Genomic DNA, 56,498 nt, shown 5'->3' on the forward strand with positions numbered 1-56,498 from the left:
GCCAGCCGCTGGGTCTACCTGGAGGTGCGACGGGCCAAGAGCGCCGAAGCCGCGCGCGGCTTTCTGAAGAAGCTTCTCGAGAAAGCGCCATTCCATATCACCCACCTTGTCACCGACAACGGCAAGGAGTTCACGGATCGATTGGCCGCGACCGGGGAGCGTGAGCCGACCGGGCGTCACCCGTTCGACCGGCTGTGCGCCGAGCACGGGATCGAGCATCGCCTGATCCGGCCCAAGCGGCCCCAGACCAACGGTATGGTCGAGCGCTTCAACGGGCGCATCGCCGACCTGCTGCGGACGCATCACTTCGATTCCGGTCAGCACCTGCACGACGCCCTGCGACACTACCAGCGGCTGTACAACCATCACATCGGGCAGAAGGCGCTTGGGCACCGGACACCGGTGGAAACCCTCAAGGCCTGGCACCATGAACGCCCCGATTTATTTCGAAAACGTGTATATGACCAGGCGATACCTGACATATATTTCACAGCGTATTAGACGGCGCGCACGGATATTTGTTGAACGTGCGCGCGATATATCCCGGATGAGGCGGCGGCCAGAACGGGCGTGTATTCAGCGGGGTATGGTGCATGCGCGACGATGGATCCTGGATATGTTGCGGTGTAGACAGGTTTCGTGAGTCGGTAGGTTGGGTGGTCGCCAGCTTGCATGGCAGTTAGCTGGATTCTGGCATGGACGTTGTGGGTTTGCGAGCCGGTCGGTGGTTGCTCCGATTCGCGGTGTACGCGAGCGCCGTTCAGTCGAGAAAGGCAACGGATTTGACGAGCGCATGGGCACGAGCGCCGGGCTGGAGACCAAGCCGTTCGGTAGATAACTTCGTCAGTTCCGCCATCAACGTCTGCCCATCGTCCTGCCGGCACACGGCAAGCACGCGTGCGGGGCCGTGGTGCCCGGGCGCCTCATCCAGCGACTCGATGGTGACGGGGATGATATTGAGGATGGAGACGTCCTGGGGCGGAGTCAGGGCGATGGCGACGTCGCGGGCGTCGATGCGCAGGCGGGCCGGGCGGCCGGCATCGTTGGTGGCGCCGGGGGTGGACGGTACGCGATAGCGGGCCTCGGGCGGGCCGAAGGGGTGCAGGCCGTGGGCATCGGCTGGGCCCAGTTCGCCTTGCAGGACGGAGACGGCGCCTTCTTCGCGGAACAGGGGGGAGTCGGCGCGGGCGAGCGCTTCGCGCAGGGGTTCCAGGCGTTCGAGTTGGCCGTCGTGCATGAAGGCGACGCGGGTGGCGAGGCGTTCGACCTCGTCGGGGGCGTGGGTGACGAGCAGGCTGGGGATGCCGGTCTCGTCGGACAGGCGGGCTAGGAAGGGCATGATCTCGCGCTTGGTCTGGGTGTCCAGGGCGTTTAGCGGTTCGTCGAGCAGCAGCAGGTCGGGGCTGGTGAGCAGGGCGCGGCCGAGGGCGACGCGCTGGCGCTGGCCGCCGGAGAGCTGATCGGCGCGGCGCTCCAGCAGGTCGTCGATGCCGAGCAGGCGGGCGACCTCGTCCAGGTGCAGGCGGCGCAGGGGCTCCGGCGTGCGCTTGTAGCCGTAGAGCAGGTTGCCGCGTACCGACAGGTGCGGCAGCAGGGTGGACTCCTGGAACACGAGGCCGACGCGGCGGCGGTGCAGCGGGACGAAGGTCTTGCCGGACTGCCAGGCGGTATCGCGAAAGTGCACCTCGCCGCCGGGCGGCTGCTCCAGCCCGGCGATGATGCGGAGCAGTGTGGTCTTGCCGCAGCCGGAGCGGCCGAACAGGGCGGTCACGCCTTCCAGCGGGAAGGCGGTGTCCACGTCCAGCACGAAGCCGGGGCGTTCCAGCCGGGCCTGGATGCGCAGCGTGTCGGGCTGGGGCCGGGTCACAGGCGCACCGTGTCGAAGCGGCGGTTGATCGCGTAGACGATGAACAGCACGGCGAAGGCGAACACCAGCAGCCCGAAGGACAGGCGGTGGGCGGAGTCGAAGTCCATCGCCTCGGCGTGGTCGTAGATCAGGATGGACAGCACCTGGGTCTCGCCGGGGATCGCGCCGCCCAGCATCAGGATCACGCCGAACTCGCCGAGGGTGTGGGCGAACGCGAGCGTGGCGGCGACGATGAAGCCGCCGCGGGTCATCGGCAGGATCACGGTCAAGAAGCGGTCGATGCGCCCGGCGCCCAGCGAGCCGGCGATCTCCACCGGGCGTCGGCCGAGGTTGGCGAAGGCCTGTTGCAACGGCTGCACCGCGAACGGCAGGGAGTAGATCACCGAGCCGATCAGGATGCCCTGAAAGGTAAAGGCCAGGTGGTTCAGGCCCCAGCTCTCCAGCGTGCTGCCGACCGGCCCGGCCGGGCCGAGCAGGACCAATAGATAGAAGCCGAGCACGGTGGGCGGCAGCACCAGCGGCAGGGCGACGAGGGCCTGCACCGCGGTGCGCACGCCGGGGGAGCCGCGCCCGTTGGCCAGCCACCAGGCGATCGGCGTGGCGATGACCAGCAGGATCAGCGTGGTGTAGAGCGCGAGCTTGAGGGTGACCTCGATCGCCATCCAGTCCGTGGGGCTCAGGTCCAGCATTGCGTTATTCGCTCCCGGGCATCTCGAAGCCGTAGCGGCGCATGATCTCGCGCGCGTTGTCGCCATTCATGTACTCGGCGAAGCGGTGCGCGGTGTCGTTGTCCGCGCCGCGGCGGGTGATCACGAAGCCCTGGGTCAGCGGTTCGTGCAGCGCGTCGTCGATCAGGTAGTGCGGGTGCTCGGCCAGATCGGGAAACTCGGCCAGCGACAGGGCGATGATGCCGATGTCCGCGCCGCCGGCCTGCACCATGCGCGCGGTCTGGGCGATGTTGTCGCCGTTGACGATCTTGGGCTGCAGTTCGTCCCAGACGCCGGCGGCCTTCAGCGCCTCCATCGCGCGCACGCCGTAGGGGGCGTGCGTGGGCGAGGCGATGGCCACGCGGCGGATGTCGTCGCGCGTCAGGTCTTCCAGCGTCCGCTCGGAGGCATCCATGCGGTTGCTCCACAGCACGATCCGGCCGATGGCGTAGACCTCCGGCTCGGTGACCGCGTGCCCCTCGGCGTGCAGTGTCTGCGGGTAGGCGATGTCGGCGGAGAAGAAGAGGTCGTAGGGCGCGCCGTTCAGGATCTGCGTGGTCATGCGCCCGGAGGAGCCGTAGGTCACGCGCACGCGGTCATCCGGATAGGCCTCGCGGTAGGCGTCCAGGATCTCGTCCAGGGCAAAGCGCAGGTCGGAGGCGGCGGCGATGGTCAGCGGGCCATTGGCGGCGGCCGGGCCGGGCAGCAGGAGGAGCAGGGTCAGGAGGAGGGCGCGCAGGTGCATGTTGTGGGGGCTTACCGGTGGTTGGGTCCAGGTGGGTTCGGGTGGTTCTATTTGCGATTACTCGCTGCGCTCGCCCTTCGGGCCGGCCTGCGGCCGTTCAACGCAGCTTCGCTGCTTTCGTGCTGCGTCGCGCGGTTCCTCGCAGTGACGGTGAGGTTGGGGATATGCGGTTCGTTATATTTCAGTTTGCATATCGGCTGGCGCAATGATGCGGGGCCGGGGGAGGGCCGTCAAGGTTCGGGCGCTGGTTACGGCTTGTGGTCGTCGGCGAGGAAGTCGGCGAAGGCGTGCAGTTCGTCGCGCAGGGCCTCGCAGGCCTTGCGTTCCATGTCGCGGTATCGCGTCAGCACGGTCTCGCCGAAGTCGGTGATCTGCGCGCCGCCCCCGCCGGAGCCGCCCTTGGCGGTGGCGATCACGGGTTCGCGGAAGCTCTGGTTCATGGTCTCGACCAGGTCCCAGGCGCGGCGATAGGACATGCCGACATGGCGGGCCGCCGCGGAGATCGAGCCCTGGTCACGGATGGCCTCCATCAACATGGCCTTGCCCGGGCCCATCGCGGTGACCTCGCCCAGCAGGACGCGCAGACGCGGGGCCTGTGTTGGGTCCTTGTGGTCGTCGGAATGGTGGGTGCTCATGGGCAGGGCGGCTTGGGGTGTGTTGATACGGGTAAGGGCGTGTGATGACGAATGATACCCCTGAACTGTAGGAGGCCAGCCCTCTGGCCGATGGGGTGCTGGATCGGCCCTATCGGCCAGGGGGCTGGCCTCCTACGGGAACAACAGGGCCGGGGTGCGATACCCCGGCCTCCGGTTCAGGCCTTACCCTGGAGCTGCGGGATCACGGCCTCGTTCTCGAGTGTGGAGGTGTCGGAGGTGATCTCCTCGCCCTTGGCGATGGAGCGCAGCAGGCGGCGCATGATCTTGCCGGAGCGGGTCTTCGGCAGGCCGTCGGCAAAGCGGATGTCGTCCGGCTTGGCGATCGGGCCGATCTGGTCGGCGACCCAGTTGCGCAGTTCCTTGACCATCGCCTCGGCGTCGTCGCCAGTCAGACGATCGCCCTGCAGGATCACGAAGGCGACGATGGCCTCGCCCTTCACGTCGTGCGGGCGGCCGACCACGGCGGCCTCGGCCACGGCCTTGTGCGCGACCAGCGCGGATTCAACCTCCATGGTGCCCATGCGGTGGCCGGAGACGTTCAGCACATCGTCGATGCGGCCCATGATCCAGAAGTTGCCCTCGGCGTCGCGCCGGGCGGAGTCGCCCGCCAGGTAGAACTTGCCGCCGAACCTGGGCCAGTAGGTGTCCTTGTAGCGCTGGTCGTCGCCCCAGACGGTGCGCAGCATGTGCGGCCACGGTTTCTTGATGACCAGGTAGCCGCCCTGGTCGGCGCCCAGACTGTTGCCGTCCTCGTCTACCACGTCGGCGGCGACGCCGGGCAGGGCCTTCGTGCAGGAGCCGGGAACCAGCGTGGTCGCGCCCGGGATGGGGGCGATCATGTTGGCGCCGGTCTCGGTCTGCCACCAGGTGTCGACGATGGGGCAGCGCTCCTGGCCGACGGTGGTGTAGTACCACATCCAGGCCTCGGGGTTGATCGGTTCGCCGACCGTGCCCAGCAGGCGCAGCCGCGACAGGTCGTACTGCTGCGGCAGGTCCGGGCCGGCCTTCATCAGCGCGCGGATCGCGGTGGGGGCGGTGTAGAACACGGTCACGCCGTGGTCCTGGCACATCTTCCACCAGCGCCCCGCGTCGGGGACGGTCGGCGTGCCTTCGTAGACAACCTGGGTGGCGCCCACGGCCAGCGGGCCGTAGGCGACATAGGTGTGGCCGGTGATCCAGCCGACATCCGCGGTGCACCAGTAGACATCGTCGCCCTGCAGGTCGAACACCCACTGGTTGGTGACGATCGCGCCCAGCAGGTAGCCGGCGCTGGAGTGCTGGATGCCCTTGGGCTTGCCGGTGGAGCCGGAGGTGTAGAGCAGGAACAGCGGATGCTCGGATTCCACCCACTCGGGCTCGCAGTCGACGGATTCGCCGTCCACCGCGTCATCCCACCAGACATCGCGGCCTTCGTGCATGGTCACGTCGTTGCCGGCGCGCTTGCACACCACCACCTTCTCGACGTCGCCGGCATTGGCGTCCAGCGCCTTGTCGACGTTGGCCTTGAGCCCGACGACCTTGCCGCCGCGCTCGCCGCCATCGGCGGTGATGACCACCCTGGCGCCGGAATCCACCACGCGGTCACGCAGGGCGTCGGCGGAGAACCCGCCGAACACCACCGAGTGGATCGCGCCGATGCGGGCGCAGGCCTGCATGGCGATCACGGCCTCGGCGTTCATCGGCATGTAGATGATGACGCGGTCGCCCTTCTCCACGCCCATGGTCTTGAGCGCGTTGGCCAGCTTGCCGACCTCGTTGTAGAGGTCGCGGTAGGTCAGGTGGCGGGTGTCGCCGTTCTCGGCCTCGAAGATGATGGCGGTCTTGTCGCCGCGGACTTCCAGGTGGCGGTCGATGCAGTTGTAGGAGACGTTCATGCGCCCGTCGGCGAACCACTGGTAATGCGGCGCGCGGGAGTCGTCCAGACCCTGGGTGAATTCGGTCTGCCAGTCGATCTTTTCGCGCGCGAGATCGCACCAGAAGCCTTCATAGTCGGCCTCTGCCTTCTGGTGCAGGGCCTCGAGATCCTCCGGTTTCAGGCGCGCGTTTTCGGTAAACGCCGCCGGGGGCGCGAAGTGGCGCGTCTCGGTAAGGGTGGACTCGATGTTGTCGCTCATCAGGGCCTCCGGAAAGGTTTTGCGGATGCGGTTGAAAGGGGGCGGTACGGCCCCCGTTGGTGGGTGCGAGGATAGCACGCGAATGGCTGGCTGGCGGCGCTCACCAAAGCCACGCGGGACGGAACAGCACACGCCCGAGCGGCAGCTTGCCGTCCGGCGATTGCCGGCTGAGCAGGGCGGCGAACAGCTCGCCCGCGGCGATGGCGTCGAACAGCGCGTCGTGCGCGCGGTAGGCCGGCAGGTTGTAGCGCGCGCGCAGGGTGTGCAGGCGTAGCCCGTGGGCGGGGATCGGCTGGCCGGCGCGGCGCAGGGCCGTCTCCGCCAGGCGCAGGGTGTCCACGATGGGCAGCGGCGGGCGCACGCCGTACAGCCGCTGGCAGGCCTGTTCCAGGAAGCCTATCTCCAGCGCCGCGTGGTGCGCCACCATGACGCGTCCGGCGAGTGCGCGGAACAGGGCCTCCAGCGCGGCATCCAGGGCCATGCCGCTGGCGGCGCGCTGGTCGGTAATGCGGTGAATGACTGCGCTGGCCTCCGGCACCGGTCCCTCGGCGCGCACCAGGCGCTGATCGGCGGTGGCCAGGTCGATGCAGGCGCCGTCCATGGCCACCCAGCCGATGCTGAGGATGCGGTCGTGCTCCGGGTCCAGCCCGGTGGTCTCCAGGTCCACGGCCAGGAAGCGGCTGTGGGCGATGGCCTGCCCGGCGGCGGGCAGCGGGGCTGCCAGGGCCTCGCGCAGCGAGCCGGGGGGGCAATGCCGTGCGGCATGGCGGCGGCGCCGACAGAAGCGCCAGTGACCCGGGGGGCGTCGCCAGTCGGCGTGAACCAGCGAGCAGACCATCAGCGCGCTGCTACCATCATCCGTGCACCCGTTCGGCGTTGGCCAGGGCGGACTTGCGCGTATCGCTGACCAGGCGGAACGCGGTCTTCAGGTGGTTGCGTTCCAGGGTAGACAGCTCGGCCGGGTCGAGGGCGTTGTCCGGTGCCTGGCCGTTGCGGATCTGCGCGGCCTGGTGGCGGGCGCGCAGGCCGGCGATGTACAGCCAGGCATCGACCAGGTTGGCGGCCGTGGTGTCGTGGATCACGCCGGCCCGGGCGGCGGCGTGCAGGCGCTCCACGGTACCGCGGGCCTCGCTGCCTGCGTTCAGGGCGAACACGCGGGCCATGGCGACCAGCGGCAGCAGGCCGCGCATCTTCAGGTCCAGGGTGTCGGCGTGTTCGCCGCTGGCTTCCAGTACGAACTGGCGGAAGAAGCCCAGCGGGGCGGGCAGGTCGCGGGCCTGATCGGCGAGGGCGGACAGCAGGGCCTCGTGGCGCTGGCCGGTGGCCAGGGCCTGCTGGCGCAGGGGTTCAAACAGCTCGGCATCGCCGTGGATCACGCGCAGGTCGAGGTAGTGGCTGGCCAGCATCGCGTCGCGCGGGGCCGGGTGGTGCAGCACGCGCTCGAACTCCTGTGCCCAGTCCGCTGCGCAACGGCGCCAGTCGCGGTGGCTGGGATCGACCGCGCCCGGGCAGGCGCGGATGCCGCAGGCGTCCAGCCCGTTACGCACCTGCTGCGCGAGCGGTTCGAACCAGGCGTCGGCTGCGGGCGGCGCGTCATCGGCGATGATCAGAGCGGTGTCCTGGTCGGTGAATACCGTTTGCTCGTGGCGGCCCTGGCTGCCGCTGGCCAGCCAGGCAAATGCGCAGGGGGCATTGCCGTGGTCGCGCTGGTACAGCTCGATCAGACGCTGAGTCAGGGTGTCGATCACGGTGGTGAGCGTCTGCGCGATCTGCACGGCATCGGCGCCGGTGTCCACCAGCTGGACCTGCAGTCGGGGCAGGGCCTGCATGATCCCCTGCAGGGCGGGCAGGTCGTCGGCCCGGCGCAGGTCGCGCACCAGGTACACGGCGCTGGTGCCCTGGTGACGGATCAGGTCGGTGCTGGAGAGGATGCCGGTCAGGCCCCCGTCGTGCTCCTGCACCACCGGCAGGTGGTGGATGTCGTGCCGCGCCATCCGCAGCAGGGCCTCGAATGCGGGCGTCTGGCCGGTCACGGTGGTCAGCGGCGTGGCCATGTACTCGGCCACTGGCCGTTGCGGGTCCTGATCGCGGGCCAGGGCGCGGCGCAGGTCGGTATCGGTGAGGATGCCGGCCGGTTCCAGTGGCCGTTCCGGGGGGTGCAGCAGCAGGGCCGCGATGTCGGCCCGGTCCATCAGCTGTGCCGCCTCGCGCAGGCTCAGGGTTGTCAGACCGCATACCGGGTCGGGTGTCATCAGCGCGCGGACCGGGGTGGTCAGCAGGCCCCGGGTGTTGTCACCGGCCGCGCCATGGAGAAGTGCCAGGGGGCGCGGGGCGTCGTCGGCCAGGAATGTGGCAATGGCACCATCCTGAGCCGACAGTGCTTCGGCGCGCTCCAGCGGCAGGTGGTAGACCAGGCTGTCCTCGGTGACCGGGCCGAGCCGGTGCTTCGGCGCTGCGGGTACATGGAACGTATCGCCTTCGCCGAGGCGGTCCTGCAGGGTGTCGCTGGCGTCGCGGATCTCGATGCTGCCGGTGCGCAGGATCCACAGCCCGGCCTCGGCCGCGGGCGGGAAGTCGCTGCCGGCACGCAGGTAGCGCAGGGTCAGCCGGCGCACGAGGGCACCGCGGCTTGCGGCCGGAAGGGTCGCCAGATCGGGGCACTGGTCGAGGAATTCGCGGATCTCTTCGAGTTCGCCGTTCATCTGCGAGTCCGTGCGGGGCGGGTTGGCCGGGGCAACCGGCAATCGACCCGGGGCAGGTCGATTGCCGCTTGGCCCGTGATGATGGGGCCGATATCAGGGAAACGGCCCGGGAAACCCGGGCCGATCCTTTCGTTTGTCGTGTGAACGGACCATCCAGTCATGACAGGGGTGACCCCGTCATGCCGGTCATACCGGGCATGACGGGGCCCTCCATCAGGCTTCCGAGCGCGGTACGCGCACGCTCTCCACCAGGTCCTGGATGTCCTTCGGCGGCTCGGCGGTGAACTTCATCACGATGTAGGCGGTGATGAAGTTGAAGACCGCGCCGATCGCGCCGAAGCCGGTCGGGTTCACGCCCAGCAGCCAGCCGTCCGGGTTGTCCGGGAGCATGGCGGTGCCGGAGAAGAAGAACCAGCCCTTGTACGTGAAAATGTACAGCAGGGTGGTCAACAGACCGACCAGCATGCCGGCGATCGCGCCTTCCTTGTTCATCTTCTTCATGAAGATGCCCATCATCAGGGTCGGGAACAGCGAGGCCGCGGCCAGACCGAAGGCCAGTGCCACCACCTCGGCCGCGAAGCCGGGTGGATTAAGCCCCAGATACCCCGCGAACAGGATGGCGACCGCCATGGCGATACGTCCTGCCATCAGCTCGTTCTTCTCGCTGATCCTGGGCATGAATACGCCCTTCAGCAAGTCGTGCGAGATGGCCGACGATATGGCGAGAAGGAGTCCCGCCGCGGTCGACAGTGCGGCGGCGATACCGCCCGCTGCCACCAGTGCGATCACCCAGCTTGGCAGACCGGCGATCTCGGGGTTGGCCAGCACCATGATGTCGCGGTCGAGGGTCACGATCTCGGAGCCTTCCCAGCCGTATTCCTCTTCCGCCATCGCGGCGAACTCTTCGTTGGCGTCGTTGTAGTACTGGATCACGCCGTCTTCGTTCTTGTCCTCGAACGCCAGCAGACCGGTCTGTTCCCAGCGCTCCATCCAGGCTGGCTTGTCCGCGTGGGCCAGGTGGCCTTCCTCGGTACCGATTTCGCCCGGATGCACGGTGTTGACCAGGTTCCAGATGGCCATCGCACCCACCGCCGGGGCGGTGGTGTAGAGCAGGCCGATGAAGACCAGCGCCCAGCCGGCGGACTTGCGGGCATCCCGCACGCGCGGAACGGTGAAGAAGCGGATGATGACGTGCGGCAGGCCCGCGGTACCGATCATCAGCGCCAGGGTCAGCAGGAACATGTTGAGCATGCTCATGCCGCCCACTGCGGTGTAGGCATGGAAGCCCAGTTCGACCATGGTCTTGTCCAGCGCCTCCAGCAGGTAGGTGTCTTCGCCCTGCAGGGTGGAACCCAGGCCCAGCTGCGGGATCGGGTTGCCGGTAAGGGTGATGGCAATGAAGATCGCCGGCACTGTGTAGGCGAAGATCATGATCACGTACTGCGCGATCTGGGTGTAGGTAATGCCCTTCATCCCGCCGAGCACGGCGTAGATGAACACCACCGCCATCCCGGCGATCAGGCCGGTGGCCAGCGGCACTTCCAGGATGTTGGAGAAGGCGATCCCGACCCCGCGCATCTGCCCGATCACGTAGGTGACGGACATCACGATCAGGGAGATCACCGCGATGATGCGCGCGGCCTTCGAGTAGAAGCGGTCCCCGATGAATTCCGGCACCGTGAACTTGCCGAACTTGCGCAGGTACGGGGCCAGCAGCAGCGCCATCAGCACGTAGCCGCCGGTCCAGCCCATCAGGTAGGCGCCCCCGGTGAAGCCGAGGAAGGCGATCAGGCCGGCCATGGAGATGAACGACGCAGCGGACATCCAGTCGGCGGCGGTGGCCATGCCGTTGGCGATCGGGTTGATGCCGCGCCCGGCGACGTAGAACTCGCTGGTGGAACCGGCGCGCGCCCAGATGGCGATGCCGATGTACAGGGCGAAGGTCGCCCCGACCACGAGCAGGCTTAGAGTCTGTTGATCCATGACAGGCTTACTCCTCGTGGACGTTGAACTTGCGATCCAGCACGTTCATGCGCCAGGCATAAACGAAGATCAGGATGATGAAGGTGTAGATCGACCCCTGCTGCGCGAACCAGAAGCCCAGCGGGTAGCCCCCCAGCTGGATCGCGTTCAGGGGCTGGGCGACCAGGATGCCCAGCACGAACGACACCAGGAACCAGATGGCCAGACAGATGCCCAGCAGACGCAGGTGCGCCCGCCAGTACGCCTGCCGGCTCAGGTCTTCTTGTGACATGGTGATGCTCCTCTCGTAAGGTTTTGTTGTTGCCGTGACTCGTCGGTGCGATTGGTCACAGCTGGTACTGCACCGCGAGCTGCCCCTGCAGCTTGCGGGCCTGCCGGAAGGACTCCTTGAGTACCCGGGCCTCCAGGGCACCCAGCGCTTCCGGCCGGATTCGGTTGTCGTCGTCGCGCCCCTCGCGCAGGGCCTTCTGCTGGGCACGCAGGCGCAGCATCTGCAGGTAACGCAGGGCGGCGTGGTAGTCCTGGGCGTCGCCGGGGCGCATGACCTCGGCCGCGACGGCCTGTTCCAGGCGCTCGTGGCTGCGCGTGGCCGGCAGTTCGGCGGCCAGTGCGATCACCCGGGCGCCGTCCACGAACGGGGTCAGTCCCTGCTTCTTGATGTCGATGCCATTGGCGCCGCTCTTGATCTCGCCGAACAGCCCCAGCGGCGGCCGGAACTGCTGCTGGTTGGCGGCCATCTGGCGCCGGAAGCGGCTGTTGAAGGCGGTCTGCTGCAGCAGGCGGGTGCGCAGCGCCTCCACCGGGCCGGCATCACCATGCAGCGCACGCAGATCAAAGAAGATGGTGCTTTTGAGCAGGTGCTCCGGGGTGCCCTGTTCGACCCAGCGGGTGAAGCGCCGGTCCCACTCCGGGCCGCTCAGGCAGCACTCCGGGTTGCCCGCCATGATGTTGCCGGGGCACAGCGTGAAGCCGCACTCGGCCAGGGCCTCGTTCACGGCGCGGGCATAGGGCAGCAGGCGCTCGCGGATGGCATCGGCATCGCTCGCCGCGGCGTCGAACAGGATGCCGTTGTCCTGGTCGGTGATCAGGGCCTGTTCCTCGCGCGCCTGGGAGCCGAAGGCCAGCCAGGTGAATGTGATGCCGTCGATGGCGTGTTGCGGGCGCAGCAGGGCCAGTACGCGACGGGTCGCGTGTTCGTTCAGTCGGGTGATCAGCCGCAGTACCTGATCGGCCTCCGCGCCCTGGCTGACCACCGCTTCGATCAGGCGCGGCACCTGGCGCAGGTGTTCGGCGATCGCGGTGACCGAGTCGGCACGCTGGATTTCGCGTACCAGGCCGTCCAGAGTCAGCGGCTGGCTGGTCAGCAGGTCGCGTTCACCGAGCACGCCGACCAGGCGGCCGGCGCGAACCACGCACAGGTGGGTCATGCCGTGTTCGGTCATCGCCTCGATGCCCTCGAAGCCGGGGGCGCTTTCCTCCAGCGCGACCGGGTCGGGCGTCATGACCGCGTGCAGCGGGGTATCCAGGTCGACGTCGGCCAGGGCAACGCGCGCGAGCAGATCGTGGAGGGTGAAGATGCCGACCGGGTGTTGTTCGGCGTCCGTGGCCACGATGGAGCCCACGCGTTCGTCGCGCATGGTGGTCAGGACCGCCCGCAGCGGGGTGTCCGGGCGGCAGGTGATCGGGTCGCGTGTGATGCGCAGGGCCAGCGGGGTGTTCAGCTGGCCGGCGCCGGAGTCGCGGGCGGCCAGCGTGTCCATGCCCTGTTGCAGGCGGTCCAGCAGGTTGGCGAGGCGACGGGTGCAGAAGTCGTTGAAGACGCGCGAGCGGCCGCGCAGACGGTCGAAGTCCTCGAGGCTGAGTTCCAGACAGACGGTGTCTTCGGCGGCGCGATGGACGGTGTGGACCGCGCGCCGCCCGAGCAGGGCGCCGATCGGGAAGCATTCTCCGGGGATCAGCTCCCAGGCCTTGCCGGAGAGCTGTTCGTCCTCGCTCGGGGTCTCACCGCGGATGCGGCCCTGGCGGATGATGTGAAAGCGCTGCGCCGGGCCGGCCTCGGGGTCGGTGATGCGGGCCCCGCGGGGGTAGAAGCGGCTCTCCAGACGCGGGATCAGGAAGTCCAGCGCATCCGCCTCGATCTGGTCGAACGGCGCATGGGTGGCCAGGAACTCGCGGGTGCTGTCGAGCGCATCGGACATGGCTTGGGTGGTATCCCCTGGGTGATGGAGGTCACGATTCGGGGTGCGTTTGCAAGCGGTGTGCCAATCTTTAAGGTGCCTGGAATCAGGCACTTGTGGGGATGTCGGGGAGTGCGGTGTTACGTTGCGTAACGGGGTGTTACGCAAAGAAACGGCCCCCGGCGGGGCGCCGGGGGCCGGGGTGGGACGTCAGGTCGGGTTCAGGCGGCCCGGGCCAGGCCTTCCTGGCGACCCGGCCGCGATTGCTTCAGGGTGACCAGCTCCTCGGCGCTGGTCGGGTGCAGCGGGATGGTCAGGTCGAAGTCGCGCTTGGTCGCGCCCATGCGCACCGCGACCGCAAAGCCCTGCAGCATCTCGTCTACGTTCGGTCCGATCATGTGGATGCCGACGATCTTTTCGTCGTCCCCGGCGCAGACCAGCTTCATTGCCACGGGCGGCAGCTCGCCCTCGGCGAAGGCACGATCCAGGCCACCGAACTCGGTCTCGTAGATGCGCACCGAGTCGCCGTGCTTCTCCACTGCCTGCGGTTCGGTCAGCCCGACCATGCCGGCGGTGGGATGGGTGAAGGACACGGTCGGGATCTGGTCGTAGTCCACCGGCACCGGGTTCGTCTCCGGTGCGTACCAGTGATCGGCCAGGCGGCGGCCGGCTGCGATCGCCACCGGGGTCAGCGGGCCCTTGCCGATGATGTCGCCCAGTGCATAGAGGCCCTCGACATTGGTGGTCTGCCACTCGTCGACCGGGATGATGCCGCCCCGGGCGATCTCCACGCCGGCCTCTTCCAGGCCCATGTCGGCCGTGGCGGGCTTGCGGCCCACCGCCCACAGCACCTTCTGATAGGGGCCCAGTTCCTGTCCGCCTTCCAGCTTCACGGTTACGGCCCCCGGTTTGCCACTCAGGCCGGCCACCTTCACGCCCAGGTGGCGGTCGATGCCCTGGTGTTCCATGTGGCGCTCCAGGGTGTGGGAGATCAACGGGTCGAACATCTCCAGCACACGCTCTTCCATCGCGACGACGTCGGTTTCTACGCCCATGGAGCGGAGCATCCCGGCCATCTCCAGGCCGATGTAGCCGGCCCCGATCACGGCAATGGATTCCGGCAGGTCGGTCCATTCGAAGAAGTCATCGGAGGTGGCGCCCAGCTCGGCCCCTTCCAGCGGCGGCACGATCGGGGCGCCGCCCATCGCCAGCACAATGCGGTCGGCGCTGTATTCGGTGCCGCTGTCGCTGACTACCCGGCCCTTGCCGGCGAGGCGGGCGCGTTCCGGGATGTGGGTCACGCCCAGCTTGTCCAGGTACCCGGCCCAGAATTCGTTCAGGCTGCTCAGCATCGCCTGGCGGCGCTCGGCCAGATCGCCGTAGCGGATGCCGCGGACCTCGATATCCACGGCAAACTCGCCGGCCAGGCGGGCGTGGCTCAGATGCTCGGCCGCGTACCAGGTGAGCTTCTTGGGCACGCAGCCTTCATTGACGCAGGTCCCGCCCAGCGGCTTGGCATCGAACACGGCGACGCGCGCGCCGTGCGGGGCGGCACGTTCGGCCACGGCCAGGCCGCCGCTGCCGCCGCCAATCACGATGATGTCGTAGTGTTCCATGTCGGTTCCTCGAAGGGTTCAGTGAAAGTGTTACATGATGACCGCATTGCGCGCGGTCAACAGGCGTCTGCCATTCGTGTCCGGACGTCCGGTTGTGCCGGCATCCGGACACGAATGGCCACCCGGGTCTCGGGTGACCACCGGGGGCGGGTCACAAGGACCCGCCCCGGCGGGCGACGCGGTTACGCCGCCTTCTGCTCGCGGGAGATCCACTCCTGCAGATCTTCCGAGCCGCCGATGCGGTGGCCGCCCACGAACACCTGCGGGACGGTCATCGCGCCGGTGGCGGCGCGCAGGCTGCGCAGGCTGGCGTCGCGGCCCAGGATGATCTCTTCGTAATCCAGACCGGCGTTCGCCAGCATCTCCTTGGCGCTGGCGCAGTACGGGCAGCCCGGCTTGGTGAAGACGACCACGTCTTCGGGGCAGGCCGCATCCGGCGCGACGTGGGCGAGCATGGTGTCGGCGTCGGAGACCACGAAGGGGTCGCCCGGCTCGTCCGGCTCGATGAACTGTTTCTCGATCACGCCGTCGCGTACCAGCATGGAGTAGCGCCAGGAGCGGTGGCCGAAGCCGAGGTCGCTCTTGTCGACCAGCATGCCCATCTGCTCGGTGAACTCGCCGTTGCCGTCCGCGATGAAGGTCACGCGGTCGGCCTGCTGGTCGGCCTGCCAGGCCTCCATGACGAAGCCGTCATTGACCGAGATGCAGACGACCTCGTCGATACCGTGCTCCTTGAGCACCGGCGCCAGTTCGTTGTAGCGCGGCACGTGGGCGGACGAGCAGGTCGGGGTGAAGGCCCCCGGCAGGGCGAACACGACCACGTTGCGGCCGTTGAACAGATCGGCCGAGCGCACGTCGTGCCAGTCGTTGTCCTTGCGGCAGCGGAAGGTGACTTCCGGGACGCGCTGGCCTTCGCGATTTTCCAGTTCCATTCGATGTTCTCCTTAAGAAGTTGTGATCAAGCAGTGTATTTACGAGAGAGAAGTCTTGTTCGGGCGGGGGTGATTCCCGACCACGAGACTCAAGATAAAGGCCTTCCCTTGATTGATCCAGTTTTTGTTTTCTATTTGGTCGTTAGCTTCTGCCTATGACCGGCCACTGTCCCGCACGCGCAGAAGATTCTGTCCCGAATCCGGCAGGCTCGCGGGCGCCCGGGAGCCATTTTTTCGTCCGGCGCCGCGTAACACGGGTCGCCCCGTACACGAATCGGTGTGTCCCTCGGGTTGACGCGTTCGCCGGAAATGCGGAAGCTTGCGGCCCGGATTCGGCAACAGCCCGAATCGCGGACCGCGTTATGGTGGTCCGTATCAGTCCCCTCGCGACGACAGGTTGTGAACCCCGCCAGGCCCGGAAGGGAGCAACGGTAGCAGCTGCGTCGGGCGCCGGGGTGTGGCGGGTGCGGGCCACCACCCTATATCCCTGCGACCCAGTTTCTGCGGTGACCTCCGCGTCCGGGGTCGCGGCAGACTCGATCGACGGGGGATGCATGAGTCACCAGGTTCTGGCCCGCAAGTGGCGTCCCGCGCGCTTTGAGGACCTGGTCGGGCAGCCGCATGTGGTGCGCGCGCTGTCGAATGCCCTGAGCGGCGATCGTCTGCATCACGCCTATCTGTTTTCCGGCACGCGCGGGGTCGGCAAGACCACGCTGGCGCGCATCCTCGCCCGCTGTCTGAACTGCGAGACCGGGGTGACTCCCACGCCCTGCGGTGAATGTCGTTCCTGTGTCGAGATTGCCGAAGGCCGGCATCTGGACCTGATCGAGGTGGATGCCGCCTCGCGCACCCGGGTGGACGACACCCGCGAGCTGCTGGACAACGTGTCCTACGCGCCCACCACTGGCCGCTTCAAGGTGTACCTGATCGACGAGGTACACATGCTCTCCGAGAAGAGCTTCAACGCCCTGTTGAAGACGCTGGAAGAGCCGCCGGAGCATGTGAAGTTCCTGCTTGCGACCACGGATCCGCAGAAGCTGCCGGTCACCGTCCTGTCGCGCTGTCTGCAGTTCAACCTGAAGCCAATGCCGCCGGCCATGATTGCCGAGCACCTGACGCGGGTGCTCGCGGCCGAAGGGGTGGAGGCGGAGCCGGGCGCCCTGCTGCGTCTGGGCGAGGCAGCGGAGGGCTCCATGCGTGACGCACTGAGCCTGACCGACCAGGCCATTGCCTACGGTGGCACGCATCTGAGCGAGGCTGACGCCTGTGACATGCTCGGGTTGCTGCCGCGTACCCGCCTGGCCGGTTTGCTGGATGCGGTGTTCGCCGGCGATGGACGCGGCCTGTTGCAGGGCTTGTCGGAACTGGACACGCTGGGACCGGACTGGTCGCGGCTGTTGGACGAGCTGGCCGCGCTGGTGCATCAGGTCGCGGTGCGGCAGGTGGCAGGTGGTGCCCCGGAGACCGGCGAGGAGGCCGCGGCCTGGGCGCATGCGGTGGCCGATCGGGTTGACCCGGAGACGGTCCAGCTGGCCTACCAGATCCTGGTTCACGGGGTCCGCGATCTGCCGTATGCACCGGATGCGCGCATGGGGGTGGAGATGACCCTGTTGCGCCTGCTGGCGTTTCGTCCGGAGCCGGCACCGGCGGCAGGCGCGGACGGCCGGTCGCCGCGCGCGGACACGCGTGCGACGCATGACTCTGCGCCTGCGCCTGCCCCGGCGGCGTCGCGGCCCCTGGCGACCGCGGCGCCGCCTTCGGCACCCGTTGCCGCCGACCCCGTGCCGGACCCGGGTCTCGATGCCGGCGCGTCCCCGGATTCGACCCCTGCCGCGGACCCGGCCCCTGTTGCCGCTCCGCCCCGGGAGTCGGGTGCGGTGCGGGAGCCCGGCATGGCAGCGGATACGGCAGCGGGGCGCACACCGGATGACGCCGCGGCTGCGCCGGAGGCAGGCGAGGCCTTTGACTGGAACCGTTTTGCCCTCGGCCTGCCCGCGGGCACGGTGCGCGAACTCGCCAAGCACGCGGAACTGCGCCAGCATGACGCCGAGCGCGTGGTCCTGGCGCTGGCGCCGGGTACGCCCTGTACCGATCGCGCCAGGACGCGCCTGAAGGAGGCACTGGAGCAGGCTCTGGGGCACCCGTTGCGTCTGGAGATTGTCGACCGGTCCGGGTTGTCTGACACGACGCCGGCGGCCCGGCTCGCAGCAGCCTCGGCCCGGCGTCAGGCGGGTGCCGAGGCGAGCATGCGCGAGGATCCGGTCGTACAGGCCCTGGGGCAGGAATTCGGGGCCGAGCTGGGCGCGGTCCGTATTCGAGAGGGCCGGGCGGGTGCTACGGCGGACGGCGATGTGCCCCCAGCGGCGCTTCAGGGAAACGCCGATTGATGTACGGGTTCGGGTTGCGCGTGCTGCAGCAGCATGCGGCAGGGCGTTTCCCCGGGAACTGAATCACAACCCCTGCGCGCAGGTGCAGGACAGGAGAGCGAAATCATGATGAAAGGTGGTATGGGTGGCCTGATGAAACAGGCCCAGAAGATGCAGGAAGACATGCAGAAGGTGCAGTCGGAACTGGCCGAGATGGAGATCGAGGGTCAGTCCGGTGGCGGCCTGGTCAGCGTGGTGATGACCGGCAAGTATGCGGTGCGCCGGGTCAAGATTGACCCCAGCCTGTTCGAAGACGATCGCGACATGATCGAGGATTTGGTCGCGGCCGCGATCAACGATGCGGTGCAGAAGGTGGAATCCACCACCCAGGAACGCATGGGGAGCCTGACCGAAGGGCTGGGTCTGCCGGCCGGCATGAAGCTGCCGTTCTGACCCGAACGGCAGGGTTGCCCTGATGGATGCGGAACTGGACGAGCTGGTCCAGGCATTGCGCTGCCTGCCTGGTGTAGGCGCGAAATCTGCGCGGCGCATGGCGTTGCATCTGCTGGAGCGTGATCGCGAGGGCGCCCGGCGGCTGGCGCGGGCCATGGACGAGGCGGTGGCCCGTATCGGTCACTGCTCGGTGTGCCGCACCCTGACCTCGGCGGAGATTTGCAGCCGCTGTGCCGATCCCGAGCGCGATCCGCGTGTGATCTGCGTGGTGGAAAGCCCGGGGGATGTCCTCGCCATCGAGGCCGCCACGGACTTCGGAGGGCGCTTCCATGTGTTGCTTGGGCGGCTCTCGCCCCTGGACGGCATCGGGCCGGAAGCGCTCGGGCTGGATCGGCTCGAGGCGCGTCTCCGGTCGGAGGGGGTGGAGGAGCTGATCCTGGCCACCAACACCTCGGTCGAGGGTGAGGTCACGGCCCATTACCTGGCGGAGATGGCGGCACGTCACGGGGTGCGCACCACGCGCATTGCTCAGGGTATCCCCAGCGGGGGCGAGCTGGAATACATTGATGCGGGTACGTTGGCGCACGCCCTGTCGGGGCGGCGCGAGTATTGATACCGGGTAATCGCAAGCGGCGAGGATGACGGCATGACCGACTGTATATTCTGCAAGATCGTGGCGGGAGAGATCCCGGCCCGGATTGTGTTCGAGGACGATGCTGTACTGGCGTTCGAGGATCTTAACCCGCAGGCGCCCACGCACGTGCTGGTGATCCCGAAAAAGCACATCGCAACGTTGAACGACCTGAGCCCGGAAGATGCGCCGGTCATCGGGGCCATGACCCGCGCTGCAGCTGCGATTGCGCGCGAGCGTGGATTTGCGGAAGACGGTTATCGCACGGTGATGAACTGTAATCAGGGCGGCGGCCAGACGGTTTATCACATCCATATGCATGTGCTGGCGGGGCGCGCGTTGAGCTGGCCGCCGGGTTAGGAGGCTGTCGGGTTGAGGACGGATCTGCTGCGCGTGGGCAGGAGAGCGGGCCCTTTTCCTGCCCTGTCTCGTTACATAGCCCTGCTATGCGCCTCGAGAGACCGAAAAAAGGCCTCGCTCTCCCGCCACGCTCGCGACGATCGCCTGAATCCGACAGGCTTCCAGGAGCCCGTCAAAGCGAGATGATTGCCACAAATGTGGTGGTGCGGGTGTCTTCTCTCGGCTCGCTTAAAGCGTATAATGGACCTATAGTCACGGGGGAAACCGGCGATCAGGGCTCGCATGTTCCATGCAACAGCCAGTCCGGCCAAACCCGAAGGCTCCGAGAGAAAACGGATACAAGGACCAGCGGTGTGACGCGACTTCGTTCGACAGGTGCAGCCATGCAACGGCTGCGGGTGAAGGGCCCGCAGCCGTCGCGTGTGCCTGTGCCTGTGGTCGGGTCGCTGGCGGTACTGCTGATTGCGGGACTCGCACTGGGCGCAGGCTCGGCCTCGGCCGGGGAGCGCTATTCCCTGTTGGCGGGGCCACAATCCGGGGGTGTGCCGGAGGTGGCAGGGCTGCGTGACAGTCGTGGTGTGGCCGAACGCGAGTCCCGGTCGCGTTACCACCTCTCGGTGCGCAGCACGCAGGGTCGCTCGGCGCTGGACCAGATCGACACCGGCTTCGGCAGTCCGCGCCTGTTCGAGGCCGTCGGCGGTTACCGGCAGGAAATCGGGGGTGGCTTTGGCTACGGGCTGAACCTCGGGTTGGGCGCGGAAACCCGCTCGGACTGGAATGATCTCGGTCCGACCAGCGAAACCACGGCCTACTTTACCGATTTCAGCTTCGGCCCCACTTTTGCCTCCGGTCGTTTTGAAAGTCAGTTTCGCGTGGGCCTGCGCCAGCCGCTGTCTGGCGAGGCAGACGGACTGAGTTTCGGTCACGGCGATCGTGCCCGCGACACGGCCCGGTCCATGGGCTACCTGAGTCTGGACGGGCGCCTGCGCCTGCAAAACCAGTCCGAGCTTTCCTTGAGCCTCTACTACGACGACTACTCCCTGAATGTCGCCGATGACTGGTTGGCGGACCGTCTGGAGTTCGAAGGGGCCAGCCGCGATCAGGTCTTGTCCGTGATCGGCCTGGAGATGGGCCTGACCTTCTGATTCCGCAGGCCTTTGCCGCGGAACCTCGCTGCTTCCAGCATTTCCGTGACGCCGGCTGCAGGTGCGCCGGTGGCCTTTCCGTGTGTGCCGGCTCCCTGCTAAACGCTCTGGATGCCTCCGCCGGGTCGTCGGGACGGGCGGCAACCGGGTGTTATCCGCGGGCGCGGGTCTGGACGGGGATCTCGGTGGCGAGTTCGTGCCAGGCCTGCAGGCGCTCCGCGGGAAGTTCGCCGGCGTCGATGGCGGCGCGAACCGCACAGCCCGGTTCGGTCTGGTGGCGACAGTCGCGGAAGCGGCAGGCCACGGCCCGTTCCGCGATGTCCGGGAAGCCGCGCTCCAGGGTGTCCATGGACGGGATCTCCGGCGTGAAGTCACGCACGCCGGGCGAGTCGATCCAGGCACCCCCGTTGGCCAGTGGATACCACTGTGCGGTGATTGTGGTATGGCGGCCCTCGCCGGAGGCAGCGAGGTCCCCGGTGGCCGGCGCTATGGCGTCGGCGATCCCGTATTGATCGAGCAGGGCGGCCACCAGCGAGGACTTCCCGACGCCGGACTGACCGACCAGGATGTTGGTGTGCCCGGCCGCAGCCGCCGCCAGTTCGTCCAGCCCGTATCCGGTCCTGGCGGAGACGTACAGCGGGTCGAGATCCAGTTCGCGATAGGCGGCCAGCCAGTCGGGGGGCTCGGCGGAGCCGGTATCCTGCTTGTTCACCAGCAGGCGCGGGCGCGCGGGGAGGTTCAGGACTGCGACCAGAAAGCGGTCGATGAGGTTACGCGACGGGGCGGGTTCCGGCGCGATCACGATCCATACGCAGTCAATGTTGGCGGCAATCACCTTGCGCCGTCCGAACCCGTCGCGCCGGACCAGGATGTTGTCGCGGTCGAGCTGGCGCGCGACCTCTTCGCCTGTTGTGTCCAGTTCCACGCGGTCGCCACAGGCGATGTCGCGGAAGCGCCGGTGCAGCCGCAGGCGTCGCGGTGGCTGGTGCTCCAACGCGATGTCGGCCATCTGGTTGTGGCGGGCGAAGACCCGGGCGACCCGGCTCAAGCCGGGGCTCCGGGGCAGGGGTTACTCGAACAGGGCATCAATACGCGCGGCGCAGATGAAGTCGTTATCGCTGAGACCGCCGATGGCATGGGTGGAGAATTCGACTGCGCATCGGTTATAGCCCACCGCCAGGTCGGGGTGGTGGTCTTCGGTGTGTGCAATCCAGGCGACCGCGTTCACGAATGCCATGGTTTCGTGGTAGTTCTTGAACTTGAAGCAGCGCTGGATGCTTCTGCCGGCTTCGTCGAGGCCCCAGCCAGCGGCAAGCTGACCAAGGGCGCGCTCGGCGTCGGCCCGCGGCATTGGGTCGGTGAAGCCCTCGCAGGACTGACAGTGGCGAGTCTTGAAGTCACTCATCGAACTGATAGTACTCCGCGTTGAGATAGGTGACCACGGCATCCACCTCGTCGTCGAACCAGTTGGTTCCGAGATTGACATTGCAGTTGTTTACCTGCGCGACGAGTTCGGGATGCGAGCCGACCATGCGGTTATCGCGGGTGTACAGCCCGGAGCCGTCGCCCCCGACCATGTCGGCATGGCAACTGATGCAGTTGTCGGCGTGCAGTTGCTGTCCTGCGCGAATATCGTCGGCCAGCGCGGCCTGGGCGCCGGTCAGGCTCAGGACCAGCGCGGCGGTGCTGGCGGTAATGGGTGCTTGGGTGCGTCGCATCGTTCCCTCCTTTTGGCGGGGGTTGAGATCCGGGACACAGGTCCCGGAGTCATGATGATAGACTCCCGCCGCAGATGAAAGGTCCGGGCCAGTGCGCGAGGACCGGTGCCGAAGGAGTAGATTGCATGGCCGTGAACGCCGAAAACCTGATCTGGATCGACCTCGAGATGACCGGTCTGGAACCACAGACCGATCGCATTCTGGAGGTGGCGACCATCGTTACCGACAAGCACCTGAATATCCTCGCGGAAGGCCCGGTAGTGGCGGTTTACCAGCCAGCCGAGGTGCTGGAGGGCATGGACGCCTGGAATCAGCGCACCCACGGGAACTCGGGGCTGATCGAGCGCGTGCGCAACAGTGCGGTGGAAATCCGTGATGCGGAACGGGCTACGCTGGAATTCCTGGCGCAGTACGTGCCCAAAGGGGCATCGCCGATGTGCGGCAATTCGATTTGCCAGGATCGGCGTTTCATGGCACGTCTGATGCCCGAGCTGGAGCAATACTTTCACTACCGCAACCTGGATGTCTCCACATTGAAGGAGCTGGCACGGCGCTGGGCCCCGGATGTGATTGCGCAGCTGCGCAAGAATGCCTCGCATCAGGCGCTGCAGGATATTCGTGATTCCATTGATGAGCTGCGCCTGTATCGCGAGCGCTTTATCCAGCTGCCGCCAGCCTCCCAGAACTGAGCCGGTTCTCGGGCACCCGCCAGTGCCCGCACTCGACTTTCGACCCTCCTTCGTTCGCCGTTGGGTGTCCCGCGTGGCATTGATTTGCGCCTGCCTGCTGGTGGTAGGACCTGCCACAGCAGCGCAGGCGGTGGACCGTGGGCATGCCAGGCCCCCGATGCCTAAGCACGCCAGGCCACAACAAGGCAGGCGGCGGACCGAGGGCACCACGAAGCCCGCGTGCCGGTCGAGCGGCTAGTCCAGGCGCAGGGAGTAGTCGACCGCGTGCAGATGTTTGGTCAGCGCACCCACGGAGATGTAATCCACGCCCGTGGCCGCCACCTGCACCAGGGTCTCCGGAGTGATGCCCCCGGATGCCTCGGAGACGGCCTGCCCGCGGATACGCCGCACCGCTTCGATCAGGTCCTCCCGCGCGAGTTCGTCGAGCATGATCACGTCGGCGCCGGCCGCCAGGGCCTGGTCCACCTCGTCCAGGGTTTCGGTTTCCACCTCGATCCAGCGCCCGGCGCCCAGCTCGCGGGCGCGTGCGACGGCCGCGGCGATGGAGCCGCAGGCGGCGATGTGGTTTTCCTTGATCAGGACTGCATCCCACAGCGCCAGGCGGTGGTTGTAGCCGCCGCCGCAACGCACTGCGTATTTCTGCCCGTGGCGCAGCCCCGGGAGGGTCTTGCGGGTGTCCAGGATGCGGCTCTCGGTGCCCTCCAGACGAGCGACCCAGCGCGCGGTTTCGCTGGCGGTTCCGGACAGAGTCTGAAGCAGGTTCAGGGCCGCCCGTTCGGCGGCCAGGACGGCTCGGGCCGGCCCCTCGAGGGTCGCGATCACCCGGGGTTCGCCTTCCACGGTTACCCGGGCGCCCTCGGGTACCTGCCAGTCGATGCGGGTCTCCGGCGCTAGGCGGGTGAACACGCGTTCGAACCACGCCTGGCCGCAGACGATCGTGGGCTCTTTGAGCAGCAGCGTGGCGCGCGCGACGCGCTCGGCCGGGACCAGGGCGGCGGTGAGGTCGCCGTCCAGACCGTTGGGGCCCAGGTCCTCCGCGAGGGCGGTCTCGACCTCGCGCACGAGCATGGCGGCATCGGGCCGCGCCGGGCCCTGGGCGAACGGGTCGCTGAGGCTGTCTGCGACAGGGGCTTTATCCGTCATGACGATCCGGTATCGGGCGCCGCTGCACGTAGTCGTCGCGCAGCTTCTTCACCAGGCCGGCGAGCAGGATCAGCGCGATCAGGTTGGGCGCGGCCATCAGGATGTTGGCGATGTCGGAGAAGTTCCAGACCACGCCCAGCGGGATGGTGGCGCCGATCACGATCAGGATCACGAACACGATGCGGTAGGGCATGACGGCACCCTCGCCGAACAGGAAGTAGGCCGAACGGTCGCCGTAGTAGGACCAGGCAATCATGGTGGAGAAGGCGAACAGCATCAGGCTGATGCCCACCAGCATGGCGCCGAACGGACCCAGCGTGGAGCTGAATGCGGTGGCGGTCAGCGAAGCGCCGACCACGTCGTCGGCACGGTCGATGTAGGCGCCGGTCACGACAATGGCCAGCCCGGTGAGGGTGCAGACCACGATGGTGTCGATGAACGGCTCCAGCATGGCCACCGAGCCTTCGCGCGGCGGATCGCCGTTCTTGGCCGCGGCGTGGGCCATGGCGGAGGAACCCAGGCCCGCCTCGTTGGAGAACATGCCGCGCGCGACGCCGTACTGGATGGCGAGCCCAATGGCGCCGCCGCCGGCGGCCCACGGGTTCAGGGCCAGGTTCAGGATGGTGGCGACCGCGGCCGGGACGGCCTCGATATTGGCGACGATCACCACAAACGCACCGAGCATGTACACCACGGCCATGAACGGAACGATGGCCGAGGCGATCATCGCGATGCGTTTGACCCCGCCGATAATCACCAGCGCGACGAGTACGGCCATGGTCAGGCCGATGATCAGCGCCATCCAGCCCATGATGTCGTCATCGGCGCGCAGGTCCGGCACGATGAAGGTCAGGCCGTCGACCACCGAGTTGGCCTGCACCATGTTGCCGATGCCGAACGAGGCGATCAGCGTGAAGGCGGCGAACAGGATCGCCATCTTCTTCATGTTCAGCCCGTGCAGCAGCGTGAACATCGGGCCGCCGGCGATGCTGCCGTCCGGGGCGATCTCGCGGTAGCGCACGGCCAGGGTGGTCTCGGCAAACTTGGTGGCCATGCCGAAAAAGGCGGTTACCCACATCCAGAACAGGGCGCCGGGGCCGCCGAGCGCGATGGCCGTGGCCACGCCGGCGATGTTCCCGGTGCCGATCGTGCCCGAAAGGGCGGTCGACAGCGCCTGGAACGGCGAGATCTGGCCGTTGCCGCCACTGCGGCCGTCGGTGCCGCGCAGCGCGCGCCAGCCCTCGCGGAATGCGACGACCTGCACCAGGCCGAGACGAATGGTGAGGTAGAGCCCCGTGCCCAGTAGCAGGATCAGCGTGATGGGGTTGCCCCAGAGCAGGCCGGCGGTGTCGCCGAGGAACTGGTCGATGGTGTCGAGCATCGCAGGGTCCTTGTCGTCCGGGTTAGGTTGCAGCGGCGCTGGTGGAAAACTCTACCGCGCGCAGCCGGCGTTTACGATAGGTTCGGGCGAACGCGGCGATAGTGCACGTCTGTGGATTGTGGGGGGCTCACGTGGCTCAATAAGCATGGATTGACCATCAAGGACGACACATGAGCCAGCCTTCACCCTCCGTGAACGAGCACGATCACGGCAAGCCGGTACCCCGGATCTTTCTGATTGGCTCATTGGTTGTCCTGGCCGTGTTTATCTGGCTGGTCAGTCTGTTGTGGCCTTTGCTCGAGGGGCGTCTGACAGGGCTGAGCACCTTGCAGATCGGTGTGCTGGCCAGCCTGGTGGCGGGTCTGATGACCGCCGTCGGTGCGCTCCCGATCTTCTTCCTGCGCCGGATCAGCCAGTCGGTGGAGGACGCGATGATGGGCTTCGGGGCCGGGGTTATGCTGTCCGCCACTGCCTTCGAACTGGTACTGCCTTCGGTGGAGCAGGCCGAGGCGCAGTACGGTGGTGTTGGCATGGCGATCCTGGTGCTGTCGGTGGGCATGGCGCTCGGGGGCGGCGCACTGCTCGCCTTGCACAAATGCGTGCCGCACGAGCATTTCCATATCGGCCCGCAGAGCGGGGCCGACCCGGCGAAGATCCGGCGGGTGTGGCTGTTCATCTTTGCGATCGCCCTGCACAACCTCCCGGAGGGGCTGGCGGTCGGGGTGGGCTTCGGCGGCGAGGAGGTCTCCGATGGCGTGACGCTGGCGATCGCGATCGGTCTGCAGAACATGCCCGAGGGGCTGGTGGTGGCGATCGCGCTGCTGTCGCTGGGCTACAGCAAGTGGGCTGCCTTCGGCGTGACGCTGCTGACCGGGCTGGTACAGCCGATCGGCGGGTTGATCGGGGCGGGCGCGATCACGCTGATGGAGTTTCTGCTGCCCTGGGGACTGGCGTTCGCGGCGGGGGCGATGTTGTTCGTGATCAGCCACGAGATTATCCCGGAGTCGCACCGAAAGGGGCACGAGGCTCAGGCGACCGTGGGTGTGCTGGTCGGGTTCGTGGCGCTGATTGCGATCGATCTGGCGTTGTAGAGCGGCAGGCTGGCAAACCGGTGGCGGAAAGGCGGCGCCGTTGGTCCGGGCTTTCGCTCGGGAGATATTTTGGTCTACAATTAGTTTCGTCTGCGGGAGGCTGACAGCGCCCGCACACCGTTCTGGAAGAGTTCTGCAATCGCGAGTGCGATGAGCAGACGCCGAAGGCGCAACACCCGCCCGGAATCGCTCAGGCTACCGGACCGGAACGGTGCAGAAGACACACTCTGGAGAGCGGCCGGCGACGGCCCACCGAAGGGGGCGGCCCTGCAGCGGATAATCGCTGGCACGGCGCAAACTCTCAGGTTTCAGGACAGAGGGGCGGCCAGCAGATGATCCCTGCTGGCCGCCCCTTTTTTATGCCCGGCGCCGGGGCCGGGACTCGCGGTTCCACTGGCACGGCCGGGGGGCCGACCACGATACGGACGCAAGGCGGGACCACCATGACGACGTTGAAGACAACTCCTCTCCATGCCGCGCATCAGCGCGCGGGGGCCAAGCTGGTCGACTTTGCTGGCTGGGAAATGCCCTTGCATTACGGCTCCCAGATGGAGGAGCACAAGATGGTGCGCGCTGGGGCCGGTATGTTCGATGTTTCGCACATGCAGGTTGTCGATATCCACGGTCCCCGGGCGCAGGCCTTTCTGCGTTACCTGTTGGCCAACGATGTCGCCAAGCTGAAGACCGAGGGGCGTGCCCTGTACAGCTGCATGCTGAATGCGGACGGCGGCGTGATCGACGACCTGATCATCTACTGGACCGGCGGCACGAATTACCGCGCCGTGGTCAACGCCGCGACTGCCGAGGGCGATATTGCCCACATGCAGCAGGTCGCGAAGGACTTCGACGTGCACGTCGAGCCGCGCCCGGAGTTCGCGCTGATCGCGATCCAGGGACCGCAGGCGGTGGAGAAGACCCTGCCGCTGCTGCCGGAGGACCTGCGTGGCGCCGGGGATCTCAAGCCGTTCTCTGCGGTCTGGAATGACACCTGGTTCGTCGCCCGCACCGGCTACACCGGCGAGGACGGCTTCGAGGTGATGCTGCCGGCGGAGCAGGCCGAAGGCTTCTGGGAACAGCTGAAGACCGCCGGCGTGAACCCCATTGGCCTGGGTGCGCGGGACACCCTGCGGCTGGAGGCCGGCATGAACCTCTACGGCACGGACATGGACGACCGGACCAATCCGCTGACCGCGAATCTCGGCTGGACCATCGCCCTGAAGGATGCCGAGCGTGACTTCATCGGCCGCAGGGCCATTGAGCAGTGGAAGGCCGAGGGTGTGCCGGAGCGCATGGTCGGGCTGGTACTGGAGGGTCGTGGCGTGCTGCGTGGCGGCACCCGGATCGAGACCCCGGTCGGTGATGGCGTGGTCACCTCTGGCAGTTTCTCGCCGAGCCTGGGCGTATCCATTGCGTTCGCGCGCATCCCGGCTGCGGTGGACGCCGCGGAACTGCAGGCCGATATTCGCGGTCGCAAGCTGCCGGTGCGAGTGGTCAAGCCCGTGTTCGTGCGTAACGGCGAGCCGCAGGTCGAACTGCCGAAAAACTGAATCGAGGACTGCCTCATGCTGCCTGTGGCGGACTACACTGCGCAGGCGGGATCCAAACGAAAAAGGAAGACGTCATGAGCGAAGCACCGAAGGACCTGAAGTACACCAAGAGCCACGAGTGGGTGCGCAGCGAGGCCGATGGCAGCGTGACCGTGGGTATTACCGATCACGCGCAGGAACTGCTGGGCGATCTGGTGTTCGTCGAGGCCCCGGAAACGGGCAGCAGCCTCGAGGCCGGTTCGGCCTGTGCGACCGTGGAATCGGTCAAGGCTGCCTCGGATATCTATGCGCCGATTTCCGGCGAGGTGACCGAGATCAACGAAGAGCTGGCCGACAGCCCGGAGAAGGTCAACGAGTCGCCCTTTGAGGACGGCTGGCTGTTCAAGGTGAAGCCCTCCGATGCCGGCGAGCTGGACGCCCTGATGGACGCGGATGCCTATGCCGCGCACGTCGAGGCCGAATCCTGAGCGTAGCTGTGCATCATCGGTCCCGGCCGCGTCCGGCTGGGACCCAACCGAAGTTCGCCGCAATCGGCGAAAGCGAGACCTGACATGCCGTTTATCCCGCATACCGAAGAAGACATCCGCGCCATGCTCGACCGCATCGGTGCCGAATCCGTCGAGGACCTGTTCGACGAGATCCCCGCCGATCTGCGTTCGCCGCCGCTCACGGGGATCCCGGAGGGCGAGAACGAGATGGGGATCACCCGCCTGATGCAGGAGCGGGCGGCGAAGGACGGCATGGCATCGAATTTCATCGGGGCCGGTGCCTACGAGCATCATATCCCGGCCGCCGTGTGGCAGATCGCCACCCGTGGCGAGTTCTACAGCGCCTACACGCCGTACCAGGCGGAGGCGAGCCAGGGCACGCTGCAGCTGATCTACGAATACCAGACCATGATCAGCCGCCTGACCGGGATGGAGGTCTCCAACGCCTCCCTCTATGACGGCGCCTCTGCCCTGGCCGAGGCCGTGCTGATGGCGGTTCGGGTGAACCGCCGCTCCAAGTCCAAGCGCGTGTTGCTGCCGGGCGCGCTGCATCCGGACTATCGCAAGGTGGTCAGGACGCTGATCGGCAACCAGGGCATCGAGCTGGTGGAGCTGCCGTTCGACGAGACCACCGGCCAGACCCCGGTGGATGCCCTGGCGCCGTATGCCGACGAGGACGTCACCGCTATGGTGATCAGCCAGCCGAATTTCTTCGGCATCCTCGAAGACGTCGACGCCCTGACCGGCTGGGCCGAGGAACGCGGCATCCCGGTGATCGCCGTGGTGAACCCGGTCTCGCTGGCGCTGCTGAAGCCTCCGGGCGAGTGGGGCACCAACGGCGTGGATATCGTCGTCGGTGAAGGGCAGCCGCTGGGCGCGCCACTGTCCTCCGGCGGGCCGTACTTCGGCTTCATGACCACGTTGAAGAAGCACATCCGGCAGATGCCGGGGCGCATCGTCGGTCGTGCCGAGGACGCCGATGGCAAGCCCGGCTTTGTACTGACCCTGCAGGCGCGCGAGCAGCATATCCGCCGCTCCAAGGCGACCTCGAACATCTGCACCAACCAGGGCCTGGTGGTCACCGCCGCGACGATTCACATGTCGTTGCTGGGTGACGAGGGCCTGACCCGCGTGGCCGAGGCCTGCTATGCCAACACTCATGCACTGGTGGAAAAGCTGGCGGCCAAGGGCATCAAGCCGCGGTTTACCGGCGAATACTTCCACGAGGTCGCGCTGGACTTCGGCGGAGATGCCGCCAACCGCGTGCAGACGATGGCCGACGCCGGTGTGCTCGCAGGCTTCGAACTGGGCCGCGACTATGCGCAGCTGGATGGCTGCGTACTGGCCTGCGCCACCGAGACCAAGACCGAATCCGACCTCGAGCAGTACGTGACCACGTGGGAGCAGGCCGCCTGAGGCGGTTCGATTCCCCGTGTCAACGACACCACGCGCCATACACACAACGCCGGGAGGCAACCATGGCCGAAATCAAGCTGCAAGGTAACCCGATCAACACCAACGGCGACCTGCCGCATGTGGGCTCGCCGGCCCCGGACTTCAAGCTGACCAATAAGGATCTGCAGGATGTCTCGCTCGCCGACTTCGGCGACAAGCGCAAGCTGATCTCCATCGTGCCCAGCCTGGACACGCCGGTCTGTGCCGATTCCACCAAGAAGTTCAACGAGATGGTGGCCAGCCGTCCGGACCTCGAGATCCTGATCGTCTCCGCCGACCTACCGTTCGCGATGAGCCGCTTCTGCGCCGCCGAGAACCTCGAGCGCGTGACCGTGCTGTCGATGATGCGCGACCGCAATTTCGCCAAGGACTACGGCGTGCTGATCCAGGACGGCCCGCTGGCCGGGATCACCGCCCGCGGCGTGGTCGTGCTGGATACTGACAACCTGGTGATGCATGCCGAGTTGGTTTCCGAGATCGGCGACGAACCGGACTACGACGCCGCGTTCGCGGCCCTGGATGACCGGGCTAACCTGAGCCCCACCCAGTAACCGGCGCGGAGAACCACTGCGCCGCCGGCGGCCGGGCCAGAGCTCGGCCGTCGTCACCCGAATACGCAAGCGAGAAACCGCTATGAGCACCACAGACGCCCATCTGATCTTCGAACGTTCCCGTGCCGGCCGCTCGGCTGTCGCCCAGGCACCGCGCGACCACGCCGCGACCCGCATCCCCGCGAATCTGCAGCGCAAGTCCGCGCCGGGGTTGCCGGCGGCTTCGGAGCTGGACGTGGTGCGCCACTACACGCGCTTGTCGCAGAAAAACTTCTCCATCGACACCGAGTTCTATCCGCTGGGCTCGTGCACGATGAAGTACAACCCGCGCGCCTGTAACAGTCTGGCGATGCTGCCCGGCTTCCTGAACCGGCATCCGCACGCCCCCGCCAGCCACAGCCAGGGCTTCCTGCACACTATGTTCGAGCTGCAGGAGATGCTGAAGGAAGTCACGGGCATGAAGGCCGTGTCGCTGGCGCCGATGGCCGGTGCGCAGGGCGAGTTCACTGGCGTGGCGATGATCCGCGCCTACCACGACGCCCGCGGCGATACCGAGCGCCGCGAGATCATCGTCCCGGACGCCGCCCACGGTACCAACCCGGCCACCGCGATCATGTGCGGCTACGAGGTGCGCGAGATCCCCACCGACGCGAGCGGCGACGTGAACATCGAGGCGCTGAAGGAGGCCGTGGGCCCGCAGACCGCCGGGATCATGCTGACCAACCCGTCCACCGTGGGCGTGTTCGAGCGCCGCATCTCCGAGATCGCGAAAATCGTGCACGACGCCGGCGGCCTGCTGTACTACGACGGCGCCAACCTGAACGCGATCCTGGGCAAGGTGCGCCCGGGCGACATGGGCTTCGACGTAATCCACATGAACCTGCACAAGACCTTCTCCACGCCGCATGGCGGGGGCGGTCCGGGTTCCGGTGCGGTGGGTGTGGGCGAGCGTCTGCTGCCGCATCTGCCGGTGCCGCACGTGATCGAGGACGGCGCCGAGGGCTATCGCTTCGCGACCGAGGCGGACTACCCGGAGACCATCGGTCGGCTGGCCGCGTTTGCCGGCAACGCCGGGGTGCTGCTGCGCGCCTATGTATACATGCGCATGCTGGGACGCGAAGGCATGCAGCGCGTGTCCGAATTCGCCACGCTGAACGCGAACTACCTGGCGCGCGAGCTGGAACGGGCCGGTTTCGATCTGGCCTATCCCGAGCGTCGGGCGACCCACGAGTTCATCGTCACGCTGAAGAAGCAGGCGAAGTCGACGGGCCTGACGGCAGGTGATGTCGCCAAGCGCCTGCTGGACCATGGCTACCACGCCCCGACTACCTATTTCCCGCTGCTGGTGCCGGAGTGTCTGCTGGTCGAGCCCACCGAGACCGAGTCGAAAGAGACGCTGGACGGTTTCGTCGCAGCGATGGCGGCGATCCTGGAAGAGGCCGGCCGCGATATCGACACCATCAAGGCTGCGCCGCATCACCTGCCGAACCGCCGCTTCAACGAGGTCGCCGCCGCCAAGGCCCTGAATGTGGTGTTCGAGGCCCCCGCCGAGGCGGATACGCTGGCCCGCACCGGCACCAGCGGTTAGGACGTCCCATGCGGCAGGGCGGCCTCTTCCGGTTTGCCCGCAAGGTCCTGTTGTCAGCGCCCCCGATGTTTCGGGGGCGTTCTGCGTTTACGGGGGCGGCCTCGGCCGGTCGGCGATGCCCGTCAGCGGGCGGGTACGCCGCAGCGGCGTGGGTTTGTCGCCGTGAACGCGTGCGGCCTGCATACTTGGGGAATTCGCATCGGCAGGTATTTTCTCGGACGATATCCGCATGAGCTTGTTTGACCGTATACCGGTGGGGCTTGCGCTACTGGACCCGCACGATGCCCGCATCGTGCGGGGTAATCCTCGCCTGGCAGCGTGGCTTGGCTGTGCGCCGGAGGCGCTGACCGGACTGGCGCCGGAACAGTGGCTTGCAGGCGATGTGGAGCCCCTGCAGGCTGCACTCGTCCAGGTGCAGCCGCGTACCGTATTCGGTCTGCGGCTGCTGCCACAGGATGCGCAGGGCGAGCCCCGGGCCGTCCAACTGGAGGTTGCGCCCGGTACGGGCCAGGAGGAAGCGGCAGTGGTGACCGTGCAGCCATTGCCGGATACAGCAGCAGCGGCCGATGCGGTATACGCACAGACCTTTACCCGCAACACGGCACCCAAATTGTTGGTCGATCCGGACGACGGGGCGATCGTCGATGCCAACCCGGCGGCGGCCGACCTGTATGGATATTCGACCGCTGCGTTGCGGCGCATGTCGATCCAGGAGATCAATACCCTGACACCCGAGGAGGTCAAGGCCGAGATGGCCCTTGCGGCCTCGGAGAATCGGCGCTTCTTCCGCTTCCGCCACCGCATCCGGAACGGCGAGATCCTGGAGGTGGAGGTGTATTCGGGGCCGGTGGAGCTGGGTGGTCGCACCTATCTGTATTCCATCATCCACGATGTGAGCGCAGCCCGGCGCTATGAACACGAGCTGGAGTACTACAGCGAGCTGGTTCGCAACCTGCCGGTAGGCGTGTACCGCAGTGGGGCAGGACCGGATGGCCATCTCCGGCGCCTGAATCCGGCGATGCTGACGCTGTTCGAGGCAGATGCCGAAGAACGGTTGCGGGCCCTGCCGGTGCGCCAGTTGTATGTGGACCCGGCCGCGTACGAGGATCTGAGCCGGGAGCTCGATCAGCGGGGAAGGGTCGCGGGCCGGGAAGTGACGCTGCGCAGCCTCCGCGGGCGGGTATTCCGGGCACGGGTCAGTGCGCACCGGATGCAGGATGCCGAGGGCCGCATGGTGCATGACGGGATGATCGAGGACATCACCGAGGCCCATGCGGGCGAACTGCTCCGGTCGCGCATGCTGGGGGCACTGGCCGAGGGCGTGTTCGGGATCGACCGGGAGGGCCGCTATACCTTTATGAACCCGGCGGCCTGCCGCCTGCTGGGGTTTTCCAGTGAGGCCGAGGCCCTGGGGCTGAACTCGCACACCGCCTCTCACCATACCCGTGTGGATGGTACGCCATACCCGGCCGAGGACTGCCCGATCCATCGCGTACTGGCCACCGGCGAGTCGCTGAGGGCCTGGAATGACCATTTCTGGCGTGCCGATGGAGCTCCGGTCCCGGTACGGGTATATGCGGCCCCGGTCGAAGACCTGGAGGGAAACGTGGACGGCGCGGTGGTGTCGTTCCAGGACCTGGGACTGCACGCCGAGCGCGAACGCCGACTGACCCGGGCTGCCGGTCAGCTTCCAGGTGCGATCTACGAATTCCGGCGATACCCGGATGGCCGCATGGTCTTCCCGCTGGTCACGGCCGGGATCCAGCGGGTGTTCGGGATGACGCCGGACGAGGCCCGCGAGCATCCCGAACAGGTACTGGAACGGGTCCACCCCGACGATCGGGCCCGGCTCGATGCCAGTAACGAGCACTCTTCTCGTACCCTGGCCCCCTGGCAGTTGCGCCTGCGGGTCTGTCATCCGACACGCGGGACGCTCTGGATCGAGGGGCGGGCTACACCGGAGCGACGTGGTGATGGCAGCGTCGTCTGGTACGGGGTGATAGTGGATATCACCGACCAGGTGCAGATGGAGGCCTCCCTGCGTGAGAGCGAGACACGGTTCCGCCAGCTCGCTGGGAGCGTCAACGAGGTGTTCTGGTTGCGCGACGAGTGCGCGATTCTGTATGTGAATCCGGCCTACGAAGCGGTCTGGGGCCGCAGCCGGGAGGCGCTGTATGCGGATCCGGGCGCGATGCTCGAGGCGGTCGATCCGGAGGACCGCCAGCAGGTCGAGGCGATCTTTATGGGCAGTGCCTTGAAACGGGGATCGACCGACGTCACCTTCCGCATCCATCGGCCGGACGGCGAGTTGCGCTGGATCCAGGCGCATTGTTATCCGGTTGAGGATGCGGAGGGGGAAACCACGCGGGTCGCGGGCACGGCGGTGGATGTGACCGAACTGAAACAGACCCAGCTCGAACTCGAACAAAGCAATGCGGCACTGGCATCCGCGGCGCTGTACGATCGTCTGACCGGGATTGCCAATCGACGCTATTTCGAGGAATTGCTGGAACGCGAGATGCGCCGGGTGGATCGCAGTGGCGGCTCGTTTGCGCTGGTGATGTTCGACCTCGACCATTTCAAGCGCGTGAATGACAGCTTCGGGCATGACGTGGGTGACGAGGTCCTGAAGGATGTGACGGACCGGGTGGCATCGCGTCTGCGCGACTCCGATGTGCTGGGCCGCTGGGGCGGAGAGGAGTTCATGGTGCTGTTGCCGGCCGCCGATCTGGACAGTGGCGCAACCGTCGCGGAGACTCTGCGGGAACGGGTCGCAGGGACGCCTTGCGCCGCAGTGGGCACGGTGACCATCAGTCTGGGTGTGGCCGAGTATCTCCCCGGCGAGCCGCGCAAGCAGCTTTTGCGCCGCGTGGACCAGGCCCTTTATCGCGCCAAGAACGCGGGCCGCAATCGGGTCGAGGTGGACCGGGTCGAGGTGGACCGGGTCGAGGTCGATCAGGCGAGCGGGGGATAACCGTAGCGAGGGATCGCTCGGCGTCCTGACGGGCGTAATGATCCGAACGATTCCAACCGGTGCGATCCGGTTGCAAGGACAGAGCCATGGCGGCGAGCGGCAATACCGGATTCGTGCGAATCGCGCGCGCCCTGGTGTATTCCTGGCGCGGCCTGCGTGCGGCGTTTCGGCACGAGGCCGCGTTTCGTCAGGAACTGGCACTGGCGGCGGTACTGCTGCCGCTGGCGTTCTGGCTGGGGCAGGACGGCGTGGAGCGGGCACTACTGGTCGCCAGCGTACTACTGGTCCTGGTGGTGGAACTGCTGAACTCCGCGGTAGAGGCGGCGATCGACCGCTTTGGTGATGACCCTCACCCGTTGTCGGCGCGGGCCAAGGACATGGCCTCGGCTGCGGTACTGGTCAGTCTCCTGCTGGCGGCGCTGGTCTGGGGGCTGGTCCTGCTGTGATCGCCGGGCCGAATCCCTTGCCCATTCAGCTTGCCGTCCCCGGACACCGTAAGATCCGTCCTGGCGGCGAAGCCCCCGCCCCCGGTGGGTTGGGTACGCGGCGGGGTGTTCGCCTGCGCGCAGGCCCCTGCAGGGGCGGGGCAGTCCCAAGCCGGGCCTTGCTTGACTCCGGATGCCGATCTTCCCCCGCGGTGGCGGGGCATCCTGGCCGTCGTGCAGCGGAGAGCCGGGATGCCCGGCGTCGGTTGTGCCCCAGGGCCCGAAGTCCCGGATGACCGCTGCGCGGCTTCCGGGGTGATGGGTGTTGGTGTCGCAGGGCGGTCAGGGTGTTTGGGGTGCCATGCAGTCGGTGAAGCCGTCGGCCATGGCCTGCATCAGCTCGAACCAGGCGTTCGGGCCGGGTTCCAGGTCCGTGCCGATGGGGTCGAGCATACCCAGGCGGGTCCCGGTGCCTTCGGCCACGGTCTCGGCGAGTGCGGGCCGGAACTGCGGTTCGGTAAACAGGCAGACGACGTCGTCATCGGCGGCACGTTCGCGCAGCTCGCTGATGCGCCGTGCGCCGGGGCTGCGCGAGGGATCGATGCTGATCGAGCCGGCCGCATTCAGGCCATAGTGCTGCTCGAAATACTGGTAGGCATCGTGGAACACGATGAACGCTTCTTCGCGTGCTGGGGCGAGTTGCTCCGCCAGGCGCCCATCCAGTTCGTCGATGCGTTCGACCAGGGTATCGCGGTTGGCTGCCACGGTCTCGGCGTGGTCCGGGGCCCATTCCATCAGCCGATCGGCGAGTTGCCGGATGGTGGCGCGCATCAGTGCCGGCGAGAGCCAGATATGGGCATCGTAATCGCCGTGATGGTGGTCGTGCCCGTGGTCGTGCCCGTGGTCATGCCCGTGGTCATGCCCGTGGTCGTGCCCGTGGCCATGATGCCGGTCGTCGTGGCTGTGGCCGTGATCACCGTGTCCATGGTGGTGATGCTCCCAGACGCCCCCTTCGCGAGTGGGCTTCAGATCCAGGTCCAGGTCGTCCATCAGGCTGACGAGATCACGGTTTCCGGCACTGCGCAGCGGGCGTTCCAGGAAGGTTTCGAGGTCCGGCCCGACCCAGACGACCATGTCCGCATTCTGCAGGCGACGAGCCTCGGACGGGCGCATGGCATACCCGTGTGGCGAAGCGGTCGCAGGGATCAGCAGCTCTACTTCGAAGGCGCCTTCGCCCAGGGCGGAGACGATGCTGTGAATCGGTAGAATGGTTGCGACAATGCGCGGCTTGTCTGCCGCAACAGCCGCTCCCGGTAGCAGGAGGCACAGAATGACCAGCAGGTGGAGCAGCATCGCAGTGCTGAACGAGGGGCGAGGGTGCATGACAGGGTCTCCAGCGGGTCTGATCGTAATCACGAAACGTTATAGTATATCGAAATGAGCCAGGGAAGCCATGCCTCTTCGTCCGTGCCGGAATCGGACCCCAGCCCGCTCCTCGATGCCCGTGAGGTCTCGCTGGAGCGCGGGGACAAGCGGATACTCGATCACGTATCGGTGCAGATCCTGCCGGCCGAGGTGGCGGTGGTCATCGGCCCCAATGGGGCGGGCAAGACCTCGCTGTTGCGCGTGCTGCTGGGGCTGTGGCAGCCGACGCAGGGCCAGGTCAAGCGCCGGCGCGGGCTGCGCATTGGGTACATGCCGCAACGCCTGCAGATCGAGCCGGTACTGCCGCTGTCGGTGCGCCGGTTCCTGACACTGCGTCAGCGTGCACCAAGGGCCAGGCTGCTCGCGCACCTGGAGCGGGTAGGGGTCCCGCACCTGCTGGACAAGCCGGTGCAGTCGCTGTCCGGGGGCGAGATGCAGCGGGTGCTGCTGGCGCGGGCCCTGCTCAATCGGCCCAATCTGCTGGTGCTGGACGAGCCGGCGCAGGGTGTCGATATTGTCGGGCAGGGCGAGGTCTTTCGCCTGATCGACGACATCCGGTGCGAGACGGGCTGCGGGGTGCTGATGGTCTCGCACGATCTGCATCTGGTGATGGCGGGGGCGGATGCCGTGATCTGTCTGAACCAGCATGTCTGCTGCAGGGGGCGGCCGGAGGAAGTCTCGCGCCATCCGGAATACCAGCGTCTGTTTCCGACCGCGGATGTGCGGGGGATCGGCGTTTACAAGCATGACCACAACCATGTCCACGATCTGCATGGTGAGGTGCGCGGGCTGGACGACAACGGCAGCGGTGAGTCGCAAGGTAGCGGACACTGCGATCATCACCGACGGGGATTGCCAAAACGATGATTGAAGCCTGGCTGGACGACTTCCTGTTCCGGGCGGTGCTGGCGGGCCTGATGGTGGCGGTCGTCGCCGGGCCGTTGGGTGCGTTCGTGGTCTGGCGACGCATGGCCTATTTCGGTGACACGATCTCGCACTCCGCGCTGCTGGGCGTGGCGCTGGGCTTTTTGCTGGGTCTGAACCTCAATTTGATGGTGACCATCGTCTGCGTCGCTATCGCGATGCTGCTGGTGATTCTCCAGCGCCGTCAGGAGCTGGCGTCGGACACGCTGCTCGGGATCCTGGCGCACAGCGCGCTGTCGCTGGGGATTGTGGCGGTGGCCTTTATCGAGGGGCTGCGGGTGGACCTGATGGCCTATCTGTTTGGTGACATCCTGGCGGTGGGGACGTCTGACCTGGTGGCGATCGCAATCGGCGGGGCGGTGGCACTGTTGTTGCTGGTGCTGCTGTGGCGTCCGCTGCTGGCGCTGACGGTGCACGAGGAACTGGCCCAGGTGGAGGGGGTACCGGTGGTGCTGGTGCGGCTGGGCCTGATGCTGCTGATCGCGCTGGTGATCGCGGCGGCGATGCAGGTGGTGGGCGTGCTGCTGATTACCGCGTTGATGATCATCCCGGCGGCCAGTGCCCGGCGCTTTGCCTCCACCCCCGAGCAGATGGCCATTCTGGCGGCGGTGGTCGGTATGCTGGCGGTGGGCGCCGGGTTGTGGGGATCGTTGCTCTTCGACACCCCGACCGGCCCGACCATCGTGGTCGCGGCGATGCTGGGTTTTATCCTGGTGCATCTGTTTCCCGGCCGCCTGATCCCTCGCTTCGGTGACCGCTGAACCGCCTTGTTCACCACAAAGACCCGCAGAAAAGCCGGGGCAAGGCCGGAAGCTGCAACAGGAAGAAAGGCAGTCTGGAAGAACTCTGCATCGGGACTGTGCCGTTGGCGCAGGTCCGTGCGCGTCGGAGCGTCCGTATTTACATCATTCTTCCAGTTCTTTCATCTTCCCTTTAACGCCCTTGAGCGGGCTTTTTGGTATCTGATCAAAGGGTTCTGGAGAGTGATCAGCGGGGGCGGCGTTCGAGGCGTTCGAAGGTGAAGGGGCAGGCGTGGCGGTCGTCGGCCGTGTGGTGTTCGGACCAGACGACGTCCCAGTCCTCGGGGTTGATCGCGGGGAAGAAGGTATCTCCGGCGTGGCACTCGTGCACGCGGGTCAGGTGCAGCACGTCGGCGTGTGGCAACGCCTCCGCGAACAGGCCGGCACCTCCGATCACGAAGGCCGGGCCCGTGTTGATGGTCGTCAGGGCCGCGTCCAGGTTGCGATATACCTCCACGCCGTCTGCCCGCCAGTCCGGCTGGCGGGTCAGCACGAGGTTGCGGCGCCCGGGCAGAGGGCGACCGATGGATTCAAACGTTCGCCGTCCCATGATCATCGGATGCCCGGCGGTGATGCGCTTGAAGTGCTGCAGGTCGGCGGGCAGGTGCCAGGGCAGGTCGTTGTCGCGACCAATCACGTGCTCGGGATCGAGCGCGACCATCAGGTGGATCTCGGGCTGGGGCATGCGGGCTCCGGGCTGGATCAGATCGCGATGGGGGCCTTGATCGGCGGGTGGGACTGGTAGTCGCGGACCTCGATATCGTCGAAGGTGAAGGCGAACAGGTCGGTCACGTCCGGGTTCAGGTGCAGGGTGGGCAGTGGCAGGGGCTCGCGCCCGAGGAGCTCTGCAACCTGTCCCTCGTGATTGCGGTAAAGATGGGCGTCGCCAAAGGTGTGCACGAAGTCGCCCGGCTTGAGGCCCGTCACCTGCGCCAGCATGTGGGTCAGCAGGGCGTAGCTGGCAATGTTGAACGGTACCCCGAGGAATACATCGGCGCTGCGTTGATAGAGCTGGCAGGACAGCCGCCCATCGGCCACGTAGAACTGGAACAGGGTGTGGCAGGGCGCCAGGGCCATGCGCCCGGCCGCGGCGTTGGCCTGCGGCGAGACGGACTCGTCCGGCAGGTCCGCCACGTTCCAGGCGCTGATGACATGGCGTCGGGAATAGGGCCGGTTTTTCAGATTGTCGATCAGCTCGGCGAGCTGGTCATGCCCGGCCCAGTTGCGCCATTGCGCACCGTAGATCGGGCCCAGGTCACCGTCCTCGGTCGCCCATTCATCCCAGATGCGGACCTTGTGGTCGCGCAGGTAGCGGATATTGGTGTCGCCGGCGATGAACCACAGCAGCTCATGGATCACTGCGCGCAGGTGGGTGCGCTTGGTGGTGACCAGCGGAAAGCCCTCTGCCAGATCGAAGCGCATCTGGTAGCCGAACACCGAGCGGGTCCCGGTGCCGGTGCGGTCCGGACGATCGGTGCCGTGGTCGCGGATGTGCCGCACCAGATCGAGGTATTGCTGCATCTCAGTTGCTCTCCGCGGCGGGACGGGCTGTGGGCAGCGGGTTGCGTCGCGACCAGATGAGCAGGGCCACGCCGAACAGGATCACCGGCAGGCTCAGGACCTGGCCCATGGTCAGCCAGTCGAAGGCGAGGTAGCCGATGTGTGCGTCGGGCACGCGGAAGAACTCGACCGCGAAGCGGAAGCTGCCGTACAGCGTCAGGAACAGCCCGGAGATCAGTCCGGTGCGGCGCGGCTGGCGCGAGACGATCCACAGCACCACGAACAGCACCAGCCCCTCGAGAAAGGCCTGGTACAGCTGCGATGGGTGGCGCGGGATGTAGTCCGCGGCCGGGAAGACCATGGCCCAGGGCAGGTCGGTGGGCTTGCCCCAGAGCTCGCCGTTGATCCAGTTGCCGATGCGGCCGGCCCCGAGGCCGATCGGGATCAGCGGGGCGACAAAATCGGTCAGGCGGAAGAACGGCAGGCCGATCTTGCGGGCATACAGCCAGCAGGTGACCAGCACCCCGGCGAGCCCGCCATGGAAGGCCATGCCGCCCTCCCAGACGCGGAACAGGCTGAGCGGATCGGCCAGCGTGGCATCCAGGTTGTAGAACAGGGCATAGCCGAGCCGGCCACCGACCACGACCCCGACCACACCCCAGAACAGGAGATCGCCAACCTGCCAGGGGTGCAACGGGTCCCAGTCGCGGGTGCGGGTTCGCCACACGCCCAGGGCCCAGAAGGCGACGAAGCCGACCAGATACATCAGGCCGTACCAGTACAGGGTCAGCGGACCGATGGACAGGGCGACCGGGTCGATAAACGGGTGCGTGGGCATGGGCGCTTGCGGAAGGAATACCGGCTGCACATGCTACCCGTACGGGACGATCCGTGCACCTTGTTGGCCCGCTCCGGACGCCGCGTCAGGGGAAATACCGAATAACGTACGTACTCGCTTGCGTACGGTATTCCGTGTGTCCCCAAGGAGTCTTGCAATGAATCGACTGGCCGGAGCGAGCAGCCCCTATTTGCTGCAGCACGCCGACAATCCCGTGGACTGGTACCCCTGGGGTGAGGAGGCCCTGGAGCATGCCCGGGCCGAGGGCAAGCCGATCCTGCTGTCGATCGGCTACTCCGCTTGCCACTGGTGCCACGTGATGGCGCACGAGTCCTTCGAGGACCCGGACACCGCTGCCGTGATGAACGCGCGCTTCGTGAACATCAAGGTGGACCGCGAGGAACGCCCGGACCTCGACCGCATCTACCAGAACGCGCATATGCTGCTGTCACAGCGCCCCGGTGGCTGGCCGCTGACGGTCTTCCTCACGCCCGACCAGGTGCCGTTTTTTGCCGGGACCTACTTCCCGAGCACACCGCGTCACGGCCTGCCGTCGTTCGTGGACCTGATGAACCGGGTAGCGGATTTCCTGGCGGAACACCCGGACGAGATCCGGCGTCAGAACGACTCGCTGCAACAGGCGCTGGGGCGGATCTACCGCCCCGCCGGGGGCGCGGTCCCGGCGCTGAGCGTGATCGACAAGGGGCGCGCGGAACTGGCGTCGACCTTCGATGAGCAGTTCGGTGGCTTCGGGGATGCCCCCAAGTTTCCGCACCCCGCCTCGCTCGAATGGCTGGCTTGGCATGCGGCCCGGCACGATGATGCCGAGGCGGGCCGCATGCTTGCGCGAACCCTGGATGCCATGGCGGCCGGCGGGATCTTCGATCAGGCCGGGGGTGGCTTCTGCCGCTACTCGGTGGATGCCCGCTGGATGATCCCGCACTTCGAGAAGATGCTCTATGACAATGGCCCGCTGCTGGGGCTCTACGCCGAGCGCGCGGCCACCGGCGACGCCCGCGCGCGGCGGGTAGTGGAACAGACCGTCGCCTGGCTGGAGCGCGAGCTGCGCGACGCCTCCGGGGCCTTCTTTTCCAGCCTGGATGCGGACTCGGAAGGCGAGGAAGGGCGTTTCTACGTCTGGGACCCGGAGACCGTGGAATCCTTGTTGCCGGAGGAAGAATGGGCTGTCGCCAGCCGGGTCTGGGGGCTTAATGGCCCGGCCAATTTCGAGGGCCGCTGGCATCTGCACGAGGTGGCACCGCCGGCGACCGTTGCCGATGCGCTGGGCATCGACGAGGCAGAGGCGATCCAGCGCCTGGATCATGCCCGCGACCGCCTGCTGGCGGCGCGTGCGGACCGGGTGCGGCCGCACCGGGACGAAAAGATCCTCGGCGCGTGGAATGCCTTGATGATCACCGGGCTGGCGCGGGCCGCGCGGGCCCTGGAGCGCCCGGAATGGCTGGCACTTGCCCGCGCGGCGATGGCGGCCGTGCGGGCGCGGTTGTGGCGCGACGGACGCCTGTATGCCAGCGTGCGTGAGGGGGCGACCGGTGCCATGCCGCGCGCCTATCTCGACGACCACGCCCTGTTGCTGGAGGCTACGCTGGCGTTGCTGGAGACCGAATGGGACAGCGACCTGATGACCTGGGCGGGCACGCTGGCCGAGACCCTGCTGGCGGACTTCGAGGATCGCGAGCACGGCGGGTTCTTCTTTACCGCGCGGGATCACGAGGCCCTGATCCAGCGGCCGAAGGTTTACGCCGACGATGCGATGGCCGCCGGCAACGGTGTGGCCGCCCAGGCCCTGCAGAAGCTCGGGTACCTGTTGTCCGAACCGCGTTATCTGGAGGCCGCCGAGCGCACGCTGGCGAATGCCGGCCCGATGATCGAGCAGGCCCCGGTCGGCCACATGAGCCTGTTGACGGCGCTGGACATCCACCATGGTCCGCCGCCCCTCGTTGTGCTGCGCGGGACGGCGGATGACCTGTCCGGGTGGCAGCGCCGCCTGCGGGGGCAGGCGGCGCCGGTCTGGAGCTTTGCGATCCCCGCCGATGCCCCCGGCCTGCCCGTTGCACTGGCGGAGAAGACCGCTCCGGAGACGGGGGTACGGGCCTATCTCTGCCGCGGCCTGCAATGCGCGGCGCCGGTGACCGATCCCGCTGCGCTGGACAGCGCCCTCGCAGCGGCTTGAAACGCCCGCTCGTGCACCCGCGAGCGAAGCGACGGGTCATGCCGAAGTCTCCCGACAATGTGGTTGGCCATGGATGGATTGCTGCCCCCTGCGGCAATGGACCCGGGGTAAACCGTGAGGGGCCTGATGCACCGGGCCTGTCTGGTAGCCGGTTGGGCCTCCCGGGTCTTTGTCATCAGGATCGGTCGTCAATATCGTCGCGGCCCAGGATCCCGGCCCGGGCGAAACCCCGACAGGCGCCTGGAACGAGGCCTGTTGACTACTGGACGAACCGTATCAGGGTTTCTGCGCGATCATGGCTACCACCTGGTCTCGGCCTTGCTCCTTGGCGCGGTATAGGGCCTGGTCGGCGGAATGGATCAGTTCCATGATGCCGGTCTGCTTCGGCCTGGGCCGGTGTTGAGCCGTGGCACCGATGCTGACGGTGAGCCGCCCGGCATCTGCGGTTGTGTGGGGCAAATCGAGACCGCTGATCGCTGTTCTGATTCGTTCGGCGACTGTGCGAGCGCCCTCCAGGTCGGTCGCCGGCAAAATGCAGGCGAACTCTTCACCACCGTAGCGTGCCACCAGATCGGTGGTACGTGGCACCGCACTCGATATTGCCTCCGCCACGGCTTTCAAGACGTCGTCGCCGGCCAGGTGACCGTAGTGATCGTTGTAGCGTTTGAAAAAATCGATGTCGAGCAGGAGCAGCCCGATAGAGCCGCCACTGCGAACGGTCTGGTTCCACACCCGCTCCAGAGTCCCGTCGAAGCGGCGGCGGTTAGCCACGCCCGTGAGGCCATCGATCGAGGAAAGGCGCTGCAGCTCTTCCTGGGCGCGCTTGCGTTCCGTGATGTCCCGAACCACAGCTTGCAGCAATTGCTGGCCATCCATGTTCATGGGGGTGAGCAACACTTCCGCCGTGAAGATCTCGCCGTCCATCCGGCGGTGTTGCCACTCGAACAGGTCGCTGCCCAGGTCGAGGGCGCGGCGTATATGTTGATCGGCCAGTGTGCGGGAGTCGGTCCCGCCAGGCTGGACGGGGGGCGACAGCTCGGCGGGATGTTTCGTGATGAATTCATCCCGACTGGCGCAGCCGAACATCGCAAGCGTTGCCGGGTTGCAGTCGAGAAAGCGGGATTTATCCAGCAACATGACCGCGTCGGAGGTGGCCTCGAAGAGCGTGCGATGCTTCGCTTCCGAACGCTTTAACTCCATTTCCGACTGCAGGCGGGCAAAGGCGCCGGCGATAATTTCGGCCACAAGTTTGAGCGTACGGAGCTGCGCATCGGTCCATTCCCGCTGGTGCGCCACCATGTCGTAACCGAGGAAGCCGTAGATCCGCCGATTGCTGATCAATGGCAGGCAGAGCAGCGACTGGATCTCCTGACGCTCGAGTTCCACCCGTTCCTTGCGGTTCTCGGGGAGGGCGGTGATATCGGGCAGATGGACGGTCTCGCCCTGCAGGATCTGTTCCGTGACCCACGCGTGGTCGTCGACCTGTACTGACTGCAGCGTGTCGCGTTGGGGCGTGACGCCCTTCTCACACCACTCGTGAGTGTTGCTCATGGTGGTCCGGTCATGGTTGAAACGAAAGAGGTAGCTTCGATCGGCCCCGAAGAACGAGCCGGTACGCCCAGCGCTCGATCGATGGCATTGTCTGTCTCCTCTCCGAACAGATTGACCATTTCGGCAGAGATCTCGGCGACCATCGACTGCAGCCGGGCCTGGTTCTGGCGGATTTTCTCTGTCCGGCGTCGGGCCAGGGCGCTCGCGATGATCTCGGCCACCACCTGTAGCAGACGGATCTCTGTCTCGTTCCAGAGCTGCGTGGTGTGGACCAGGTCCAGACCGTAGAAGCCAATTGCATGACCGTCGGTCGACAGGGGCAGCATCAACAGCGAACGGATCGACTGGGTACGGAACTCGGCCAGTTCATTGGCCGCCTTTGGTGGCAGCGTCTCCACGTCGGGGATGTGCAGGGGCTCCTGCCGACGAATGTAGTCGGTACACCAGGAGTACGTTTCCAGTGGCACCTGGCGGATGCGATCGGATTGTGGTGCCACGCCCGGGGCGCACCACTCATGCGTGTTGTCCATGAACCGCTCGTCGTCCGAAAACCGGAAGATGTAGGTGCGGTCCGCTTCGAAGAAGTGTCCGATTCGTTCCAGCGCCCGGTGGATGGCGCCGTCCGCCTCTTCGATCGGGGTGTTGACAAAGTCGGTCGAGATGGTGGCCACCAGATCCTGGAAGGCGGTCTGCCGGCGGCTCTCGGTGATGTCATAAACGAAACCGTCGAGATAGGCCAGGTTGCCGTCGCGATCGAAAATGGGTTGGCCCTTTTCATGCACCCAGCGAACTTCGCCATCCCGATGAAAAATCCGGTACTCGATGTCCCAGCCTTTTCCCTGGGCCACGCTGGTGTGGATGCTCTCACCCACGAAACCGGTATCCTCCGGATGGACCAGGCTGTCGAGGGTTCGTACCGCGTTCTTGATAAAGTCCCGGGCCGGATAGCCGGTCACGAGTTCCGCGCCTTCACTCACATAGAGCGCGGTCCAGTGTTCATCGAACTTGCAGTGGTAGGAAAGGCCGGGGATGTTTTCCGTCAGCGTCCGGAACTGATCGCGCGCTTCCTTTATTCCTTCCTCGGCCTGCTTGTGTTCGATCGCCAGGCTGGCGATCTCCGCGGCCACCAGGATCCTTTCGATGTCGGAGTCGTCCGGGCAACGCGGATAGGCGTGGTAAATGGCAAAGGTGCCGATCACCGCTTTGCTAGAGGAGAATATCGGTTGTGCCCAGCATGCTCGGAGGCCAGCCTTTCGGGCCAGGTCCCGGAATGGTTCCCAGTTGGGATGGGTCTGGATGTCTTCCACCATGACCCGCTGCCCGCTATGGGCGGCTTCACCGCAGGAACCGACCCCGGGGCCGATCGCCAAACCGTGAACGGCCCGATTGTAGAACTCCGGCATGCTCGGCGCGGAGCCATGCAGCAGATGTTCGCCATCCCGGTCGAGGATGAGCACGGAACAAAAAGAGTCCGGGTTTTCCGCCTCGATCCACTCGACGATCAGATCCAGGATGCTTTGCAGGGGCTTGCCGGTGGCCAGGGCGGTCAGTACCCGGTTCCGGTGTTGTTCCCTGTTGAGCAAGAACTGACTGGAAAAGGTAGCCATCGATTGGTCGATCTTTCGCAAGTCGGGCCGGTACCTGGAGCCTGTCGGGGAGGGGCGATCGCGCGCGAGCACGGGGCAATGGAGCGGCCCCGAATCCCCCCCGGGGGTTCAGGTCATCGAATCAGTAGCGTATCCGCATTCTGGCCATTCTGAAAAAAAGATGCAGCCAGGGGGGCCATTGGGACCGTTGGGGCCGTTTCAATGGGTGCCATCCTGTTCCAGGTCGGGAACGAAGCCGCATTTGATGACGACGATCTGGAAGTGCATCGGCTCGTTCAGGGCGGAAGTGAACCGGTAGAGTCCCGCTTGTTGGCGAAGTGGACTGCGCCAGGCATCTCGACGCAAGCGGTTCCTCTTCGCTCCCGGGTCTCAGAAGGCGTATCCGCTTCGCCGCCGTGCCGGTTGCACCCGGTGAGAGAGATACGGTATCAACAGAATCGATTCACATCACTGCAAAAGGGAATGTTCGAATGAGCGAGAAGAAGCTGATGGATTTCGTCGCCGAGGCGCGCAAGAACGTGAAGGAGATCGCCCCGGCGGATCTCGCCGAGAAGATGGAGGCGGGCGAGGACTGGCTGGTGGTCGACGTACGCGAACCCTACGAGTTCGAAAAGATGCACGCGCCGAATTCCATCCTCGTCCCGCGCGGCCTGCTGGAGGGCGCGGCCGACCCCAACACTCCGCACCGCATCGACGCGCTGGTGAACGCCCGCGAGAAGCCGGTGGCCGTGATGTGCGCGACCGGCGGTCGCGCTGCGATGTCCGTGCAGCGGCTGCAGGAAATGGGCTTCACCAACGTGGTGAACATCGCCGGCGGCATCAAGGGCTGGGAAGGCGAGGATCTGCCGGTAGAATCCGGCGCCTACGCTGGCAAGCTGCCGTAGCGCGGCCTCGCGGGGCGGGGGCGGGTGCCTCCGCCCCCAACGCCACCCTCCGCGGGTGGGCGTCCGACGGCGGGTTCATCCCGCCGTCATCGTTTCTACACGGTATGGTCAAGCGCGCGGCGTAGTCTCCGGGGCAGTTCAACCGGAGGTCGTCACCATGACCACACCGCCTCGCTCCCTTTCCGTGTCCTCCACGGATGCCGAAGCCGCCTATCGCGTCCACCTGGCCTCCAGCCCCGCAGATCTGGAAGCCGCACAGCGCCTGCGCCACGAGGTCTTCGTCGGCGAGATGGGGGCTGCGCTGCCGGACACAGGCTCGGGGCTGGACTGCGATCCACTGGACCCCTTCTGCCACCACCTGCTGGTGCGTGAGCGCGGCAGTGGCGACGTGGTCGCCTGCACCCGCATCCTGACGGAGGAAAGCGCCGCTGCGGCTGGCGGCTTCTACTCGCTGTCCGAATTCGAACTGGGCCCGCTGATGAATCTGCCCGGGCGAACCCTGGAGGTCGGGCGGACCTGCGTGCGCACGGGCCATCGGCAGGGTGCCGCGATCAACGCGTTGTGGACCGGCCTGGCGCAGTTCATGACTACGCATCGGTGCGATTATTTGATGGGCTGCGCGAGTCTGCCGCTTAGCGAACAAACGCCGGCCCAGCTGGCCTGGCTGCGGTTGTTCCACCGTGCCCCGTCGCGCCTGCGGGTGAGGCCGCGTCGACCGCTGCCCAATGCCCTGACGATCTTCCACGGAACCCCGAGCCGCAGCGGCCTGCCGCCCCTGCTCAAGGCCTATATGCGCCTGGGCGCGCGGATCTGCGGTGACGCCTGTCATGACCCCGACTTCAATGTCGCGGATGTCCTGGTCCTGCTGGATGTGCGTGCCATGCCGGATCGTTACCATCGGCACTTCCTGGGCGCTGCGGCGCCCGCAAGTGGAGGGTCGGAACATGGTCGGGAATCTGCGGGCGCTGGGTAGGCTGATGCGCATACTGCTTCACATGCTGGCAGGGGTCTGGCTGACCTGGCGCATGACGCGCCGCGGCGATGACTTCGCGCAGCGCAGCCGCATCCGGCGGGCCTGGTACGACCGTGCATTGTGGATTGCCGGGGTTCGTTTCCGCGTCCATGGCTGCGTGCCCGAGCGTCCTTCGCTGGTGGTGGCCAACCATGTTTCCTGGCTGGACATCCCGCTGATCGGCGCCGCCGTCGATCCGTGTTTCCTGTCCAAGGCCGAGATCGCCCGCTGGCCGGTGATCGGATGGCTGGCCCGGCATCACGACACCCGCTTCATCGAGCGCGGGGGCCATCAGGCTGCCGCCCTTGTGGAGGCCATGCGCGAGGGCCTGGAGGAAGGGCGCCACTTCGTGGTGTTTCCGGAGGGTACGACCAGCCGCGGTGAATACGTGCGCCGCTTCCATCCGCGTCTGTTTGCAGCAGTGGCCGGCAGCGAGCATCCGGTGCAGCCGGTGGCGCTGGCCTACGAACGTCCGGCGCAGGGTCCGGTCCCGGTGTCCTATGCCGGCGGGGATCACCTGATCGCGAATGCCTGGCGGCTGCTGGCTCGGCGCGAGACCCGGGTGGAGCTGCACTTCCTGCCGGCGCTGGAGACCGCCCGCACCGATCGGCGGGCACTGGCCGATGGCGCCCGCGAGGCGATCGTCGCGGCCCTGGGCCTCCCGCTAGAGCCACCGCCCAGCGAGCGGCGAACGCCGCTCGCCTCGTAAGGAGCAACGGGGAGGGATCAGCACGATGGATGTAACCGTTACCGATTCGCAACGTCGCTCTTCCTCCCCGAATCTTCTCGAGCTGGCGCTGGTCACCGAGACCTGGCCGCCAGAGGTGAACGGCGTGGCGCATACCCTGGCGCGGCTGGTGGAGGGAATGCGCGCGCGTGGGCATCACGTGCAGCTGCTGCGACCGCGTCGAGCGGGCGAGGTCCGGGCGCCGGGCGCGGACGTGGCATCGGACGCGGAGGCGGTCGTATTGCCCGGTATCCCGCTGCCCGGATACGAGGGCCTGCGCATGGGGCTGCCCGCTGCGCGCCGCCTGACCCGGTTGTGGCAGGCGCGGCGCCCGGATGCGGTCTACATCGCTACGGAGGGACCGCTCGGTCACTCGGCGCTGAGGGTGGCGCGACGGCTCGGTATTCCGGTCGCCTCCGGTTTTCATACCCAGTTTGACGGCTACGCCGCGTACTACGGCGTTGGTTGGCTGACCCCCATCGTGCGCGCGCTGCTGCGCCGCTTCCACAATCGCTGCGCGGTCACACTCGCGCCCACGCAGGCCCTGGCGGACGAGCTGGCCGGGCAGGGGTTCGAACGGGTGGCGGTGATGGCCCGCGGGGTTGATACCCGTCGTTTCGCGCCGCAGTGGCGTTCCGTCGCGCTCCGCCAGCAGTGGGGTGTGGATGAAACCGCCCCGGTCGTGCTGTACGTCGGGCGGCTGGCGTCGGAGAAGAATCTGCCGCTGGCCTTTGCCGCATTCCGGGCGCTGCAGCAACGTGTACCCGCGGCACGGCTGGTGCTGGTTGGCGATGGCCCGGCGCGCGCTGCGCTGGAACGAGAACACCCCGATGCGCTGTTTGCCGGTCAGCAGGTTGGCGCGGACCTGGCCGGCTACTACGCCAGCGCCGACCTGTTCCTGTTTCCGTCCAGTTCCGAGACCTTCGGCAATGTGGTGATCGAGGCGCTGGCCAGCGGCTTGCCGGTGCTTGCATTCGATACTGCGGCGGCGCACCAGTATGTGATCAGTGGGGTCCATGGTGCCCGCGTGCCGTTTACCGGCGATACCGCCGTGGACGCAGCGGCGTTTGTTGCCGCGGCGGCGGCCCTGGGGGATGACCCGCCGGGCTGGGTCGAGATGGGTGGACACGCCCGCAGTCGTGCCCGGGGGCTGGACTGGGCACAAGTGGTGGGTCAGTTCGAGGACATCTGCCAGCAGATCATTGAGGAGACGCGCGATGCGAGTGCTGCAATGGATGGATGAGCTGGAGCTGGCGGCTTGTCAGCGCTTCAATCACTACAACCGGCGGCGTTTCGTCAGTCGTTTCTTCGGGGCGGTGAGTCGTCTGGGTGACGGCGTGTTGTGGTACCTGCTGATGCTGGCGCTGCCGCTGATCCACGGGCCGCAGGCGGCCTGGGTCAGCCTGCAGATGGTGATGGTAGGCCTGCTGGCATTGCCGGCGTACAAGTCGTTGAAACGACGGACCAGCCGGCGTCGGCCCTGCCATCGGGATCGGCCCTTTGCGCGCACGGTGGCTCCCCTGGACGAATTCAGCTTCCCGTCCGGCCACACCATGCACGCCGTAGGGTTTACGGTGGTTCTGGTGGCGTGGTTCCCGATCTGGGCCTGGCTGGTGGTGCCGTTCGCCGCGCTGGTGGCCGCCTCGCGGCTTGTGCTGGCGCTGCACTATCCCAGTGACGTCGCCATGGGCGCGCTGATCGGGGCATCCATGGCCGGCGCGGTGCTCTGGCTCGTCGGGTTGTTCTAGGGAAACACCTCTCGTCATCCCGGCCGTAGCGCAACGAAGAGCCGGGATCCCGCGCGCCGCGAATGCCCCATCGCCCGGATCTGCCCCGGCGTTGGAGATCCCGGATAACCGCTGCACGCCCCCCGGATGGCGGGCGCGGATGCTGTGTGGTACCCGGGATGACCACGGGCACCACGTGGCCGGGTGGGGGTCAGCCGCGCGAGGCGAGGGCTTCTTCGTTGTAGGCGGCGTCGATGGTGACGATGGTCTTTTCCACCAGGCGGAAGCCTTCCACCGGGGCGTCGTCTCCCATGTACTTCAGGCGGGTCGGGCCGATGGCCTTGACGGCCTCGGCGCGTTCCAGGGTGGTGTCCGGGCTGTCGGCGCCGGCCCCGTCCATCAGCGCGACCAGGACCTCGGCCGCGATGGGGTTGCGGTGTTCGCCGCTGCGCGCCTTTTCCAGCGACGCGGCAGGGTCGCCGTCCAGGAACACGCCGTCCATGTGTTCATCCAGGTACTGCAGCAGTTCGCTTAGCGTCATGATGCGCCTCCCGTTGGGTCTCGAGTGGCCGCCAGCGCGCACGGGCGCGGCGGCGGCCGGTGATCGATGGGTTCTTCAGCTCTGCTGCGCGTAGGCGGCCCGGGCGGCGGGCATCGCGCGGCCGGGGGTGACGGCCCCCATGTCGGCCAGCACGGCCTCCAGCGCGGACAGGCACAGCAGGACGTTCTTCTCGTTGGCGCCGTAGCCCATCAGGCCGATGCGCCAGACCTTGCCGGCGTACGGACCGAGGCCCGCGCCGATCTCGAGGCCGTAGCGCTCCAGTAGCTGGCTGCGCACCGCGGCCTCGTCCACGCCCTCGGGCACGTGCACCGCATTGAGCTGCGGCAGGCGATGCTCGGCATCCACCAGGAAGCTCAGGCCCATGGCCTCGAGGCCGGCGCGCAGGGCGTCGTGGTGGCGGCAGTGACGCGACCAGCTGTTCTCCAGGCCTTCCTCGGCGAGGATCACCAGCGATTCGTGCAGGGCGTACAGGGCGTTGATCGGGGCGGTGTGGTGGTAGGCGCGCTTGCCGCCGCCACCCCAGTAGCCCATGACCAGGTTCAGGTCGAGGAACCAGCTCTGGACCTTGTGGCTGCGCGCCTGGATGCGTTCCACTGCGCGCTCGCTGAAGCTGACCGGCGACAGGCCCGGGGTGCAGGACAGGCACTTCTGCGAGCCGGAATAGATCGCATCCACGCCCCAGTCATCGACGTACAGCGGGCTGCCGCCGAGACCAGTCACCGAGTCGACGATCGTCAGGCAGTCATGTTCGCGCGCCAGGCGGCACAGGGTCTCGACGTCCGAACGCGCGCCGGTGGAGGTCTCGGCGTGCACGAAGGCGAGGATCTTCGCATCCGGGTTGCCCTTCAGCGCGTCCTCGACCTTCTGCGGGGAGACCGGGTCGCCCCAGTCGTCCTCGACCACCACGGCGGTGCCGCCGCAGCGTTCGACGTTCTCCTTCATCCGGGTACCGAACACGCCGTTGATGCAGACGATCACCTTGTCGCCCGGCTCGACCAGATTCACGAAGCAGGTCTCCATGCCGGCGGAACCGGGGGCGGAGACCGGCAGGGTCAGGGCGTTATTGGTCTGGAAGGCGTACTGCAGCAAGCCCTTCATCTCCTCCATCATGCCGACGAAGACCGGGTCCAGATGGCCGATGATCGGTCGACTCATTGCGTTCAGCACGCGCGGGTTCACGTCGGAGGGGCCGGGGCCCATCAGGGTGCGCTGCGGGGGGAGAAAGGATTTTGCCTGCATGGATGCGTCTACCGGATTGGAAAAGGGGGAATCTAGATCGCCGCCGGGGCGCGGGCAAGCGCCCCTACGCACCGGCGGGAGTTGCGGGGCAGTGACGCTCGAGGAGCGTGAGCCAGTGCTCGACCGGGGTATCGGTGCCGCTTTGCAGATGCGTCTGGCAGCCGATGTTGGCGGTGACGATGCGCGCGGGGCCGCCCGCCTCGAGGTTGTCCAGCTTGCGCTGGCGCAAGCGCCCGGCCATGTCGGGCTGCAGGATGGAGTAGGTGCCGGCGGAGCCGCAGCACAGGTGCGACTCGGTGACCGGTACCAGATTGAAGCCGGCAGCCTGCAGCAGGGGTTCCATGCGCCCCGCCAGGCCCTGCCCGTGTTGCAGGGTGCAGGGCGCGTGCCAGGCAATCGGGGGGTGGTCGGCCGGTGCACGGATGCCGAGTGCGCGGATGGCCTCGGTATCGAAGAGCTCGACCGGGTCGCGCACGCATTCGGCCAGCCGGGCCGCGCGTTCGGCGTACGCCGGGTCGTCGGCCAGGATGTGCCCGTAGTCGCGCAGGAGCACGCCGCAGCCGCTGGCGGTGCTGACGACCGCGTCCACCCCGCGCTCCAGGACCGGCTGCCAGGCGTCGAGGTTGGCGCGGACACGCGCGCGGGTCCGGTCCTCGAAGGCCAGATGATGTTCCACCGCGCCGCAGCAGCGGGCCTCCCCGGCCTCTACCACCTCGACGCCGCGGCGTGCCAGCAGCCGGCGCAGTGCGGCGTTGATGCGGGCGTCAATGGTGTCATGCACGCAGCCGCTCAGCAGCAGGACCCGGCCATGCTCGAAGCCGGCTGCCGTGACGGCAGTGGTGGGACGCGTGTGGCCCCCGGGGGTCTGGGCGGCCGGCACGCGTCGCTTGAGTGTGGTCGGCAGGACCGGGCGCGCGAGGCGCCCCAGCCCCAGGGCCAGGCGGAAGGGCCAGCGTGCCGGCAGGGCCCGGACCAGCAGGCCACGCAACAGGCGCTCGCGCCAGGGACGTTCGAGATCGCGTTCCACCACCTCGCGGCCCACCGCGACCAGGTGGTTGTAATCCACCCCGGAGGGGCAGGTGGTCATGCAGTTGAGGCAGGTCAGGCAGCGGTCCAGGTGGGTGCGGGTGGTGGTGTTGGCCGTGCCGCTCTCCAGGACCTCCTTGATCTGGTAGATCCGGCCACGCGGACCGTCCAGCTCGTCGCCCTGTTCCTGGTAGGTCGGGCAGGTGGCGTTGCAGAAGCCACAATGGACGCAGGCGCGCAGCGCATCTTCGGCGATGCGCGCCGCGGGATCATGCTCGAAGCGGGGGTGCAGGCGGGTTTCCATGGTGTCAGTCCGGCTCCGGGGTCGCCCGGGTGGTACGCGGGTGGGGGGCGATCAGCGGAGCGAAGAATACCCCGTCCGGGTCCAGGGCCGCGCGGACCTCGCCCTCCAGCCGTGCCTGGGGCGCGGGGCGTGGGTGCAGCCAGGCGGCCCCGTCCGGGTCACCGGACCATAGCCGGGCGTGACCGCCTGCCGCCTCCACCGCCGGGCGAAGGGTGTCGGGGGCGATGGTGGATCGCAGCCAGCGCTCGCCGCCGCCCCAGTTGAGCAGCCACTCGCCGGGCAGGTCCAGGGGCGGGGTTGCCGGTGGCAGGCTCAGGCGCCACAGGCGTTCGTTGCCGCTGACGGGTCGGGTCAGGAAGGGCAGGTGGCGGTCGCGCAGCTGCATCCAGAAGGCAGGGCCCTCGTCATCGGTCTCGGCGCCGAGGCGTTCGGCGGCCTCCTGTACGGCCTCCTCGCCGCCGCCCAGGCGTATGCGCATGACGCCATCGGCCCAGGCCAGGCCCGAGAAGGGCAGGGCAGTGCGGCCCCAGTCGCGGGCCTGCTCGATGAAGGCTGCGGCGCTGGCCTCGCGCCGCAGCCAGGCCTGGCAGGCGGGGGCGGGCAGCAGCTTGAAGCTGATCTCCAGCAGCATGCCCAGCCCGCCCAGACTGCCGGCCATCAGGCGCGAGACATCGAAGCCGGCGACGTTTTTCATGACCTCGCCGCCGAAGCGCAGGGTCTCGCCGCGGCCATTCAGGATCCGGGTGCCAAGGACGGCATCACGCAGACTGGCTGTCCACGGGCGGCGCGCGCCGGACAGGCCCAGTGCCACCATGCCGCCCACCGTACTCGACGGCGTCGGCATCGCGGGTTCGAATGGCAGCATCATGCCGCTTTCTTCCAGCGCGGCCTGCAGCTCCATGACCGGCGTGCCGGTGCGCACGCTCACTACCAGTTCGCTGGGTGCGAGGTTGACGATGCCATGGTGTCCGCTGGCCTCCAGCGGGTAGACGTCCGCTGCGAAGCCCTCCGGAAAGGCGAGCGCACGCTGGCTCCCGCTGCCCGTAATGGCCAGGCGATGTCCGGTGGCGCTGGCCGAGCGGATGCGCTCGGCCAGCATGGCGGTCTGGTCGATTCCGGTTTTCATCGAGTTTTCCTGGACACCATGGCTGCTAATCCTCCAGGAGCCTGTCGGGTTTGGGCGATCGTCGCGAGCGTGGGGCAGGAGAGCGGGGCCCTTTTTCGGTCTCTCGAAGCGCATAGTGGGGCTGTGTGACGAGAGAGAGCGGAAAAAGGGACCACTCTCCCGTACGCATGGTCGATCTGGCCCAAATCCTACAGTCTCCTAGGCCGAGAGTGCCGGGGCAGTGGCGGTCGGGCCGCCGCCCGGTGGTGTTGTGCGCCGGCGCTGGTTCCAGGCGACGAGGAGCCCGAGACCCAGTGCGGGGAGATAGAACCAGTAGGGGCTCGGGCGCTCCGTGGGGACCAGCACGCCGGTGATGACCCAGCCACCCTCCAGGCCGACCCGGCCGGCCGGGCTGCCGAAGGCAACCGTCTGGATCTGCGCCTCCTGGCCGTCCGGGTCGAGGCGCACGTCCAGCCCGGCGGCGGCCAGGCGCTCGCGCGGTGCCAGCCCGGGATCGCCCAGCGGGAACATCACGCTGCGCGTGATCTCGCGGCCCTCGAGGTCGATACCGGTGGCCTCCAGGCGCAGGGAGTCACGGTCCGGGATGGTCCGGACAACCTCGAACAGGTTCTCCGGCGGCTGGTGCTGGTGGGGTGGCACGAGGCGGTCCATCAGCACCGTGGGTACCAGCAGCACGAAGGCGACCACCATCAGCAGGGCGGACTCCCAGTAGCGACTGCGGGTCAGGAACCAGCCCTGGGTGGCGGCGGTGAATGCCAGTATCCCGGCCAGAGAGCCGAGGAACACCAGAGCGAGCTGGAACACGTTGTCCACCCCGATCAGCAGCAGCTGACTGTTAAAGATGAAGAAGAACGGCAGCGCGATGGTGCGCAGACTGTAGGCGAAGGCCTGCAGTCCGGTGCGGATCGGGTCGGCCTTCGCCACCGCCGCGCCGGCGAACGAGGCCAGGCCGACCGGGGGCGTCACGTCCGCCATGATGCCGAAATAGAACACGAACAGATGTGCGGCAATCAGCGGGATCAGGATGTCGTTCTGTGCGCCCAGCTCCACGATCACCGGGGCCATCAGGGTTGCGACTACGATGTAATTGGCCGTTGTCGGCAGCCCCAGGCCCAGCACCAGGCTGATCAGCGCGGTTAGCAGCAACACCAGCAGCAGGTTGCCCCCGGACAGGGTGTCGACCAGATCGGTCAGCACCAGCCCGACGCCGGTCATCGCGACGGTGCCAACGATGATCCCGGCCGCGGCGGTGGCCAGGCCGATGCCGATCATGTTGCGGGCCCCGGTCTCGAACCCCTGGAACAGCTCCCAGACGCCGACCCAGGCCGCCTGCAGCAGGCGACCGCGGCGCTGGAACAGCGCAACCAGCGGACGCTGGGTGAGGACGATGAAAATCATGAAGGCCACCGCCCAGAAGGCGGAAAGGCCGGGCGACAGGCGTTCCACGACCAGGGCCCAGACCAGGACCACCAGCGGCAGTACATAGTGCAGCCCGCCGAGCACCGTGGGCAGCACGCGTGGCAGCGGGCGCGCCGGGTCCAGTGGCTCCGG

At 67.1% G+C, this 56,498-nt stretch carries 51 protein-coding genes, 1 other RNA gene and 2 riboswitches (1 of these 54 running past the window's edge); of the genes, 24 read left to right on the top strand and 28 right to left on the bottom strand.

Features of this window, described 5'->3' with window-relative positions; all coding sequences use genetic code 11:
- The coding region (locus G332_RS12925) for an integrase core domain-containing protein (RefSeq protein ID WP_019627065.1) at positions 1-501 on the top strand (501 nt) is incomplete at its 5' end.
- Positions 502-760: 259 nt separating this feature from the next.
- Here G332_RS12925 and modC read toward each other — a convergent pair.
- The 12 genes from modC to G332_RS0111150 form a co-directional block, all read right to left on the bottom strand.
- On the bottom strand, positions 761-1,867 hold the full coding sequence (modC, locus tag G332_RS0111095) for a molybdenum ABC transporter ATP-binding protein (RefSeq protein ID WP_019627066.1): 1,107 nt from the start codon (positions 1,865-1,867) through the stop codon (positions 761-763).
- Positions 1,864-2,556 (bottom strand): molybdate ABC transporter permease subunit, encoded by a 693-nt coding sequence (modB, locus tag G332_RS0111100; protein ID WP_019627067.1) that lies wholly within the window; start codon positions 2,554-2,556, stop codon positions 1,864-1,866. Before modB ends, modC begins: the two co-directional genes overlap by 4 nt.
- Before the next feature lie 4 nt (positions 2,557-2,560).
- Positions 2,561-3,319 carry a molybdate ABC transporter substrate-binding protein gene (modA, locus tag G332_RS0111105; protein WP_019627068.1) on the bottom strand — a complete coding sequence of 253 codons (759 nt, stop codon included), beginning with the start codon at positions 3,317-3,319 and terminating at the stop codon, positions 2,561-2,563.
- A gap of 248 nt (positions 3,320-3,567) precedes the next feature.
- Positions 3,568-3,954: a winged helix-turn-helix domain-containing protein gene (locus G332_RS0111110; RefSeq protein ID WP_019627069.1), complete on the bottom strand. Its 387-nt coding sequence runs from the start codon at positions 3,952-3,954 to the stop codon at positions 3,568-3,570.
- Between the two features lie 176 nt (positions 3,955-4,130).
- Complete coding sequence (gene acs / locus G332_RS0111115; protein ID WP_019627070.1) at positions 4,131-6,089, bottom strand: acetate--CoA ligase; 1,959 nt, start codon at positions 6,087-6,089, stop codon at positions 4,131-4,133.
- 100 nt (positions 6,090-6,189) lie between these two features.
- The gene (locus G332_RS0111120; protein WP_026340812.1) at positions 6,190-6,801 is read right to left on the bottom strand and encodes a 3'-5' exonuclease; all 612 of its coding nucleotides are present in this window, start codon (positions 6,799-6,801) and stop codon (positions 6,190-6,192) included.
- A 142-nt stretch (positions 6,802-6,943) separates the two neighbouring features.
- Complete coding sequence (locus tag G332_RS0111125) at positions 6,944-8,791, bottom strand: putative nucleotidyltransferase substrate binding domain-containing protein (RefSeq protein ID WP_019627072.1); 1,848 nt, start codon at positions 8,789-8,791, stop codon at positions 6,944-6,946.
- A gap of 213 nt (positions 8,792-9,004) precedes the next feature.
- Entirely contained in the window at positions 9,005-10,774 is a 1,770-nt protein-coding gene (locus G332_RS0111130; protein WP_019627073.1) for a sodium:solute symporter family protein, read from the bottom strand.
- A gap of 7 nt (positions 10,775-10,781) precedes the next feature.
- A complete protein-coding gene (locus G332_RS0111135) occupies positions 10,782-11,045 on the bottom strand; it encodes a DUF4212 domain-containing protein (protein WP_017940517.1) in 264 nt (87 codons plus the stop codon).
- Between the two features lie 55 nt (positions 11,046-11,100).
- Positions 11,101-12,972 carry a DUF294 nucleotidyltransferase-like domain-containing protein gene (locus G332_RS0111140; protein ID WP_019627074.1) on the bottom strand — a complete coding sequence of 624 codons (1,872 nt, stop codon included), beginning with the start codon at positions 12,970-12,972 and terminating at the stop codon, positions 11,101-11,103.
- A 200-nt stretch (positions 12,973-13,172) separates the two neighbouring features.
- Positions 13,173-14,567 (bottom strand): glutathione-disulfide reductase, encoded by a 1,395-nt coding sequence (gene gorA / locus G332_RS0111145; protein ID WP_019627075.1) that lies wholly within the window; start codon positions 14,565-14,567, stop codon positions 13,173-13,175.
- Positions 14,568-14,749: 182 nt separating this feature from the next.
- Positions 14,750-15,499, bottom strand: a complete 750-nt coding sequence (locus tag G332_RS0111150; RefSeq protein ID WP_019627076.1) for a glutathione peroxidase — start codon at positions 15,497-15,499, stop codon at positions 14,750-14,752.
- A 373-nt stretch (positions 15,500-15,872) separates the two neighbouring features.
- On the opposite strand from G332_RS0111150, the gene ffs reads away from it, so the two are divergent.
- The 6 genes from ffs (at position 15,873) to G332_RS0111180 (ending at position 20,454) form a co-directional block, all read left to right on the top strand.
- Positions 15,873-15,969: signal recognition particle sRNA small type (gene ffs / locus G332_RS13395), an RNA gene on the top strand.
- An 84-nt stretch (positions 15,970-16,053) separates the two neighbouring features.
- On the top strand, positions 16,054-17,886 hold the full coding sequence (gene dnaX, locus G332_RS0111155) for a DNA polymerase III subunit gamma/tau (protein WP_019627077.1): 1,833 nt from the start codon (positions 16,054-16,056) through the stop codon (positions 17,884-17,886).
- Positions 17,887-17,991: 105 nt separating this feature from the next.
- A complete protein-coding gene (locus G332_RS0111160) occupies positions 17,992-18,318 on the top strand; it encodes a YbaB/EbfC family nucleoid-associated protein (RefSeq protein WP_026340813.1) in 327 nt (108 codons plus the stop codon).
- A gap of 22 nt (positions 18,319-18,340) precedes the next feature.
- Complete coding sequence (recR, locus tag G332_RS0111165) at positions 18,341-18,931, top strand: recombination mediator RecR (protein ID WP_019627079.1); 591 nt, start codon at positions 18,341-18,343, stop codon at positions 18,929-18,931.
- Between the two features lie 33 nt (positions 18,932-18,964).
- On the top strand, positions 18,965-19,309 hold the full coding sequence (locus G332_RS0111170; RefSeq protein WP_019627080.1) for a histidine triad nucleotide-binding protein: 345 nt from the start codon (positions 18,965-18,967) through the stop codon (positions 19,307-19,309).
- Positions 19,310-19,662: 353 nt separating this feature from the next.
- Positions 19,663-20,454, top strand: coding sequence for a hypothetical protein (locus G332_RS0111180; RefSeq protein ID WP_026340814.1), 792 nt, complete (start codon positions 19,663-19,665; stop codon positions 20,452-20,454).
- Between the two features lie 151 nt (positions 20,455-20,605).
- Here the strand turns inward: G332_RS0111180 and rsgA are convergent, their stop codons facing one another.
- From rsgA to G332_RS0111195, 3 genes are read right to left on the bottom strand one after another with little or no spacing between them, the layout of a single operon-like run.
- Positions 20,606-21,502 (bottom strand): ribosome small subunit-dependent GTPase A, encoded by an 897-nt coding sequence (gene rsgA, locus G332_RS0111185; protein WP_019627082.1) that lies wholly within the window; start codon positions 21,500-21,502, stop codon positions 20,606-20,608.
- A 21-nt stretch (positions 21,503-21,523) separates the two neighbouring features.
- Complete coding sequence (locus G332_RS0111190; protein WP_019627083.1) at positions 21,524-21,859, bottom strand: 4a-hydroxytetrahydrobiopterin dehydratase; 336 nt, start codon at positions 21,857-21,859, stop codon at positions 21,524-21,526.
- On the bottom strand, positions 21,852-22,172 hold the full coding sequence (locus G332_RS0111195) for a cytochrome c (RefSeq protein WP_019627084.1): 321 nt from the start codon (positions 22,170-22,172) through the stop codon (positions 21,852-21,854). The genes G332_RS0111190 and G332_RS0111195 overlap by 8 nt, the downstream gene beginning before the upstream one ends.
- 125 nt (positions 22,173-22,297) lie before the next feature.
- Here G332_RS0111195 and orn point away from each other — a divergent pair, with 125 nt between their 5' ends.
- Positions 22,298-22,861, top strand: a complete 564-nt coding sequence (orn, locus tag G332_RS0111200) for an oligoribonuclease (protein WP_019627085.1) — start codon at positions 22,298-22,300, stop codon at positions 22,859-22,861.
- A gap of 234 nt (positions 22,862-23,095) precedes the next feature.
- Here the strand turns inward: orn and nadC are convergent, their stop codons facing one another.
- Positions 23,096-24,004, bottom strand: coding sequence for a carboxylating nicotinate-nucleotide diphosphorylase (gene nadC, locus G332_RS0111205; RefSeq protein WP_019627086.1), 909 nt, complete (start codon positions 24,002-24,004; stop codon positions 23,096-23,098).
- Positions 23,994-25,385, bottom strand: coding sequence for a sodium:alanine symporter family protein (locus G332_RS0111210; protein WP_019627087.1), 1,392 nt, complete (start codon positions 25,383-25,385; stop codon positions 23,994-23,996). Before G332_RS0111210 ends, nadC begins: the two co-directional genes overlap by 11 nt.
- Positions 25,386-25,555: 170 nt before the next feature.
- Between G332_RS0111210 and G332_RS0111215 the strand changes: the two genes are divergently transcribed.
- From G332_RS0111215 to G332_RS0111250, 8 genes are all read left to right on the top strand, one after another.
- The gene (locus G332_RS0111215; protein WP_026340815.1) at positions 25,556-26,476 is read left to right on the top strand and encodes a ZIP family metal transporter; all 921 of its coding nucleotides are present in this window, start codon (positions 25,556-25,558) and stop codon (positions 26,474-26,476) included.
- 113 nt (positions 26,477-26,589) lie between these two features.
- Positions 26,590-26,692: riboswitch (glycine riboswitch) on the top strand.
- 1 nt (position 26,693) lies between these two features.
- Positions 26,694-26,803, top strand: a riboswitch (glycine riboswitch).
- A gap of 116 nt (positions 26,804-26,919) precedes the next feature.
- A complete protein-coding gene (gene gcvT / locus G332_RS0111220; RefSeq protein WP_019627089.1) occupies positions 26,920-28,023 on the top strand; it encodes a glycine cleavage system aminomethyltransferase GcvT in 1,104 nt (367 codons plus the stop codon).
- A gap of 74 nt (positions 28,024-28,097) precedes the next feature.
- On the top strand, positions 28,098-28,490 hold the full coding sequence (gene gcvH, locus G332_RS0111225; protein WP_019627090.1) for a glycine cleavage system protein GcvH: 393 nt from the start codon (positions 28,098-28,100) through the stop codon (positions 28,488-28,490).
- Positions 28,491-28,574: 84 nt separating this feature from the next.
- The gene (gcvPA, locus tag G332_RS0111230) at positions 28,575-29,927 is read left to right on the top strand and encodes an aminomethyl-transferring glycine dehydrogenase subunit GcvPA (RefSeq protein WP_019627091.1); all 1,353 of its coding nucleotides are present in this window, start codon (positions 28,575-28,577) and stop codon (positions 29,925-29,927) included.
- A 62-nt stretch (positions 29,928-29,989) separates the two neighbouring features.
- On the top strand, positions 29,990-30,517 hold the full coding sequence (gene tpx, locus G332_RS0111235; RefSeq protein ID WP_018867859.1) for a thiol peroxidase: 528 nt from the start codon (positions 29,990-29,992) through the stop codon (positions 30,515-30,517).
- An 82-nt stretch (positions 30,518-30,599) separates the two neighbouring features.
- On the top strand, positions 30,600-32,105 hold the full coding sequence (gene gcvPB / locus G332_RS0111240; protein ID WP_019627092.1) for an aminomethyl-transferring glycine dehydrogenase subunit GcvPB: 1,506 nt from the start codon (positions 30,600-30,602) through the stop codon (positions 32,103-32,105).
- Positions 32,106-32,334: 229 nt separating this feature from the next.
- Positions 32,335-35,079 carry a PAS domain S-box protein gene (locus G332_RS12930; RefSeq protein ID WP_019627093.1) on the top strand — a complete coding sequence of 915 codons (2,745 nt, stop codon included), beginning with the start codon at positions 32,335-32,337 and terminating at the stop codon, positions 35,077-35,079.
- A gap of 86 nt (positions 35,080-35,165) precedes the next feature.
- On the top strand, positions 35,166-35,525 hold the full coding sequence (locus G332_RS0111250; protein WP_019627094.1) for a diacylglycerol kinase: 360 nt from the start codon (positions 35,166-35,168) through the stop codon (positions 35,523-35,525).
- A 321-nt stretch (positions 35,526-35,846) separates the two neighbouring features.
- On the opposite strand, the gene znuA is transcribed toward G332_RS0111250, so the two are convergent.
- Entirely contained in the window at positions 35,847-36,887 is a 1,041-nt protein-coding gene (znuA, locus tag G332_RS0111255; RefSeq protein ID WP_019627095.1) for a zinc ABC transporter substrate-binding protein ZnuA, read from the bottom strand.
- A 54-nt stretch (positions 36,888-36,941) separates the two neighbouring features.
- On the opposite strand from znuA, the gene znuC reads away from it, so the two are divergent.
- Positions 36,942-37,796 carry a zinc ABC transporter ATP-binding protein ZnuC gene (gene znuC / locus G332_RS0111260; protein WP_026340816.1) on the top strand — a complete coding sequence of 285 codons (855 nt, stop codon included), beginning with the start codon at positions 36,942-36,944 and terminating at the stop codon, positions 37,794-37,796.
- The gene (gene znuB, locus G332_RS0111265) at positions 37,793-38,614 is read left to right on the top strand and encodes a zinc ABC transporter permease subunit ZnuB (protein WP_019627097.1); all 822 of its coding nucleotides are present in this window, start codon (positions 37,793-37,795) and stop codon (positions 38,612-38,614) included. Before znuC ends, znuB begins: the two co-directional genes overlap by 4 nt.
- A 226-nt stretch (positions 38,615-38,840) precedes the next feature.
- Here the strand turns inward: znuB and G332_RS0111270 are convergent, their stop codons facing one another.
- Genes G332_RS0111270 through lgt form a run of 3 tightly spaced genes read right to left on the bottom strand, consistent with a single transcriptional unit; the run spans position 38,841 to position 40,991 of the window.
- Complete coding sequence (locus G332_RS0111270; RefSeq protein ID WP_019627098.1) at positions 38,841-39,338, bottom strand: dihydrofolate reductase; 498 nt, start codon at positions 39,336-39,338, stop codon at positions 38,841-38,843.
- Between the two features lie 17 nt (positions 39,339-39,355).
- Entirely contained in the window at positions 39,356-40,174 is an 819-nt protein-coding gene (locus G332_RS0111275; protein WP_019627099.1) for a thymidylate synthase, read from the bottom strand.
- Between the two features lies 1 nt (position 40,175).
- Positions 40,176-40,991 carry a prolipoprotein diacylglyceryl transferase gene (gene lgt, locus G332_RS0111280; RefSeq protein WP_026340817.1) on the bottom strand — a complete coding sequence of 272 codons (816 nt, stop codon included), beginning with the start codon at positions 40,989-40,991 and terminating at the stop codon, positions 40,176-40,178.
- Between the two features lie 157 nt (positions 40,992-41,148).
- On the opposite strand from lgt, the gene G332_RS0111285 reads away from it, so the two are divergent.
- Positions 41,149-43,182 carry a thioredoxin domain-containing protein gene (locus G332_RS0111285; protein WP_019627101.1) on the top strand — a complete coding sequence of 678 codons (2,034 nt, stop codon included), beginning with the start codon at positions 41,149-41,151 and terminating at the stop codon, positions 43,180-43,182.
- Positions 43,183-43,458: 276 nt separating this feature from the next.
- On the opposite strand, the gene G332_RS13095 is transcribed toward G332_RS0111285, so the two are convergent.
- Positions 43,459-44,733 carry a diguanylate cyclase gene (locus G332_RS13095; RefSeq protein ID WP_019627102.1) on the bottom strand — a complete coding sequence of 425 codons (1,275 nt, stop codon included), beginning with the start codon at positions 44,731-44,733 and terminating at the stop codon, positions 43,459-43,461.
- Complete coding sequence (locus tag G332_RS13100) at positions 44,730-46,412, bottom strand: GAF domain-containing protein (RefSeq protein WP_156000844.1); 1,683 nt, start codon at positions 46,410-46,412, stop codon at positions 44,730-44,732. The genes G332_RS13095 and G332_RS13100 overlap by 4 nt, the downstream gene beginning before the upstream one ends.
- Positions 46,413-46,810: 398 nt before the next feature.
- On the opposite strand from G332_RS13100, the gene G332_RS0111305 reads away from it, so the two are divergent.
- The 5 genes from G332_RS0111305 to G332_RS0111325 all read left to right on the top strand — a co-directional run bounded on the left by G332_RS0111305 (position 46,811) and on the right by G332_RS0111325 (position 50,711).
- Positions 46,811-47,224: a rhodanese-like domain-containing protein gene (locus tag G332_RS0111305; protein ID WP_019627104.1), complete on the top strand. Its 414-nt coding sequence runs from the start codon at positions 46,811-46,813 to the stop codon at positions 47,222-47,224.
- 157 nt (positions 47,225-47,381) lie between these two features.
- Positions 47,382-48,197: a GNAT family N-acetyltransferase gene (locus G332_RS0111310; protein ID WP_019627105.1), complete on the top strand. Its 816-nt coding sequence runs from the start codon at positions 47,382-47,384 to the stop codon at positions 48,195-48,197.
- A gap of 4 nt (positions 48,198-48,201) precedes the next feature.
- Complete coding sequence (locus G332_RS0111315; RefSeq protein WP_026340819.1) at positions 48,202-48,945, top strand: 1-acyl-sn-glycerol-3-phosphate acyltransferase; 744 nt, start codon at positions 48,202-48,204, stop codon at positions 48,943-48,945.
- A 25-nt stretch (positions 48,946-48,970) separates the two neighbouring features.
- A complete protein-coding gene (locus G332_RS0111320; protein ID WP_019627107.1) occupies positions 48,971-50,206 on the top strand; it encodes a glycosyltransferase family 1 protein in 1,236 nt (411 codons plus the stop codon).
- Positions 50,181-50,711 (top strand): phosphatase PAP2 family protein, encoded by a 531-nt coding sequence (locus tag G332_RS0111325; protein ID WP_026340820.1) that lies wholly within the window; start codon positions 50,181-50,183, stop codon positions 50,709-50,711. Before G332_RS0111320 ends, G332_RS0111325 begins: the two co-directional genes overlap by 26 nt.
- Before the next feature lie 190 nt (positions 50,712-50,901).
- Here G332_RS0111325 and G332_RS0111330 read toward each other — a convergent pair whose 3' ends face one another.
- From G332_RS0111330 to G332_RS0111350, 5 genes are all read right to left on the bottom strand, one after another.
- Positions 50,902-51,231 (bottom strand): hypothetical protein, encoded by a 330-nt coding sequence (locus G332_RS0111330; RefSeq protein ID WP_018867840.1) that lies wholly within the window; start codon positions 51,229-51,231, stop codon positions 50,902-50,904.
- 75 nt (positions 51,232-51,306) lie between these two features.
- Complete coding sequence (locus G332_RS0111335; protein WP_019627109.1) at positions 51,307-52,491, bottom strand: alanine--glyoxylate aminotransferase family protein; 1,185 nt, start codon at positions 52,489-52,491, stop codon at positions 51,307-51,309.
- Positions 52,492-52,555: 64 nt separating this feature from the next.
- Positions 52,556-53,821 carry a glycolate oxidase subunit GlcF gene (glcF, locus tag G332_RS0111340; protein WP_019627110.1) on the bottom strand — a complete coding sequence of 422 codons (1,266 nt, stop codon included), beginning with the start codon at positions 53,819-53,821 and terminating at the stop codon, positions 52,556-52,558.
- Positions 53,822-53,825: 4 nt separating this feature from the next.
- Positions 53,826-54,947, bottom strand: a complete 1,122-nt coding sequence (glcE, locus tag G332_RS0111345) for a glycolate oxidase subunit GlcE (protein WP_019627111.1) — start codon at positions 54,945-54,947, stop codon at positions 53,826-53,828.
- 198 nt (positions 54,948-55,145) lie between these two features.
- On the bottom strand, positions 55,146-56,498 hold the end of the coding sequence (locus G332_RS0111350) for a TRAP transporter permease (protein WP_019627112.1). 1,431 nt of this gene lie beyond the right edge of the window; only the last 1,353 of its 2,784 coding nucleotides appear in the window; its start codon lies beyond the right edge, outside the window; its stop codon occupies positions 55,146-55,148.

This window comes from Thioalkalivibrio sp. ALJT (genome assembly GCF_000381825.1).
Classification (GTDB): domain Bacteria; phylum Pseudomonadota; class Gammaproteobacteria; order Ectothiorhodospirales; family Ectothiorhodospiraceae; genus Thioalkalivibrio.

What these genes read in the sequence shown, in the direction of transcription:
- G332_RS0111125 (WP_019627072.1), bottom strand. Translation starts at nt 8,791, where the DNA reads ATGAACGGCGAACTCGAAGAGATCCGCGAATTCCTCGACCAGTGCCCC.
- acs (WP_019627070.1), bottom strand. Translation starts at nt 6,089, where the DNA reads ATGAGCGACAACATCGAGTCCACCCTTACCGAGACGCGCCACTTCGCG.
- G332_RS0111110 (WP_019627069.1), bottom strand. Translation starts at nt 3,954, where the DNA reads ATGAGCACCCACCATTCCGACGACCACAAGGACCCAACACAGGCCCCG.
- G332_RS13095 (WP_019627102.1), bottom strand. Translation starts at nt 44,733, where the DNA reads ATGAGCAACACTCACGAGTGGTGTGAGAAGGGCGTCACGCCCCAACGC.
- G332_RS0111315 (WP_026340819.1), top strand. Translation starts at nt 48,202, where the DNA reads ATGCGCATACTGCTTCACATGCTGGCAGGGGTCTGGCTGACCTGGCGC.
- G332_RS0111170 (WP_019627080.1), top strand. Translation starts at nt 18,965, where the DNA reads ATGACCGACTGTATATTCTGCAAGATCGTGGCGGGAGAGATCCCGGCC.
- G332_RS0111160 (WP_026340813.1), top strand. Translation starts at nt 17,992, where the DNA reads ATGATGAAAGGTGGTATGGGTGGCCTGATGAAACAGGCCCAGAAGATG.
- G332_RS12930 (WP_019627093.1), top strand. Translation starts at nt 32,335, where the DNA reads ATGAGCTTGTTTGACCGTATACCGGTGGGGCTTGCGCTACTGGACCCG.
- G332_RS0111140 (WP_019627074.1), bottom strand. Translation starts at nt 12,972, where the DNA reads ATGTCCGATGCGCTCGACAGCACCCGCGAGTTCCTGGCCACCCATGCG.
- gcvT (WP_019627089.1), top strand. Translation starts at nt 26,920, where the DNA reads ATGACGACGTTGAAGACAACTCCTCTCCATGCCGCGCATCAGCGCGCG.
- G332_RS0111335 (WP_019627109.1), bottom strand. Translation starts at nt 52,491, where the DNA reads ATGCAGGCAAAATCCTTTCTCCCCCCGCAGCGCACCCTGATGGGCCCC.
- G332_RS0111210 (WP_019627087.1), bottom strand. Translation starts at nt 25,385, where the DNA reads ATGCTCGACACCATCGACCAGTTCCTCGGCGACACCGCCGGCCTGCTC.
- znuA (WP_019627095.1), bottom strand. Translation starts at nt 36,887, where the DNA reads ATGCACCCTCGCCCCTCGTTCAGCACTGCGATGCTGCTCCACCTGCTG.
- G332_RS0111270 (WP_019627098.1), bottom strand. Translation starts at nt 39,338, where the DNA reads ATGCCCCAGCCCGAGATCCACCTGATGGTCGCGCTCGATCCCGAGCAC.
- G332_RS0111130 (WP_019627073.1), bottom strand. Translation starts at nt 10,774, where the DNA reads ATGGATCAACAGACTCTAAGCCTGCTCGTGGTCGGGGCGACCTTCGCC.
- modA (WP_019627068.1), bottom strand. Translation starts at nt 3,319, where the DNA reads ATGCACCTGCGCGCCCTCCTCCTGACCCTGCTCCTCCTGCTGCCCGGC.
- tpx (WP_018867859.1), top strand. Translation starts at nt 29,990, where the DNA reads ATGGCCGAAATCAAGCTGCAAGGTAACCCGATCAACACCAACGGCGAC.
- G332_RS0111305 (WP_019627104.1), top strand. Translation starts at nt 46,811, where the DNA reads ATGAGCGAGAAGAAGCTGATGGATTTCGTCGCCGAGGCGCGCAAGAAC.
- G332_RS0111250 (WP_019627094.1), top strand. Translation starts at nt 35,166, where the DNA reads ATGGCGGCGAGCGGCAATACCGGATTCGTGCGAATCGCGCGCGCCCTG.
- G332_RS0111330 (WP_018867840.1), bottom strand. Translation starts at nt 51,231, where the DNA reads ATGACGCTAAGCGAACTGCTGCAGTACCTGGATGAACACATGGACGGC.
- G332_RS0111150 (WP_019627076.1), bottom strand. Translation starts at nt 15,499, where the DNA reads ATGGAACTGGAAAATCGCGAAGGCCAGCGCGTCCCGGAAGTCACCTTC.
- orn (WP_019627085.1), top strand. Translation starts at nt 22,298, where the DNA reads ATGGCCGTGAACGCCGAAAACCTGATCTGGATCGACCTCGAGATGACC.
- G332_RS0111310 (WP_019627105.1), top strand. Translation starts at nt 47,382, where the DNA reads ATGACCACACCGCCTCGCTCCCTTTCCGTGTCCTCCACGGATGCCGAA.
- znuC (WP_026340816.1), top strand. Translation starts at nt 36,942, where the DNA reads ATGAGCCAGGGAAGCCATGCCTCTTCGTCCGTGCCGGAATCGGACCCC.
- glcF (WP_019627110.1), bottom strand. Translation starts at nt 53,821, where the DNA reads ATGGAAACCCGCCTGCACCCCCGCTTCGAGCATGATCCCGCGGCGCGC.
- gorA (WP_019627075.1), bottom strand. Translation starts at nt 14,567, where the DNA reads ATGGAACACTACGACATCATCGTGATTGGCGGCGGCAGCGGCGGCCTG.
- recR (WP_019627079.1), top strand. Translation starts at nt 18,341, where the DNA reads ATGGATGCGGAACTGGACGAGCTGGTCCAGGCATTGCGCTGCCTGCCT.
- gcvPA (WP_019627091.1), top strand. Translation starts at nt 28,575, where the DNA reads ATGCCGTTTATCCCGCATACCGAAGAAGACATCCGCGCCATGCTCGAC.
- G332_RS0111325 (WP_026340820.1), top strand. Translation starts at nt 50,181, where the DNA reads ATGCGAGTGCTGCAATGGATGGATGAGCTGGAGCTGGCGGCTTGTCAG.
- nadC (WP_019627086.1), bottom strand. Translation starts at nt 24,004, where the DNA reads ATGACGGATAAAGCCCCTGTCGCAGACAGCCTCAGCGACCCGTTCGCC.
- znuB (WP_019627097.1), top strand. Translation starts at nt 37,793, where the DNA reads ATGATTGAAGCCTGGCTGGACGACTTCCTGTTCCGGGCGGTGCTGGCG.
- gcvPB (WP_019627092.1), top strand. Translation starts at nt 30,600, where the DNA reads ATGAGCACCACAGACGCCCATCTGATCTTCGAACGTTCCCGTGCCGGC.
- G332_RS0111275 (WP_019627099.1), bottom strand. Translation starts at nt 40,174, where the DNA reads ATGCAGCAATACCTCGATCTGGTGCGGCACATCCGCGACCACGGCACC.
- modB (WP_019627067.1), bottom strand. Translation starts at nt 2,556, where the DNA reads ATGCTGGACCTGAGCCCCACGGACTGGATGGCGATCGAGGTCACCCTC.
- glcE (WP_019627111.1), bottom strand. Translation starts at nt 54,947, where the DNA reads ATGAAAACCGGAATCGACCAGACCGCCATGCTGGCCGAGCGCATCCGC.
- gcvH (WP_019627090.1), top strand. Translation starts at nt 28,098, where the DNA reads ATGAGCGAAGCACCGAAGGACCTGAAGTACACCAAGAGCCACGAGTGG.
- G332_RS0111135 (WP_017940517.1), bottom strand. Translation starts at nt 11,045, where the DNA reads ATGTCACAAGAAGACCTGAGCCGGCAGGCGTACTGGCGGGCGCACCTG.
- G332_RS0111190 (WP_019627083.1), bottom strand. Translation starts at nt 21,859, where the DNA reads ATGAGTGACTTCAAGACTCGCCACTGTCAGTCCTGCGAGGGCTTCACC.
- G332_RS0111320 (WP_019627107.1), top strand. Translation starts at nt 48,971, where the DNA reads ATGGATGTAACCGTTACCGATTCGCAACGTCGCTCTTCCTCCCCGAAT.
- dnaX (WP_019627077.1), top strand. Translation starts at nt 16,054, where the DNA reads ATGAGTCACCAGGTTCTGGCCCGCAAGTGGCGTCCCGCGCGCTTTGAG.
- G332_RS0111215 (WP_026340815.1), top strand. Translation starts at nt 25,556, where the DNA reads ATGAGCCAGCCTTCACCCTCCGTGAACGAGCACGATCACGGCAAGCCG.
- G332_RS0111195 (WP_019627084.1), bottom strand. Translation starts at nt 22,172, where the DNA reads ATGCGACGCACCCAAGCACCCATTACCGCCAGCACCGCCGCGCTGGTC.
- lgt (WP_026340817.1), bottom strand. Translation starts at nt 40,991, where the DNA reads ATGCCCACGCACCCGTTTATCGACCCGGTCGCCCTGTCCATCGGTCCG.
- G332_RS0111285 (WP_019627101.1), top strand. Translation starts at nt 41,149, where the DNA reads ATGAATCGACTGGCCGGAGCGAGCAGCCCCTATTTGCTGCAGCACGCC.